Source organism: Duganella flavida (assembly GCF_009857445.1).
Taxonomy (GTDB): domain Bacteria; phylum Pseudomonadota; class Gammaproteobacteria; order Burkholderiales; family Burkholderiaceae_D; genus Rugamonas; species Rugamonas flavida.
This window is the reverse complement of the sequence record NZ_WWCN01000005.1, coordinates 339518-397188: the sequence shown is the minus strand read 5'-3', so window position 1 is coordinate 397188 and position 57671 is coordinate 339518. Positions and strand designations below refer to the sequence as shown.

Sequence of the window (57671 nt, the reverse complement as noted above, 5' to 3'; positions counted from 1 at the left end):
CCCCTTCCATGCCGGTGACTTCCTGCAGGCTGACCAGCTTGCGCGTGCCGTCGGTCAGGCGCGAGACCTGCATCACCACTGTGACGGCGGAGCAGATCTGCTGGCGCGTGGCGCGCGGCGTCAGGTTCACGCCAGCCATGCCGACCATGTTCTCCAGCCGCGACAAAGCGTCGCGCGGCGTGTTGGAGTGGATGGTAGCGAGCGATCCTTCGTGGCCGGTGTTCATCGCCTGCAGCATGTCCAGTGCTTCCGGCCCGCGCACCTCGCCGAGGATGATGCGGTCCGGCCGCATGCGCAGCGCGTTGCGCACCAGCGAGCGCTGGTTCACTTCGCCCTTGCCTTCGATATTCGGAGGCCGCGTTTCCAAACGCACCACATGCGGCTGGCGCAACGCCAATTCGGCCGCATCTTCGATGGTGACGATGCGCTCATGCGCCGGGATAAAGCCGGATAGCACGTTCAGCATGGTGGTCTTGCCGGAACCTGTGCCGCCGGAGATCAGGATGTTGATCTTGGCCTGTCCCAGCGCCTGCAGCACCTGCACCATCGGCGGTGTCAAGCTGCGGTAGTCGAGCAGGTTTTCCATGCTAAGCGGATTGACGGCAAAGCGCCGTATCGACAAGATCGGCCCATCAATCGCCAGCGGCGGAATGATGGCGTTGACGCGCGAGCCATCCGGCAGCCGCGCATCCACCATCGGACTGGATTCATCCACGCGCCGGCCCACGCGCGAGACGATCTTCTCGATGATCTTCATCAGGTGCGCGTTATCGTTGAAGGTAGTCTCGGTCAGCTCCAGCCGGCCGGCGCGTTCCACATACACTTTGGAGGCGGTGTTCACCAGAATATCCGACACGCCAGGATCGGCCAGCAATGGCTCCAGCGGTCCGAAGCCCAGCATCTCGTGCTGGATGTCGAGCACCAGGTTATGGCGCTCATGCTGGTTCAGCACAATGCGCTCTTCCTCGATGATGCGCTGGACCAGCAGCGCCAGCTCATGCTTGAACTGCTCGGGCGTGAGGCGCTTCAGGCGTTCAAGATCGATGCGGTCCAATATAATCTGGTGCATGCTCTTCTTGAGGTCCTGGTAGGCTGCGGCAGCAAGACCGGGCGGCCCGTTGGTACTGCGGCCATCATCTGCCAGCGACAGGCGTTCGCGTAAGCTCATATCATCCTCCCTCATTGCGGCCGAAGATGCGGTCGAATAGTCCTTTGCTTTCCGTGACGCGGCGCGCCGCCACCAGTTCCACCAGTTCGGCGAGGCTGCGCGCCACCGCACTGCTGCGCGACAGCTGCAGCACCGGTATGCCTTGGTTGACCGAGTCGGTCGCCGACAGGTAATCGTTGGGCACCGTGTGCACCACGTCCGCGCCCAGCGCCTGTTCAAGATCCATCAGGCGCAGCTTGCCGCCCTTCTCATAGCGGTTGACGATCAGGCGCGTGCGCTCATTCGGATAACCGAGTGAGCGAAAGATATCCAGCAGGCGGCGGCCGTCACGGATATCGGGCAGCGCCAGTTGCAGCACCGGGTAGATGGTGTCGGCCTGGTCGAGCGCACGCAGCGAGATGGCGTCGATCTGGCGGCCTACGTCCAGCACCACAAAGTCGTAATGCTGGCGCGCCACGCGCAGAATGGTGTCCATATGCTCCGCTTTCATGTCCACCTTGCGATTGGGATCATCGGCTGCTGCCAGCACGCCGAAGTTGGATGCCACGTGCACCAGGCAAGAATCGAGGAAAGCGCCATCCATGCGGCTGATCTGCGCGCAGATGTCGGATAGCGTCATGGCCGGCTTCTGGTCGGAGACATACAGCGTGGCGTCGCCGAACTGGCCGTGCAGATCGATCAGCAGCACTTTGCGGTCCGCCAGCGCGGCTAGCGCGTAGCCAAAGTTCGTCGACAAAAAAGTCGCACCGCTGCCGCCCTTGCAGGAGATGAAGGCCAACACCTTGCCCTCGCGAACAGGGCTGATCCCTGCCGCCACTTCGATGCGGTCCATCGCTTCATGGAAGGCGCGGTGCACCAGCGGTAGCGGCAGCACCTCGCGCATGCCGGCGCGCATGGCGCGGATCAGCAAATCCTGCTGCGGGTCGCGCGTCAGCAGCATGAAGGAGGCGGTGGGATACTGCTTGCCCAGGCGGTCCACCAATTCACCTTCTTCAACGGCGATGTCGCTGGCGTCCAGCACCACCAGCTCCGGTGTTTCTGGCAGCTGGCGTTCAACTGCATCACGCAGCCCGTTGCGCGACGCCACCAGCTGCACCGCCGGCATACGCGCCGATCCCTGTGCCGCGATCTCCGCGTGCAGCAGGCTGTCCTTGCTGATCATGAGCGCTTTCATTTGGCACCGTTATTCATCATGGTTTGCGGCTGCTCGCTACCAGCCTTCTGATAGCGCTCGTAGGCGGCGCGCGCGCTGCGGCCGTCCATCCCCATCACGGGATCGGTGTTGCGACCGGCGGCCGGTTGCAGCACCTGCTGCGCCAGCGCCATGCGCGTATCGATGCCGAAGCGGGCATCCCACTGCGGTGTGGTACTGGCGCAAGCGGACAGCACGCCCGCCAGCAGGATCGGTAGGTAACGCATGATTACTCCTTGGTTTCCGGTGCACCTTCCAGGCGGCCGCCGAGGAATAGCTTGGCGCGGCTTGGTGTGGTGACGCTGTCGGTCGGCAGTTTGTAGTTGGCGGGTAGCGGCTGCACCAGGTGCGGTGTGACGACGAACAGCAGCTCGGTGCGGTCCTGCTGGAAGTCGGTGCTGCGGAACAGTGCCCCCAGCACCGGCAGTTCGCCGAGGATGGGCAGGCCGTTGATGCTGGTGTTCTGGCTGTTTTTAATCAGCCCGCCGATGGCAAAGCTTTGGCCGTCGAACAACTCCACGGTGGTTGAGGCACGGCGCGTGGTAATCAGCGGCAGCACCGAGGCGCCACTGAAGCCTTGCGCCGAAATGCCGATACCTTCACGCGAAATCTCCGACACTTCCGGCGCCACGCGCAGGTTGATGCGGCCGCCTGCCAGCACGGTCGGTGTAAAGCGCAGGCCAACGCCGAATTCTTTCTCTTCCAGCGTGACCTTGTTGTTGTCCTGCCCGACCGGCACGAAGATGCGGCCACCCGCGAGGAAGCTGCCTTCCTGTCCGCTGATCGCCATCACGGTCGGTTCAGCGAGGATGCGCACCAGGCCATCTTGTTTGCTGGCGGCCAGCCTGCCGCGATTGCCGATACTGAGCAGGCTTTTCAACGTGCCGCTGACGAAGTTGGACGATAGCGTGCTGGCCCAGCTGCCACCACCAAAGTTGACGGTGACGCCGGCCTCCAACTGGTCCAACAGGGACTTGGAGACTTCGGCGATTTTCACTTCCAGCATGACCTGCTGCGGCGCGGCGATGTTGAGGAAGTTGACGATGCGCGCGCTAGCCTGTGCGGCCTGCGTGGCCGGCAACGCGCTGCCTGCGGCTGCGCCAATACTGGCGTTGGCGCCGGCCTTGCCGGAGGCCTCCAGCGGCTGCGCGGGACGGCGCACAAAGGCGGCGGCCAGCTCCAGCACGCGCGCTGCGGTGGGCGCATCATCGACGGTGCCGCTGATGACCAGCGTGTCGCCCGCCGCGCTGACCTGGATGTTTTTCTGCTCCGGCATCAGTGCGGCCAGCGATTGCTGCAGGCCTGCGGGATCGATGCCGACCACCACCTCCACCACGTTGCACAAGCCGCTGCGGCCTTGCACAATCATATTACTGCTGCCGATGTCGACGCCGACCACGTACAGCGTATCCGGCGCCACCAGCATGGCCTGCAACACGGCGGGATTCCCGACGCTGCGTGTCTGCACCGCTTCCGGCATGCGCATCAGCGTGGATTTCCCGAGCTGCAGTTGCAAGCTGCCCGGCTGCGCGGCCTGCCCGGTGCAGCGCAGGCCAGCGTTCTCGCCCGCCCGCGCTGGCGCGACGAGCGTCAACGCGGCGAGCAGCGCCCATGCGTGGTGGCGTAGGTCCATGATGCGCTCACAAACATTCTTGCGTGCGCTGCACGCCAGAGATGACACCGATGCACGCGCGCGGCGCCGCAGCGGCCACTTGCAGGCGCGGCTTGGGCTGTGTGACCGGCGCAGGCGCTTCCGCAACCGGCGCCGATGCGGCGGCAGGCTGCTCATGCGGTTCACGTGCGCCGAGCAGCGTGCCCTTGGTCGCGCCCTCGGTCGTGCCAGGACGAGGATCCACCTGGTTACGCAGCACCAGCGACAGCGAGCCTACGCTACGCGCCAGATCCAGGTTCTCAGCCTGCGCCGGCGTCACCTCCAGCGTGACGGCATTCACCACGCGTGGCTTGGTCTCGTCGCGGCCCACTTCCTGCGCCACCGCCAGCACCAGTATCCGCTCCAGCACAATCTTGGAAATCGCGCGCTCATTGGACTGGGTGTTGACGATGATGTCGACAAAATTCCCCGGCAGCGCAAAACCGGCCACGCCCACCACGTCGTTGACGCGCACCGTGATGGCGCGCTTGCCCTCCGCGATCAAGGCCGACAGGCCGCCCAGCGTGCCGGCCGGCGCCAGCTTGGCTTCACTCAAAGGTTCGTCGCGCAGCACGCTGGTTTTCAGCACGCGGCCTACTAGCTTGCTGCCATCGCGCAGCGCACCGCGCGGCAGCGTTTCGGCCGGCCAGTCGATCTGCTTCAGCATCTCCGGCGTCAGGCGCTGCCCGAGGTTGACGTCCAGCGCCGCCACCACAATCTTGTTCGACGCGCCGGGCGTTTGCCGCAGCAGCCAGCGCGAGGCCAGCGCCACCGCCGCCAGTCCGAACACGATAGCCAGCGCCATCATCAACAATGCGCGCCGGTTCTTCATGCTATCCGAGGCTCCACGCTATCACCCTCGGCATGCGATGCGCCGCTGGTGAACATGCTGATCCAGGCCTGGTCCAGCGCCGCAATCGACAAGCGCGCCGGCTCGCCCGTGAAGCCCGCGAAATCAGCGACGCGGCCAACAATCTCACGCGGATAGCACGCCAGCAGCGGCAGCCCGCTGCCCGCGTGCAGTTCATCCAGCAGATAGCGCTGGGCCGCATCGTCGTACACCACGCCCATGCTCAGGCACTGCTGGCGCAACAGCGTGCGATAGTCGGCGGCACTGAGCGCCCCCACCGGAATCTTGTAGCCCACACGGCGCAGCGAGGCCTCATCGAACAGCGACGACGGCGATGCGCTGGTGACAAACACCAGCCGCATACGGCACGGCACCTGGAAGTGATAGCCGCCCGCTAGCGCCAGCACGCTGCGCTCCATTTCCTGCGCCTGCGCGAAGCGGTTCAGCAATTCGGCGGCAGGCATGCGATGGCGTCCGAGATCATCGACAATCAGCAAGCCGTTGTTGGCCTTCAGCTGCGGCGGCGCGCGATAGCAGCCGCTGGCCCCATCCGCCTGCAGGTCCAGCATGTCGGCATCGAGCGAGGCGTCCAACGCCACTACGGGCCGCTGGCACAGCACCCAGCGCGGATCGCTGCTGCGCCGTTCGGGCGCTTGCTGCATCTGGCGCGCTGGCCGCGGCATGGGTGGGCGATGCAGCGCCGGGTCGAACACCTGGACGATATCCTGCCCCACCACAATCGCATGCGGCACCGCCACCAAACCTTGCAGCAGCGCGCCCAAACGGCGCGCCAGCACCGACTTGCCGCTGCCCGATGGACCATACAGCAGCATGCTGCGACCCGCATGCATGGCCGCCCCCAGCATGCGCTGCACCGGCGGCGCCAGGAAATCATCGGTGAATTCCGCCGCCAGTTCATCGGCACAAGGCTGCGCTGCTTGCGCAGCCTGACGTTCGACCATGGCGCGATAGGCGTCCAGCGTCACCGGCGCCGGGCCGGCATACGGGCAGCGCTCCAGCCACGCATTGGCGCGCTGCTTGCCGGCGCTGGTCAGCTGGTACTGCACGTCGATGTCGGAATCGCCGCGCCACGCCACTTCCGCCACGTGTTCGGCCACCATGAAGTCCAGCACCTCGCGCAGCACATTGATCGACAAGTGCAGCTTGGTGGTCAACACCGGAAGGTGGCTCTTGCCGCCGAGGTAAAGCACTTTGGCAATCAGCTCGACGAGCAGCTGGTGCGGCAGGCCGCTGTCGCGCACTGATTTCGGCTGCGGCGGCAGCAAGGCCTCCGGCTCGGCGTCGAGCAGCTGGGTGTAGGGGAATGGCGGTTCAAGGGCTAGCATCGTTATCTCCGCAGGGAAACTAGTTTCGGTATGGAATCAAGTTTATCCAGCCATGCTTTGCGGACATTGACGTGCAGCAAGCCTTGTTCAGTGATGCCGCCACACCACCACAGCAACCGTGCCGAGCGCGATCGCCACGCCGTAAGGAATGCCGCCCACGCTGGCCTTGGGCGGCAGCGGCACCGGCAGCAAAGGCATACCGAGCAGGCGCAGCAGCAATGGTGTGCAAATCAATTTGAGGTTGTGGGCAATGTCGCGCCAGCGGCCGTTGAACAGCAGCATCAGCAGCGCCATCCCGCCGCCCGCCAGCACCGACAGCGCGGCAATCTGCAGCACCTGCCACGGACCGGCAAACGCGCCCACCATCGCCATCAGTTTGACGTCGCCGGCGGCCATACCGCGCAGCAAGTACAGCGGCAGAAATAAAAAAAAGCCGGCGAAGCCGCCGGCCAGCCACTGCGACACCGGGGCGCCCGGTTGTCCGCTGAGCAAGTGCAGTATCAGCGCCAGCATCAGGCCGCTGAGGATGAGCACGTTGGGTATCTTGCGTATCGCCAGATCCGTCAGCGCCGCTTGCGCGACCAGGCAGATCAGGATCACTTCTATCGCGTTGAACATGGCAGTCTCTCCGGAAAAAGCTTTCCGGCCGGGGCCGGAAAGCTCGTGCCCATGCTTACGGCGTCGTGATCTTGCTGGCGATGTCGGTGAAGGCCGTGTTCAGGGCCGGCTTCAGCAAGCCGAAGGCGGCAGTCACAGCCGCCACCATGATTGCCGCGATCAGGCCGTATTCAATGGCCGTGATCCCGTCCTCGTCCCGCGCAAACTCTTTTGCTGCTGCTATAGCTGCTGCCATAATCGAGTGCATATCATTCTCCTGTGGTTAATCCATCAAAAAAGCCTCTGGCGCGCGCTTGTCGCGCCATTGGGTTCACTATACGGATCACAGTTTTAGGAGAGTTGACGTGACGCAAGTTTTCCGTGCGGAATCTTTTTTGGCCTATGATGAACAGGAATGTCGGAAAAAGGTCGCATTCTTTGACAATGGAAGTTTTTTTTCGCACACATGAATTGCTTCGATTGCAAAAAGCTATTATCCTGCCTAGCTGTTCTTTGGAAGGGCAAATGGACTCGCTACTGAAACACATGGTGGACATGACCGGTCACCGCGATCACACGATGCTCGACATCTCGGTGATTTCGGCGGTGCAGGAGCTTGCCCGCGCCGATCAGGTCCGTGTGTTGACCCTGGCCACCGTCCGAGGAAAGATTTTCGTTCGGCCACGCGCCGTGATCACCGCCGGCGAAGCTGCGCGCATGGTCGACACCTCTTACCAGAACCATCCGGGCGATCCGGTCGCGGCCTATCCCGCGCTGGCGCAATGCATTGCGCGCCACGAATCGAGCGCCGACATTGCCAATGAAGCCGGCGAGCACACCCTGTGGCTGCCGATCTGGCTGGGCGACAAGGCTGATACCTGCCTGGAAATCGTCAATCCAACGCCGTACACTAGCGAAACTATCCATATCATCGCCGCGATAGTCAGTGTCTACCGCAACTTCCAGAATTTGCTGGACTACAGCGAACGCGATTCGCTCACCGGCCTGCTCAACCGCAAGACCTTCGACGACCAACTGTCCAAGATGCTGGCCGCCAGCACCGAGCAGGATTCCGTCACTCTGCCGGGCGAACCGGAGCGCCGGGTCCATAGCGAAGAAGAAAAGCAGTGGCTGGCCGTGGTGGATGTCGACCATTTCAAGCACGTTAACGACCGTTTCGGCCATTTATACGGCGATGAAGTGCTGATCCTGATCGCCAACCTGCTCACCTCCTCGTTCCGCGCGCAAGACCGCGTATTCCGCTTCGGCGGCGAGGAATTCGTGGTGCTACTGCGTTCCGCCACGCTGGATAACGCCAAGAAAATCATCGAACGCTTCCGCATGAACGTGGCCGCGCATGATTTCCCGCAAGTGGGCAAGGTGACGGTGAGTGTCGGCTTTGTCAGCATCAGCGCGCTGGAGGCGCCGGTGATTATCCTGGGCCATGCCGACCAGGCCCTGTACTACGCCAAGAGCCACGGCCGCAACCTGGTCTGCCACTACGACGAGCTGGTCAGCGGCGGCAAGCTGCAGGCCATCGAATCCAACGATACCGCTGAATTCTTCTAACTCCTAGACCGCCACGGTCAGGAAGCGCATCGGGTCGACATTCCATTTGGATGGCGACTCGTGGCCGACGATCTTGTCGCCGCCGCCAAAGCCCACCCCGCGCGACAAATCCACAGTTTCCGGCTTGATGTAGACGTTCTTCTTGGTGTGGAAGAACACGTTGACCTTGGGCGCCAGCAGATTGGTTTCATGTGGCTCAATCACCACACCAAGGCGGCCCGATTCCAGCAGCACCATGGTGCCGACCGGGTAAATCCCCACGCAGCGCATAAATTCCTGCGCATAGGTCGGGTTGAAGTGGAATTTGCTCCACTCGTAAATCTTACGCAGCGCGGCAGCGGCCGACATACCCTTGTGATAGCAGCGGTCGGCGGTAATGGCATCGTACACGTCGACAATGGCCGCCATCTGCGCCAATTCACTGATTTCGTCATTGGCCTGCTTGCTCGGGTAGCCGCTGCCGTCGCGGCGCTCGTGGTGATGCAGGGTAATATCGAGCGGAATCGGACCGATCTCCGGCGATTGACGCAGGATGTTGTAGCCATCTTCCGGGTGCTTCTTAATGATGGCGAATTCTTCGTCGGTCAGCGGACCAGGTTTGTTGAGGATTTTATCCGGCACCAGCGCCTTGCCGGTGTCGTGCAGCAAGCCGCCGAGGCCGGCCTGGTGGGTGATGTCCGCAGGAATATTGCGCGAGCGGCAGAAGGCCACCAGCAGCGTGCACACGCTGACCGAGTGCAGGAAGGTGTAATCGTCCTTGGTCTTGATGCGCAGCAAACCCACCAGCGCACCCGGATTGCGCAAAATCGATTCGGTAATGTTTTGCACCACCGGCTGCACCTGATCCAGTTCAATCGCCTTGCCGAGACGGGCGTCCTGCATCACCGTGCGCACCAGCGTCGAGGCTTGATGGCGGATTTGCACCGCACGCTGCATCTCTTCGCCCAGCGAGACGCGGGTCTGCACCGGCGCTTTGGCAACGATTTCTACAATTTCACGCTCGGTCGCCGCTTGCGCTTCGGCCAGCGTTGGCGCATCCTCCACGTCCAGCCCTTTGTCGCTGTCGATCACCACATCGTGGATGCCGGCATTGAGGATTTTGCGGATTTCTTCGCCACTGGAAATCAGAAAGCGATTGCGCACGAAGGGATGGGTCATCCAATCGCAGCTAAGGTCATGGATGTACATGCCTACTTTAAGCTGGGAAGAGTCGACTTTCTTTAACATGCGGATACCCGTCAAAATAGAGTGCAGGAGCAGTAGACTGCGCTAGCTCAAGTATAACAAACTGTTTCCTGCCGGGACTAAATTTACAACTGCAACCCACCGTTCGACCATGGAATTACGCCAGTTACGCTATTTTGTTGCAATCGTTGATCACGGCTCGCTGTCGCGCGCGGCGCTGATCCTGCATGTGGCGCAGCCGGCGCTGACCCAGCAATTGCGCCAACTGGAAGAAGAACTGGGTGTGCAACTGCTGCACCGGAGTGCCCAAGGCGTGCTCAGCACGGATGCCGGCAAGGTGTTTTACGAGCATGCCCAAGCCATCCTCAAGCAGGTGGCGGATGCCCGCTCGGCCGTGGCGCAATCAGCCGAACGGCCCAGCGGCAGCGTCACGCTGGGGCTGCCGCACAGCATTTCCGGCGCGCTGGCGCTGCCGCTGTTGACCGCCACCCGCGCGCAATATCCCGAAATTACGCTGCAGCTGACCGAGGAACTGACCGGCAACCTGAGCGACCAGCTTAAGTCCGGCCGCGTCAACCTGGCCATCATGTTCGACGACGGCCAGCTCAGCCAGTTTGCCACCACGCCGTTGGCGGAAGAAGAACTACATTTTATTTGTCGATCCGATGCGGCTTACGCGCTAGGTGAGCAATCACTTACACTGGAACAGGCGCTCAACACCACCCTGATCCTGCCAGGACTGCAGCACGGCGTACGCCCGCGCATCGAGAGCGTGGCGCGGGATGCCGGACTCAGCCTGAACAATGTGATCGAGATCAACTCCATCGCCATCCTCAAGTCTGCCCTGTTGGCCGACATGGGCGCGACCATCCTGCCGTCCGCCCCCGTCCTGGACGAATTGCAGCGCGGCGCCCTGCGCGCCCAGCGCATCCACAGCCCGTCGATTTCGCGCACCGTGGTGCTGTGTGGTTCACGCAACATCCCGCTGACCAATGCGGCGGCAGCGATCAGCCGGCTGGTGCGCCAGGTCAGCGACCGCCTGTGCGCCGACGGCACGTGGCCGGGCGCCACACCCCTATAAGTTTTTCTTATACCCCTATCGGCAAGCGGTATTTCCGTATACGTCAAGTAGCGCCCATACTGGTCATAGAACCGCCAACCATGCGGTCATATGGCTTGAGCCTGGCCTGCCCACCCGGCATCCCCCAGTTCGAGCGCGATCTGATACAAAAACGGAGACACCACCATGCCAGACGGCACCAGCACGCTCACGTCCGTGAGCCTCGACGACAAGTACACTTCCACCAAAGGCACCATCTTCCTGTCCGGCATTCAAGCGCTCGTGCGCCTGCCGATGATGCAGCAAGTGCGCGACAAGATGGCGGGCCTGAACACGGCCGGTTTTATTTCCGGCTATCGCGGCTCGCCGCTGGGCGGCCTCGATGAAAACCTGTGGAAGGCCAAGCCGCATCTGGAAAAGCACCACGTGCAGTTCGTGCCGGGCGTGAACGAGGACCTGGCTGCGACCGCCGTATGGGGCTCGCAGCAGGTGGACCTGATCGGCGAGAGCAAGTACGACGGCGTGTTCGCCATGTGGTACGGTAAAGGCCCGGGTGTTGACCGTTGCGGCGACGTCTTCAAGCACATGAACCATGCCGGCACCTCCAAACACGGCGGCGTGCTGCTGGTGGCGGGTGATGACCATGGCGCGTACTCGTCCACCCTGCCGCACCAGTCGGATCATATCTTTGCGGCTTGCATGGTGCCGGTGCTCTACCCTTGCAATGTGCAGGAATACCTCGACCTCGGCATCCACGGCTGGGCCATGTCGCGCTTCTCGGGTTGCGCGGTGGCGTTCAAGGCGCTGGCTGACACGGTGGAGTCGTCGGCTTCCATCGATGCCGACCCGTTCCGCGTCGAGACCAAGATTCCAAAGAATTTCGTGATGCCGGAAGGCGGCTTGAATGCCCGCCTGTCCAGCATCCCGCTGGGCCAGCAGGCGCGCAATCAGGAAGCGCTGATGCAGGACTACAAAATCTACGCCGCACTGGCCTACGCGCGCGAGAACAAGCTGAATCACACCACCATCGATTCGAAAGACGCGAAGCTGGGCATCATCGCCTCCGGCAAATCGTATCTGGACGTGCTGGAAGCGCTGGAAGAACTGGGCATCGATGAAGAGATGGCGGCCAAGGTGGGCCTGCGCCTGTTCAAAGTGGCCATGCCTTGGCCGCTGGAGCCGGACAGCGTGCGCGAGTTCGCGCAGGGGCTGGACGAGATCCTGGTGGTGGAAGAAAAACGCCAGTTCGTCGAATACCAGCTGAAAGAACAGTTGTACAACTGGCGCGACGACGTGCGTCCGCGCGTGATCGGCAAGTTTGATGACAAGGGCGAATGGGTGGCGCCGCGCGGCGAATGGCTGCTGCCGCCAAAGGCTGACTTCTCGGTATCGCAAGTGGCACGCGTGATCGCCAGCCGCGTGGCACGCTACATCACCGACGCCCACATCCAGGACGAAATCAAGAACCGCCTGACCTTCCTCGATGAGAAGGATGCAGTGCTGAAGAAAGCCATCAACACGCCATTCCGTCCGGCCTTCTACTGCTCCGGATGCCCACACAATACCTCGACCAAAGTGCCGGAAGGTTCGTTCGCGCTGGCCGGCATCGGCTGCCACGTGATGGCGACCTCGATCTACCCTGAGTTCAACAAGCTGACCACGCACATGGGCGGCGAAGGCGCGCCGTGGATTGGCCAGGCTGCGTTCTCAAAAGTGCCGCACGTGTTCCAGAATCTGGGCGACGGCACTTACTTCCACTCGGGTTATCTGGCGATACGCGCAGCGGTTGCAGCGCGCGTCAACATGACCTACAAGATCCTGTACAACGATGCAGTCGCCATGACCGGCGGCCAGCCGGTGGACGGCCAGACCTCGGTGCCGATGATCGCGCAGCAGATGGCGGCAGAAGGCGTGAAGCGCATCGCGCTGGTGACGGAAGACCTGTCGCGCTGGACCGACCGTTCGGCGCTGCCGTCCATCGTTTCACTGCACGATCGCAAGGACATGGACGCCGTGCAGCGCGAACTGCGTGAAGTCTCCGGCGTATCGGTGCTGATCTTCGACCAGACCTGTGCTGCTGAAAAACGTCGCCGCCGCAAGAAAGGTGAATATCCCGATGTGGCCAAGCGCATGGTCATCAACGAAGCCGTCTGCGAGGGCTGCGGCGACTGCGGCATCCAATCGAACTGCGTGTCCATCCTGCCGAAGGAAACGGAGTTCGGCCGCAAGCGCACCATCGATCAATCGTCGTGCAACAAGGACTACTCGTGCACCAAGGGCTTCTGCCCGAGCTTCGTGACGGTGGAAGGCGGCGCGCTGAAAAAATCCAAGGCCGGCGCAACGCAAGGCGATGATGGCTGGGACGCCCTGCCTTCGCCAGCGCTGCCGGACTGCGAGCAGCCGTACAACATCCTGATCAACGGCATCGGCGGCACCGGTGTAATTACCGTCGGCGCGCTGATGGGCATGGCCGCGCACATCGAAGGCAAAGGCGCTTCGGTGCTGGACATGACCGGCATGTCGCAGAAAAACGGCTCGGTCACGTCGCACGTGAAAATCGCTCGCACACCGGAACACCTGCGCGCGCAGCGCATCGCCACCGGCGAGGCGGACGTCATTCTCGGCTGCGACATGCTGACCGCCGGCGCGGCCGATGCGGTATCCAAGATGCGTGTCGGCCGCACGCTGGCCTTGGTCAATCTGCACGAGCAGCCACCAGGCACCTTCGCGCAAAACGCCGACTGGGAATATCCAGCAGCCGACGTGCGCGCGCTGATCGAAGAATCGGTGGGCACCGGCGCAGCAGACTTCATCGACGCCACCAAGCTGGCCACCGCGCTGATGGGCGATTCGATTGCCGCCAACCTGTTCATGCTCGGTTACGCATGGCAGCGCGGCCGCATCCCGTTAACGGAAGCATCGCTGTTGCGCGCGATTGAGCTGAACGGTGTGGCCGTCGCCTCGAACAAAAAGAGCTTCCTGTGGGGCCGCCGCGCCGCCGTGGACCTGAAGCGCGTAGAACGCACTGCAACGCCAGCACAGCCTATCGTGCTGCAAATGCCGCAAAGCCTGGACACCGTAGTCGCCAAGCGCATGGAATTCCTGACCGGCTACCAGAATGCCGCCTACGCCAGCACCTACTCGGAACTGGTGGCGCAAGTGCGCGCGCGCGAAAACGCGCTGGGCCTGGGCAGCAAGCTGTCCACCGCCGTCGCCAAGTCTTACTTCAAGCTGATGGCTTACAAGGACGAATACGAAGTGGCGCGCCTGTACACGGACGGCCGCTTTGTCGAACAACTGCAACAGCAGTTCGAGGGCAACTTCAGCGTGAAGTTCAACCTCGCGCCGCCACTGTTCGCCAAGAAGGACGCCAAGGGCCACCTGGTGAAAGCGGAATTCGGTTCGTGGATGTGGAGCGCTTTCAAGCTGCTGGCCAAATTCAAGGGCCTGCGCGGCGGCGCCTTCGACGTCTTCGGCTACACCGAGGAACGCAAGATGGAACGCGCGCTGATCGTGGAATACCGCGAGATGGTGCAGTCGCTGGTCGCCAAGCTGACCGCCGACAACCACGCCACGGCGGTCGATCTGGCCGCGCTGCCGGAGAAAGTGCGCGGCTTCGGTCACGTGAAGGAAAAGGCTGTCGCCACCTTCCGCACCGAAAAAGCCCGCCTGCTAGCACAGTACTTATAATGATTAAAAAATATAAAGGGACACCAATGAACGATCTCTCGAATCCGAAGCTCGCGGCTGTGGAAGACCAGCCGCGCGCCAAAAACAAGGTCCGCTTCGTGACGGCGGCTTCGCTGTTCGACGGCCACGACGCCTCGATCAACATCATGCGCCGTATCCTGCAATCGAACGGCGTGGAAGTGGTCCACCTCGGCCATAACCGCTCGGTGGATGAAGTGGTCACCGCCGCACTGGCGGAAGACGTGCAAGGCATCGCCATCTCCAGCTATCAAGGCGGCCACGTTGAATACTTCAAGTACATGATCGACTTGCTGCGCCAGCGCGGTGGTGAACATATCAAGGTATTCGGCGGCGGCGGCGGCGTGATCGTGCCAAGTGAAATCGCAGAGCTGCATGCCTACGGCGTCACCAAGATTTTCAGCCCGGAAGACGGCCAGCGCATGGGCCTCGTCGGCATGATCCAGTGGATGGTGCAGCAGTGCGATATCGACCTGTCGCAGTACTCGCCAACCTCGCTGGCGCCGCTGCGCGAAAGTTCGGATATCGCCGCGCGCCATCGTCCGCTGGCGCAGCTCATCACCGCATTGGAAAACGACAAGGCCGCACCTGCGCTGCGCGCCGAATTGCTGGCCGCTGCAGAAGACCTGCCGGTACCGACGCTGGGCATCACCGGCACCGGCGGTGCGGGCAAATCCTCGCTGACCGATGAACTGATTCGCCGCATTCGCCTCGACCAAAGCGATACGCTCAACATCGCCATCATCTCGATTGATCCATCGCGCCGCAAATCCGGCGGTGCGTTGCTAGGCGACCGTATCCGCATGAACGCCATCAATCCGTGGGCCGGCCAGGCGCGCGTGTTCATGCGATCCCTGGCCACGCGCGAAGCAGGTTCAGAGATTTCGCAAGCACTGCCTGACGTTATCGCCGCCTGCAAAGTGGCTGGCTTCGATCTGGTCATCGTTGAAACCTCCGGCATCGGCCAGGGCGACGCTGCCATCGTGCCGCACGTGGACGTATCGATGTACGTGATGACGCCGGAATTCGGTGCTGCCTCGCAGCTGGAAAAAATCGACATGCTCGATTTCGCCGACTTCATCGCCATCAATAAGTTTGACCGCAAGGGTGCGCAAGACGCGCTGCGCGACGTCGCCAAGCAGTACCAGCGCAATCGCGAAATGTGGAGCAAGCGTCCAGAGGAAATGCCGGTCTACGGCACCCAGGCATCGCGCTTCAACGACGACGGCGTGACTGCGCTGTACCAAGGCCTGCTACCACGCCTGACACAACTGGGCCTGCGCGTACAAGCGGGCAAACTGGTTGCCATCGAAGACGTGCGCCATTCCAGCGGCAAGAACGTCATCGTGCCACCGGCACGCGCGCGCTACCTCGCGGAGATTTCCGACACCGTACGCGGTTACCACCGTTTCACGCGCAAGCAAGTGACGCTGGCGCGCGAACGCCAGCAACTGAGCGAATCCAAACGCATGCTGGCCATCGCCCACAAGGCCGCCGACTTCGACGACTTGATCGCCGAACGCGATGCTGAGATGGATGGCGGTGCGAAGAAACTGCTGGCCCAGTGGCCTGACATGCAAGCCGCCTACGCGGGCGACGACTACGTGGTGAAAATCCGCGACAAGGAAATTCGCACGCGCCTGGTGCAGCACACGCTGTCCGGCACGCGCATCCGCAAAGTGTCGCTGCCACGCTATGAAGACCACGGTGAAATCCTGCGCTTCCTGATGCTGGAAAACGTGCCAGGCTCCTTCCCCTTCACCGCAGGCGTGTTTGCGTTCAAGCGCGAAGGCGAAGACCCAACCCGCATGTTCGCCGGCGAAGGCGATGCCTTCCGCACCAACCGCCGCTTCAAGCTGGTCTCCACCGGCATGGACGCCAAGCGCCTGTCGACCGCGTTCGATTCGGTGACCTTGTACGGTGCCGATCCTGCGCTGCGTCCAGACATTTACGGCAAGGTGGGTAACTCGGGCGTGTCGATCGCCACGCTGGACGATATGAAAGTGCTGTACGACGGCTTCAACCTGTGCAGCCCAAGCACCTCGGTATCGATGACTATCAACGGCCCTGCGCCGACCATCCTGGCGATGTTCATGAACACCGCCATCGACCAGCAAGTCGACAAATTCGTTGAAGAGAACAAGCGCCAGCCTAGCGCCGACGAAGCAGCCAAGATCAAGGCATGGGTGCTGCAAAACGTGCGCGGCACCGTGCAGGCGGACATCCTCAAAGAAGACCAAGGCCAGAACACCTGCATCTTCTCCACCGAGTTCTCGCTGAAAGTGATGGGCGATATCCAGGAATACTTCGTCCACAACCAGGTGCGCAACTTCTACTCGGTGTCGATCTCCGGCTACCACATCGCGGAAGCCGGTGCGAATCCGATTTCGCAGCTGGCCTTCACGCTGTCGAACGGCTTCACGTTTGTGGAAGCCTACCTCGCGCGCGGTATGCACATTGACGACTTCGCGCCCAACCTGTCGTTCTTCTTCTCGAACGGCATGGACCCGGAATACACGGTGCTGGGCCGCGTAGCGCGCCGCATTTGGGCTGTCGCCATGCGTGACAAATACGGCGCGAATGACCGCTCGCAAAAACTCAAATACCACGTGCAAACCTCGGGCCGTTCGCTGCACGCGCAGGAGATCGACTTCAACGACATCCGCACCACGCTGCAAGCGCTGATCGCCATTTACGACAACTGCAACTCGCTGCACACCAACGCCTACGACGAAGCCATCACCACGCCGACCGACGAATCGGTACGCCGTGCGCTGGCGATCCAACTGATCATCAATCGCGAATGGGGCTTGGCCAAGAACGAGAATCCGAATCAGGGCTCGTTCATCATGGACGAGTTGACCGACATGGTAGAAGAAGCGGTCCTACAGGAATTCGAGCGCATCGCCGAACGTGGCGGCGTGCTAGGCGCGATGGAAACCGGCTACCAGCGCGGCAAGATCCAGGAAGAGTCGATGCTGTACGAGCACCAGAAACACGATGGCACCCTGCCCATCATCGGCGTCAACACCTTCCGCAATCCGAAGGGCGTGGAAGCACCGGCGCAGATCGAACTGGCGCGTTCCACCGACGATGAAAAGCAATCGCAGCTCAAGCGCCTGGAAGACTTCCACGCGCGGAATGCAGACAGCGCCCCGCACGCGCTGGCCGCATTACAACAAGCCGCCATCGACAACGCCAACGTGTTCGAAAAACTGATGGACGCAGTCCGCGTCTGCTCCCTCGGCCAAATCACCACCGCCCTGTTCGAAGTCGGCGGCCAGTACCGCCGCAATATGTAACGTCCTACCTGAAATGTGGTCCGGCGCCCTGCCCTGCCAACGCATCCTCTGCGTTGCGCAGCGGGCAGGCTTTGAGGGAGAGGCATCCGCAGCCGATGCAGCCGTCGAGTTGATCACGTAGCTGTGTCAGCGTCAGGATGCGTTGTTCCAGTTCCTTCTTCCACGCGGCCGACAAACGGCGCCAGTCGGCAACTGTGGGCGTGCGGCCGGAGGGCAGCGCATTCAAAGCCTCGGCGATTTCTGCCAGCGGCAATCCAACACGCTGGGCGACTTTGATGACAGCGATCCGGCGCAATACTGATCGCGCATAGCGGCGCTGATTGCCGCTGGTACGCACGGAATGGATCAATCCTTTGGCTTCGTAAAAATGCAGCGCCGATACTGCAATGCCGGCACGTTCGGCCAGTTCACCTACGCCCAATATTTTCGGGGGAGCTGACATTGATTTTCCTTGACCTCAAGTTAAGTTGAGATTTTATAGTGCCTTCACATTCACTGCTGAAGGACACCATGAAATTCATTAACCCTACCGGTCTTTACGACCCGCGTCCCAATGGCTACAGCCACGTCGTGATTGCCGAAGCGCCAGCACGCATCATCTACATCGCAGGACAAGGCGGAGAGAACGCCGCCGGCGAATTGTCGCAAGACTTCAACACACAGGTCGAGCAAGCGCTAAGCAACCTGCAAATAGCGCTGCACGCAGCGGGTGCGCAGCTGTGGAACATCGCCAAAGTCAGCGCGCTGATTGTCGATCACAGCAAAGAACGCCTGCACATCTTCAGCACCGCCTTGCGTACCACGTGGGGAGATCATCCCGCCCCTGCCTGCACACTGATTCCAGTACCTCGCTTGGCGCTCGACGGCATGCTGTTTGAAATTGAAGCGACCGTGGTGCTTCAAGCCGCAGATGAAATTTACTAGGCAGGACCAACGGTCGCGCCTTCGACCAGCACTGGCTGCCACAGTTCTTGCAGCTCACTAGCAGGTTTGCCGCCGACCAGCGCCAGCAGCATGGCGATCATGCGCGCACCGGCCTGGCGTGGGTTGGGCAGGTCGATGGAGGTGACGTTGGCGCTCGATAGCGTGTCGGCCATGCTGCCCCAGACGATCACGGAGATTTCTTCGCCTACCTTGACGCCCGCATCCAGCAGCGCGCGCACCGCGCCCACGCCGGACAGGTGGTTGTCGACGATGACCGCCGTCGGCCGCGGCGAGCAGGCCAGCAATTCCTGCATGGCCTGGTAGCCGCTGCGGCGGTCCAGCGTGTTGTTGATCAGGTAGCGCGGATCCACGCCCAGTCCCGCCGCCGCCATCGTGTCCTCAAAACTATCCCGGCGCTGGCAGGCGAAATTCAAGGCCAGCGGCGCGCTGATCAAGGCCACGCGCCGGTGGCCCACGCCCAGCAGGCGCTCCAGCGCCAGCCGCATGCCGGCCTCGTTGTCGTAGTCGAACCACGCGTACGGCGCGTTCAGCTCGGTGCGTCCATGCGCCACAAAGGGAAACTTGGCCTTGCTCAGGAAGGCGATGCGCTCGTCGCGCACCAGCGTGCGCCCTACCACCAGGCCATCGACCCGCCGGCCGCTGACGATTTGCTGGTACGACGGCTGCTCCGCCGCCGGCGACACCGGCGCGATGATCAGATTCTTGCCCAGCGCTTCCAGCGCAGACGACATGCCAGCCACCACTTCCAGGAACATGGGATCCGCCATATCGGTCGGCTGCAGCGGATGGATGATGCCAAAGATGTTGGTACGCCCCAGCGCCAGCGAGCGCGCCATCGGATTTGGCTGGTAGCCGACCTCCTTGGCCGCCTTCAGCACCCGCTCGCGGGTCCGCACATTGACCTCAGGGTAACCGTTTAATGCCCGGCTCACCGTGGTTTTGGACATGCCCAGGTGATTTGCGAGGTGCGCCAGGTTCATAGACAATTGCGTAAAGTTGACCGCTGATTATAGCGGGCGCCCTAAATCCACCGCCATGCCGCAGCGCCCGTTTTCGACGGAAATACAACAACTTGAACGGCGGCAACTATCCGGTTTTCACCTTGCATTTTCGATTTTTATGGCCTAATCTACAATAGATTGTAAGCACGATCCTGCCTCACCATGTCCGGAATTTTGCATCGAGGAAAGACAAGTGGCTTCGCTCCTCTCCATCAACGCGCTGCAAGCATCGGTTGCACAGGCTGAACGGCAAGTGCAAAAGGACCAGGTGCGCGTCAGCCAGGACGCCGACCGGCTGGAGACTAGCCGCGCCCAGCTGAGCAAGGACAAGCAGACGCTGTCGGACAACCAGCGCGAGAGCAATCAAGCCACGCAAGCAGCGCAAAAGCCCGCTCCCACCGTCAATCTGACCAGCGCGATCGAAAATCCACCGCGCTCAGCCCAGCAATTGCCGGCGGACCTGCTGCCACCCAAACCTCAGGTCAACACGCTGGGCCAGACCATCGGCCAGCTCATCAACGTGACGGCGTAGTCACCAGCGGTTCCCACCATTTGGTTTCAGCATGCGGTTGGACGATGTCTAGCGGGAGGCCAATTTCTGGCGTGGCGATAGCCAGGCGGCGCTCTTCCGCTAGCTGGGTGATGCGATCGAACGGGTCGTGCCAGGCATGCAGCGACAAATCGAAAGTACCGTTATGGATCGGCAGCAGCACCTTGCCGCGCAGGTCGATGTGGGCCTGCAGCGATTCTTCCGGCTGCATGTGCACGTCCGGCCATTGCGGGTCATAGGCGCCGGTTTCCACCATGGTCAGGTCGAACGGGCCATAACGGCGGCCGATTTCTTTAAATCCGTCGAAATAACCACTATCACCACTGAAAAACACCCGAACATCGCGGTCTTCGATCACAAACGAAGCCCACAAAGTCTTGTTGCGGTCGCTCAGGCTACGGCCCGAGAAGTGCTGGGCCGGCGTCGCCACCAGCTTGAGGCCAGCCACGAAAGTAGACTGCCACCAGCTCAGCTGCCGCACCTTGCCAGCCGGGATGCCCCACGCAATCAAGCGGTCACCTACGCCCAGCGGCGTGATGAAGTGATCGGTCTTGCCGGCCAGCTTGAGCACGGCGTCGCGGTCGAGGTGATCGTAATGGTCGTGTGACAGGATGATGCCCTTGATCGGCGGCAAATCATCAATGCTGATCGGTGGCGCGTGAAAGCGCTGCGGGCCGGCCCACTGCACCGGCGAGGCGCGCTCGGAAAACACCGGGTCGGTCAGCCAGAACTGGCCGTTGAGCTTGAGCAGGACCGTCGAGTGGCCAAGGCGGAACAGACTGCGATCCGGAGCATCCATTAACTGCTGCTGCGTGATCGCATGAACGGGGATCGGCAGGGAAGGCACCGTGTCTTTCGGCTTGTCGAAAGCAAAGCGCAGCATAATGCCCAGCGACTTGAAAAAGCCCATCTTGTGCATCTTCACCGGATTGCGGAAACGCCCGTCGCGCGAACGTGGCGCGCTCGGTACGGACAAGGTGTCCAGGCTATCAATGGCAGATGGGTAAGTCATGTTGGTACTCCTGCGATTTAAAATGTACACTACACAGTGTAGTTCTTGTTTTTGAAAAAGTAAACTACCCGGTGTAAAATAAAATCATGAACGCGCCCCTCAAACTGACCGACCGCAAACGGCAAGCCATTGTCGAAGCGGCTATTGCCGAATTCCGCGCCAGCGGTTTTGAAACCACCAGCATGGACAAGATTGCGGCCACGGCCGGGGTCTCCAAGCGCACGGTCTACAACCATTTCCCCAGTAAAGACGAACTGTTCGCGCAAATATTGCATGAGTTGTGGACCAGTACCGCCGCCATGCAACCGCCGCCCTACGATCCGGCCCAGCCGCTGAAGGCGCAATTGCTGGCCTTATTGAGTAATAAGATGGAGATGCTGCAAGATGGCTACTTCCTCGACCTGGCGCGGGTCGCCATTGCCGAGGCCATCCACTCACCGCAGCGGGCGCAGGAAATGGTGGCGCGTTTGAGTGTGAAGGAAGAAGCCGTCACCACCTGGCTGCGCGCAGCACAGGCCGACGGCAAGCTGGCCAAGGTTGATCCGGAACTGGCGTCGCAAATGCTGCAAGGCCAGTTGAAGACGTTTGCCTTCTGGCCGCAAGTCACGCTGAACCAGCCGCCGCTCAGCGCGGCCATGCAACAGCAGGTGGTCGAGGCGACCGTCGAGATGTTCCTGAGTTACGCGAACGCCACCGAATAAATCGGCGGCAAAGTGGTGGAAATGGTTTGCCACTGGCCGCCGCCATCTTCCGACAGCCAGGCCCCGCCAGTGGTCGAGCCCATCAACAGGATCCGGCCGCAATCGCTGACCGCCAGTCCATGGCGATACACCAGGTCGTAGCAGTGCTGGTGCGGCAAGCCGCCGCGCCACGCGGTGAAGTGCTGGCCGCCGTCAGTAGTGCGCGTCACCGCCAGCGAGGCTTGCGGCGGAATCCGCTTACTGTCCGCCTCGGCCGGCACAAACCACGCTGTCTCACCATCCTGCGGGTGCACGGCGGTGACGAAGCCGAAGTTGGACACCGGCGCCGCCGGCTTCACTTCAGTCCAGTTAGCGCCATTGTCCACGCTGCGCCAGATGCCGTTGTGATGCTGGCACCACAGCTTGTCCGGCTCGCCCGCACAGCGCACGATGCGGTGCGGGTCCTGCACCTGTTCCACCTCCACCAGTTCCGGCGGCATGTAGTTGGCCTTCATCCCTTTCGCCCGCAGCGACCAGCTGGCGCCGCCGTCCTCGGTCAGCCACGCGCCGCCGCAGGAAATCCCCACCAGCACCGACTTGCTATCACGCGGATCAACGCAGATGCTGTGAATGCCCGGCACATCGTAGCCACCGCCCATCCACTGCGCGCGCTCCGGCACATTCCACAGCGCGTCCACCAGTTGCCAACTGTCGCCGCGATCGGCCGAGCGGAACAAGCCGCCCGGCAGCGTACCGGCCCACAGCACCCCTGGCTCATCCGGCCCGCCCGCCGCCAGCGACCAGATTTGCTTGACGGTCCATTCCACCGGATCGGCGCTGTCGGCCGGCTTGGCCGGGAAAGCCGGCGCCGCCACCTCCAGCCAGTCGCCGCTGCCCGCATCGCGCCGGTGCAGCTTGGCGCCGAAGTGGCCAAGGTTGAGCGCCGCATACAGCGTGCCGTCGCGCCGATCCGGCAGCACCATCGACACCGGATCGCCCAGGAAATGCTGCTGGTCCAGCAGCCACGCCTCATGCGTGCGATAGACTTCAAACAAACCTTTGCGGGTCGCGATGTAGGCGCGATCGGACATATCAGCCTCCTGACAGTGCTTGCAAAATATAGACTTGGGATGAAGGGCTCAGCGCGTCGTCTAAAAGCCTGGGGTCGCGCGCACGCTGACCATCGATAAAGATCACCACGTTCTCGCGCAAGCAGCCCTGCTCGTCGAGCACGTAGCCGCGCAGCCGGGGATGATCGGCAAAGCAGGCATCGAGGGCGCTGCGCAGGTCGGCCGCAGTGGTCTCCACCTGCGGCACGGTCATGAAGCGTCCCAGTTGTTGTGTAAATATCAGATGCGCCATCTGGACGATTCTATGCCGATTGCGGCTAAAATGAAATCGCCGCAACCACCGGAGCGCTGCATGTCGATTACGCCGCAAGAACTGGAACTGCTGATGCAGGAAGTGGAGAAGGAAGATCCGATCGACTTCGCCGACCTGCCGTTTGACGAACACGAATTACGCGGCCTGATTTCCAACCATCTGTGCGAGATGGCCGATGCGATGGAGACCTTCAGCGACGAAGACAAGCACCTGACGCTGCTGGCCGTGGCGGCCAAGCTGGTGCTGGAAAATATGGTGCTCAACATCCAGCTGCTGCGGCGCCACGGGGTACCGCTCAGCGATACCACCGAGGCGCTGCTGCAGCGCCTGCGCAGGAAGGATTAATCAGCTGGTGGGAAGTCCAGCGTCGTCACATTCACGCGGTTGAACAGGTTGGTGAAGGTGATCGACGCCACCGCCAGCAGCGTGTCGACAATCTGCGCGTCGCTGTAGCCAGCCTGTTTCACTGCGATCACCACCTCGGCCGGCACATCGCCGCTGGTGCTGACCACGGTGTGGACAAACGTTGCCAGCGCATCGAGGCGGGCATCGCCGGAAGGCTGGCCGTGGCGCACGCCTTTGATGGCATCGGCGCTCAAGCCGGCTTTACCGCCCATCAACGTGTGCGCAGCCAGGCAGTAATCGCAGCTGGCTTCCTGGCTGACGGCCAGTTTGACCACTTCAACTTCCTTCGCGCTCAAACTGCTTTTTTTCAGCGCACCATCGAGATTCAGGGCGGCTTCCAGCGCTACCGGGCTATTCGTGCCTAGCGTGAGATAGGCATTCGGCACCTTGCCGATCGCGCCTTTGATGGCGGTGAACAGTTGAGCAGCGTGGCCGGTAGCTTCCGAGACTGGTTGGGTGAACAAGCGGGACATGATGTGTTTCCTTTCAGAGGTGAGTTGGTATGGAACACAGTTTAGGCCTGCCGCCTGCGATGATGAATGCTCAGGATGCTCTATAATTTGCTCAATCGTCTCATCTGCATGTTATGGATTCCCTCAGCCACCTCCTGTCTCTCTACCCCGTGCGCACCGCGCTCGACGTGCGTTGCCGCTTCGGCGCGCCTTGGGTGCTGGACCATGACGGCGCACCGCGCGGCGTCGCTCCCTACCACCTGATCGTGCGCGGCGAAGCGCTGTGCGGCGAACATGCGCTGCAAAGCGGCGACATCATCGTCTTCCCGCACGGCACCGCGCACCGGCTGCACATCGGCGATCCGGCGCTAGCCACGCCGCTGCACGCCGAACCGGGCCTGCTGCGCTTTGAACGCAACGACGGTGACGGTCCGCAAACCGACATCCTGTGCGGCGAATTCCACTTCGATACCGATGGCGGCGCAGGTTTGCTGGCCGCGCTGCCGGCCATGCTGGTGGTGCGCACCGCCGGCCGGCCGGACGCGCAAAGCCTGCGCCACCTGATGCGCATGCTGCAGGAAGAAGCTGAAACCCCACGCGGCGGCTCGCAAGCGATCATCCGCCAGCTGTCGGCGGCCTTGTTCGCGCTGTTGATGCGCACGTGGCTGGAGCAGGCAGCAGTGGCGCCGGGCCTGTTCGGCGTAATGGCTGAACGCCGCCTGCAAGCAGCCATCAACGGCATGCTGAACGCGCCGGAGAAGCCGTGGACACTGGAAGAACTGGCCGACGCCAGCCACATGTCGCGCGCCACCTTTGCGCGCCTGTTCAAGCAAGCGGCCAACGCCACGCCGGCAGATGTGCTGACGCAGTTGCGCATGGCACGCGCCGCCCGCCTGCTGGATGAGGGCCGCGCGGCAGGAGAAGTGGGTGAAGCGGTCGGCTACCAATCGGAGGCCGCCTTCAACCGCGCCTTCAAGCGCCAGTACGGCATCGGCCCTGGCGCGTATCGCAAGCGCGCTTAGAAAGTGCTGGCGGCCGGCGCCTCGATCACGAGATCGGAAGTGGCGATGGCCACGCAAGGCAGGATATAGCCCTCGCGCTTTTCATCAAGGCTCAGGCCTGGCCAATCAATCTTGTAGCCGACCGTACCACTGGTGGACAAGCAGATGCAGGTGCGGCAGGTGCCGTTACGGCAGGAGCTGGGCAGGCGTATGCCGGCCTGCTCGGCCGCTTCCAGCACCGTGTCCGGCGCTTCCGCATCAAACGTCCATCCCTGCCCTGCCAGCGTAATCTTCATATTCCATGCCGCTTGTCGAAAGCGACATGGTACATGGTCTTAGCTTTGTAGTTGCAAGCGCGGTTTAGACGGCGCCGGCGCTACCGGACGCTTGGGCGGCGCACCAGCGCCATGCTGCAGCTTGAACACCGCCATCGCCTGCGACACACAGCGCGTCTGCTGCGCGAGGTTGCCCGCCGCCGCTGCTGCCTGCTCCACCAGCGCCGCGTTTTGCTGCGTGATGTCGTCGATCTTGATCACCGCTTCATTCACCTGCCCGATGCCGTTGCTTTGCTCGCGCGTGGAGTTGGAAATCTCGCCCATCACCTTGGACACGCGACACACCGAATCAATCACCTCACCCATCGTCACGCCAGCGCTGTTGGTCAGCGCAGTCCCGGCCTGCACTTTCTGGATCGAGCTATCGATTAACTCCTTGATCTCCTTGGCCGCCGTGGCGGAGCGCTGCGCCAGTCCGCGCACCTCGCTGGCTACCACCGCAAAGCCACGTCCCTGCTCGCCGGCGCGTGCCGCTTCCACCGCGGCATTCAGCGCCAGGATATTGGTCTGGAACGCAATCCCGTCGATCAAGCCAATGATGTCGAGGATCTTGTTGGACGAGGCGCTGATATCGCCCATCGTGCTCACCACCTGCGACACGATGGTGCCGCCCTGCGTCGCCACCTCGCGCGCGCGCTCGGCCAGCTCGTTGGCGCTGGCGACGTTGGAAGCGCTTTGCTGCACCGTTGCCGTCAACTGCTCCATGCTGGATGCAGTCTGCTGCAAGCTGGAAGCCTGCGACTCCGTGCGGCCCGACAAATCCATATTGCCATCCGCGATTTCATCGGTGGCCACCGAGATCTCATCGAAGTTGGCGCGCACATCGCCGATGATGCTGTGCAGGTTGATATTGGTCTGCCGCAGCGCCGCCAGCAACTGCCCTACTTCATCGTCACGCTGGATTTCAATCGACGCAGTGAGATCGCCGCCCGCCATCATGCGCGCCGCCTTGGTAGCTTGCCGCAGCGGCAGCGCCACGTTCACGTACAGCGTGTGGCCAAACGCCAGCATGCCTGCCATTGCCACAATCGCCGCGCCGCCCAGCCAGTTGTGCGCATTGGCCGCAGTGTCGCGATCCATCGCCAGCAGCATCACCGCGAGGACGGCCAGCACGCCGACCAGCAGCGAGGTGGCGGCGGCAATCTGCGTCGGCAGCGACATGCGCGTCATCGCCAGCACACGTGCGGCGACACCAGTCGATTCGGCACGCCCTTTTACGATGCGCAGCTTGCGTGGATTACCGTTCTTGAATTCGCGGTACACCGAATCGGCCGCGCGCACCTGCTCGCGCGAAGGCTTGGTGCGCACCGACAGGAAGCCAACCTGCTTGCCGTTTTCAATCACCGGCGTAACGTTGGCCAGCACCCAGTAGAAGTCCCCATTCTTGCAGCGGTTCTTCACCAGCCCAGTCCAAGGCATGCCGCCTTTGATGGTGCTCCACAAATCCGCGAACGCTTCCACCGGCATGTCTGGATGGCGCACGATGTTTTGCGGTGCGCCCATCAACTCTTCTTCCGTGAATCCGCTGACTTCAATGAAGTAAGGATTAGCGTAGTTGATATTGCCCTGTAAGTCGGTGGTGGAGACAATCGTCTTGCCATCCTCCATGACGTACTCGTTTTGCGTGACCGGTGAATTCATGCGCATGACAGCTCCTTGAGTAGGGATCTGTCGGCAGAATAAAAGTATTTTGAATGCTATAAATTCACCAATTGTCGCAATTGCGTGGAATACAACAGGCCTTAATCTGGTTTGAAGTTCTGCCCCAGCGACATGGGCTTATTCAACAAGATAGTCTGTGGATTCCGGCAGATCAGCACTAGCACCACGATAGTGGCGATGTACGGCAGCATCGACAAAAACTCCGACGGTATCGCCAGTCCCATGCCCTGCCCGTGGAACTGCAGCACCGTCACGCCGCCGAACAGATAGGCGCCAACCAGCACACCGCGCGGCTTCCACGTTGCGAACACCACTTGCGCCAGTGCGATCCAGCCGCGGCCTGCAGTCATGCCCTCCACCCACATCGGCGTCAGCGCCAGCGACAGATAAGCGCCGCCCAGGCCCGCCATCGCGCCGCCGAACAGCACCGTGCCGTAACGCAGGCCGATCACCGGGAAGCCAATCGCGTGCGCGCTGTGCGGCGATTCACCGACCGCACGAATGACCAGGCCTAGCCGCGTGCGCGCCAGCATCCAGCCCACCAGCAGCACCAGTACAATCGAGAAGTACTCCATGCCGTCGAAGCCCCACAGGATAGGCATGCGCTCCACTGTCTGTCCCACGTAGCTGCGGCCTATGAAGGCCGAAACGCCAATGCCGAACAAGGTCAGTGCAAGACCGGTGGCGACTTGATTGGTTTGCAGCGTCAGCACCAGGAAGCCAAACACCAGCGACATCAACATGCCCGCCGCCATCGCCGCGATCAAGCCCAGTGTCATGCTGCCGCTGGTAAGCGTAACGCCGAAGCCGACCACCGCACCGACCAGCATCATGCCTTCCAGTCCAAGATTGAGCACACCGGAGCGCTCAGTCACCAGTTCGCCCATCGACGCCACCACCAGCGGCGTAGCCGCACCGGCGGTGCTGGCGAGGAAAGCGATCAACAATTCAGAACTCATCATGCGTATACCTCCAGCTTGTGCGGCTTGATGCGATAGTGGATGAACAGGTCAGCGGCCAGCAGATAAAACAGCAGCAGGCCCTGGAAGATGCCGGTGATGGCGGACGGCGCTTGCAGTTCGATTTGCGCCGTCTCGCCACCGATGTACAGCAACGACATCAGAATCGCCGACAGCACCACGCCCAGCGGATGCAAACGCCCCACGTACGCCACGATGATCGCTGCGAAGCCATAGCCCGGCGACACGGAGGGCTGCAGCTGCCCCAGCGGCCCCGCCACTTCGCCCACGCCGGCAAGGCCGGACAGCGCACCGCTCACCATGAACGCCAGCCACACATTGCGCGGTTCACTGAAGCCCGCGTACAACGCCGCAGCAGGCGCCATGCCGCTCACCTGCATACGGTAGCCGGCAAAGGTGTGCTTACAGAAGAACCAGGCCGCACCAGCCATCACCAGCGAAATAATGAAGGCCGCGTTGACGCGCAAGCCTTCCACCAGCAGTGGCAAGGTGGCCGAGTCGCTGAACATTTTCGATTGCGGGAAATTGAAACCGGCCGGATCGCGCATCGGCCCGTGCACCAGATAGCTGAGCAAGTGATACGCCACGTACACCAGCATCAGGCTAACGAGAATTTCGCTGGTGTTGAAGCGCGTGCGCAGCACCGCCGGTATCGCCGCCCACAGCATGCCGCCCAGCGCACCGGCCAGCAGCATCAAAGGCAGTACCCACCACGCCTGCACCTCGTCGAAATACAGCGCCACGGCGCCTGCCGCAATCGCACCAACGGTCAGCTGACCATCGGCGCCGATGTTGTTGACGTTGGCGCGAAAGCCGATTGCCAGCCCCACACCGCACAGTATCAGCGGCGTCGCCTTCAGTAACAGCTCGCCCACGCCATACGCCGTGGTCCAAGGCTTGATGAAGTAGATGTAAAACGCATTCAGCGGCTCCTGCCCGATGAAGAAGAACAGCATGGAGCCGGTGACCAGCATCGCCAGCGCCGCAATCAAGGGCGACGCCAGCATCATGCGGCGCGAAGGTTCGGGACGTCGTTCAAGCCTGGACATATTCTGGAGCTCCTTGATAGTCGAAATCGCCGCTCATCCACACGCCGATCTGGTTGATGCTGGTGGCTTCCGCCGGCACTGCGCGCGACAGGCGGCCATCCGCCAGCACGGCGATACGGTCGCTCATCATGAACAACTCGTCCAGCTCCTCGGACAGCACCAGCACCGCCACGCCCTGGTCGCGCATATCGATGATGGCCTGCCGTATCAGCATGGCCGCGCCGATGTCGACGCCCCACGTCGGCTGGGCGAACACCATCACTTTCGGCGCCAGCATGATCTCGCGGCCGACGATAAATTTTTGCAGATTGCCGCCCGAGAGCGAAGCCGCCGCCGATTGCTCGCCGCCGCATTTGACCTTGAAGCGCTCGATCACCTTCTGCGCAAAGGCATGTACAGCGCCGCGCTGGATCAGGCCTTTCTGCACCATGCCGGTTTTTGCAGCAGGCAGGTAGCCGGTCAGCAGTGCGTTATCGGCCAGCGACAAATCCGGCACCGCGCCGCGTCCCAATCGTTCCTCCGGCACGAAGCCAAGACCAAGCTGGCGGCGCTGCGCCGCATCGAGCGTGCCCACGTCCTTCCCGCACAAGCGCAGCGTGCCTTCGCGCAGGCCCAGCGTGCGTTCGCCGGAGATGGCTTTCAACAGCTCCTGCTGGCCGTTGCCCGAAATGCCGGCAATGCCGACAATCTCGCCGCTGCGCAGCGACAGGCAAATGTCTTTCAAATGCGTGCCGAATGGATCCTCGCTATTTACATTCAGCTTATCCAGCGCCAGCAGCACCTCGCCCGGCTCGCGCGGATTGTGTACACATATCGGCAGCTCGCGGCCGATCATCAGCTCCGCCAGCGACTTGGCGCTTTCCTGTTTCGGCAGCGCGGTGCCGGACACGCGCCCGCCGCGCAGCACCGTGGCCTTGTCGCACAGGGCTTGTATCTCATCGAGTTTGTGGCTGATATACAGGATGCTGACGCCTTCCGCCGCCAGCCGGCGCAGCGAATCGAACAACTTGAGCACCGCGTCCGGCGTCAGCACCGAGGTCGGCTCGTCCATGATCAGCAATTTGGGCGACTGCAGCAGGCAACGCACAATTTCGACGCGCTGGCGCTCACCAACGGACATGCTGTGCACCAAACGCGCCGGGTCCAGCGGCAGCCCGTATTGCTCCGACACGGCGCGGATGCGCGGCGCCAGCGCGGCCGGCGTCACCTTGTCGTCCAGCGCCAGCGCGATATTTTCAGCCACCGTCAGCGTCTCGAACAGGGCGAAATGCTGGAACACCATGCCGATGCCCAGCTTGCGCGCATCGTGCGGCGAATGGATGTGGACCTGGCGGCCCTCCCACATGATCTGCCCCTGGTCCGGCTTGACCACACCGTAGATGATCTTCATCAGGGTGCTCTTGCCGGCGCCGTTCTCACCCAGCACGGCGTGGATCTCGCCCGGCATCACAGTCAGGTTCACGTCGGCGTTGGCCACCACCGAGGGGTAGATCTTGGAGATGCCGAGCATCTGCAAGCGCGGTTCAGTCATCGGCGTGTTCCCTTCATCGTATACAAATTCGGATGCCCTACCAGACGCAATTAGCATGCCACATTCCTGCACCGCTAGATGCGCCGTTTTGGCGTGCGGCTCCCCAAAAACGTGCACAAAACTTGAAAACAAAGTTTTTTCGTACACAATTGAGGCACTGGTTTTGTACACGAGTTAGCACGCTTCCTGCTTAACAGGGACGTATCACTCACACGGAGAATCCAGCAATGCCCGACAAGCGCAAAGCCGATCAAGCAGTCAAACGCGGTACCACCGCCGTCGACATGCGCATCTACAAGGCGGTGGTCAACGCCGTCATGAGCCACCGCCTGCCGCCCGGCACCCACCTGGGCGAGGCCGATTTCTGCGAGCTGTATCAAGTCAGCCGCACCACCGTCCGCAAGGCACTGCAACGGCTGGCGCATGACCACATCATCGAACTGCGGCCCAATCGCGGCGCGGTGATTGCCTCGCCCACGCCGCAGGAAGCGCGCGATATCTTCGCTGCGCGGCGTGCCATCGAGCGCGAAATCATTCCACTCGTGATCCACAACGCCACGCCGGAATCGATCAAGCAAATCCGCGCAGCCCTTGCGGCAGAAGACGCGGCGCGCCGCGGCGGCGACCGCGCCGGTTGGATACGATTGGGCGGCGAGTTCCACCTGCTGCTGGCGGAACTGGCCGGCAACCACGTGCTGCAGCGCTTCATGGAGGAGCTGGTGTCGCGCTGCTCGCTGATCATCGCCCTGTACGAAACGCCCGGCAGCGCCATGTGCGAGAACGATGAACACCAGGACCTGGCCACGCTGATCGAAAAGGGCAAGGTCAAGGAAGCCACCCATTTGATCGAGCACCACCTGCAGGAAATCGAATCGCGCTTGCGCCTGGACGAGCAAGACAAAAAAGTTAATCTGGCTGAAGCGTTGTCGGGATTCTGAAAAAGGTGGCCCGCTAATTGCTTTAGGACTGGACGAGATTGAATCCAATTGCTAAAACGATTGGATACAAAAAAAGTGCTTTCAAACCCTGACTACAACAACTTGAATGGAGCCTGTAATGCCACATCTCGTACGCCGCACCGCCGCCCTCTCCGCCCTCGCCCTCGTCGCCACTTGCAGCGCACAAGCAGCCGACTGGAGCGACACTTCGCTGAGCTACCGCTACGGCACCAAGTTCGCCGAACCGTTCAACAATAACGACATCACCAAGAACATCGTCAACCTGAGCAGCGTATCGGGCTACAAGTACGGCAAGAACTTCTTCAGCGTCGACCTGCTGATGTCGTCCGAAAAAGATCCGTCGGCCGCTGGTTCCAGCGTCGGCGCGCACGAAGCTTACGCGGTGTACCGTCACACGCTGGACTTCGGCAAGATCACCGGCAACAGCTACGCCTTCGGTCCGGTACGCGGCTTGGGCTTCACCGGCGGCTTTGACTACAACAGCAAAACCGACGCCGGCTACAACTCCAAGAAGCGCATGCTGGTCGCTGGTCCAACCCTGTTCATCGACGTGCCGGGCTTCCTCGACGTCAGCCTGCTGGCCCTGTGGGAATCGAATGCGCCTTACAGCACCTTCACCAAAACCGCCACGCCGCGCTACGCCTACAAGACCCACGCCATGCTGACCGCTGCATGGGGCATCCCGTTCAACGTCGGCATCCCGCTGGAATTCAACGGCTTCGCCAACTTCATCACCGCCAAGGGTACCAATGAATTCGGCGGCGGCACCGCGCCGGAAACCAATATCGACGCGCAAGTCATGTACGACATCAGCAGCCTGGTTGGCACGCCAAAGAACACCTTCAAGGTCGGCGTCGAGTACCAGTACTGGAAAAACAAATTCGGTAACCCGGACCGCAACAACCCAGGCGCCACCGCCAAGACCCCGATGGTACGCGCTGAATACCACTTCTAATTTCTCATCTAACCCGCACCTCCACGCAAAGGAAACCGTATGATGAATCGTCGCAAAGTACTGGCTACCATCGCAGCTGCCGCTGCGTTGGCTGCTGCTCCGTCGTTTGCTGCAGATCCGCTGAAGATCGGCTTCGTCTACGTTGGCCCGGTCGGCGATGCCGGCTGGACCTACGCCCACGACCAGGCCCGCCTGGCATTGGAAAAAGAACTGGGCGCGAAAGTGAAAACCAGCTACGTCGAAAACGTGCCGGAAGGCGCGGACGCAGAACGCGTGATCCGCAAGCTGGTGGCGGAAGGGAACAAGCTGATTTTCACTACCTCGTTCGGCTACATGAACGCGACTGAAAAAGTAGCGAAGACCACGCCCGGCGTGACCTTCCTGCACGCCACCGGTTTCAAGAGCGGAAAAAACTTCGGCACCTACGAATCGCGTTTGTACGAAGGCGCTTACCTGAACGGCATCCTGGCCGGCAAGATGAGCAAGTCGAACACGCTGGGCTTCATCGCCTCGTTCCCGGTGCCTGAGGTGATCCGCAACATCAACGCCTTCACGCTCGGCGCGCAAAGCGTGAATCCGAAGATCAAGACCAAAGTGATCTGGGTGAACTCGTGGTACGACCCGGCGAAAGAACGTCAGGCGGCAGAAACCCTGGTGGCACAAGGTGCGGATGTGATGGCGCAGAACACCGACTCGCCGGCCACGCTGCAAGTGGCGCAGGAAAAAGGCGTGTATGCATTCGGCTGGGATTCGGACATGACCAAGTTCGCACCGAAAGCGCACCTGACTGCAGCGACCAATGACTGGTCGGGCTACTACATCAACACCGCCAAGGCAGTATTGGCTGGCACCTGGAAAACCGAAGGCTATCGCGGCGGTTTGAAAGAAGGCATGGTCAAGATGTCCAAGCTGAATGCCGCAGTGCCGGCCGACGTGGCGAAGATCTTCGAAGAGAAGAAGGCCGCGCTGACCGCTGGTACCTTCGATCCGTTCACGGGTCCGATCAAGGATCAATCGGGCGCCATCAAAGTGGCGGCCGGCGCCAAGATGCCTGAAAAGGAACTGCTGTCGATGAACTTCTACGTGCAAGGCGTGGACGGCACGATTCCTAAATAAGCATGGATCCAGTCCTGTACAACGACTGGCACCCGGTTGCGCTCTCCAACCAGATCGCGGCCGGCGCCATGCTGGCCACCGACCTGCTGGAGACGCGGTTGGTGCTGTGGCGCGACAGCGGCGGCGTGCTGCATGCATGGGAAGACCGTTGTCCGCATCGCGGCACGCGGCTTTCCATGGGGAGCTTGCAGAACGATGCGCTGACCTGCCCTTACCACGGCTGGCGCTTCGGCAAGGAGGGCCGCTGCATTCATATTCCCGCCTTGCCGCAAGCGCCGTTGAAGGCACAAGTGGCGACCTATCATGTACAGGAGCAGTACGGCATGGCGTGGGTATGTCTCGGCACGCCAGCGCATGCCGGTCCTCCGGCGTTTCCTGAATTTGCCGACGACCAGCTGCGCAAAGTCTGGTGCGGCCATTACGACGTGCAATCGAGCGCACCGCGCATCGTTGAGAACTTCCTCGACATGGCGCATTTCGCCTTTGTCCACGAAGGCATCCTTGGCGACAAAGAGCAGCCGGTGGTGCCCGACTACACGGTCGAAACCTTTGACGATCCCGAATACGGCAGCGGGGTTTGGGCCAAGCAGTGCTACGCGTGGCAGCCGCAAGCCAGCCGCTCCGCCACCGGCGGCAGCGATATCGAATACACCTACCGCGTAGTGCGTCCGCTGACCACCATCCTGACCAAGCATCCACCGGGGACTATCCGTGAAGCGATTGCGCTGTTCACGCAGCCGCTGACCGAAACCAGCACGCGCGTGTGGATCATCATGGCGCTCAACGATTTCACGTCGAGCTATGAATCGATGCGCGAATTCCAGGATACGATTTTTTTACAGGACAAACCGATTTTGGAAAGCCAGCATCCGGCGCGCTTGCCGCTGGCGCCCGGTGCTGAAGTGTCGGTGCTGTGCGACCGCATGTCGCTGGCCTACCGCAGCTATTTGAAACAGCAAGACCTGCAATATGGAGTCATCAGATGAGCGCAACATTGCAAGATCACGAATTCCTCACCCGCGTACTGGCACTGGCGCAGCGCTCGCGCGACGAAGGCCATCACCCGTTTGCCGCCATGGTGGTTGCAGCCGACGGCACGGTCATCTCGCAAGCCATGAACGCATCGAGCAGCGACCGCACCGCGCACGCGGAGATGAACGCGCTGCGCCTCGCATCGCAGCAATACAGCCCGCAGCAGCTGGCCACCGCCACGCTGTACGCCAACGCCGAACCATGCGCCATGTGCAGCGGCGGCACCTACTGGAGCGGCGTCGGTCGCGTGGTGTACGCCATGTCGGAAGCAAGCCTGCTGGAACTCACCGGCAGCGATCCCGAAAATCCGACCTTGTCACTGCCATGCCGCAGCGTGTTCGCCGCCGGCCAGCGCCCCACCGAAGTCATAGGCCCGTTGCGCGAAGATGAAGCCCGCGCTGCCCACAAGGACTTCTGGCACAAATAAAGCGTATGATTCACGATACATCTCTACGGGAGGTATCGTGGCGTTTTGCACAAAATTGCAATGGCGGCGACCGGCGCTGGTGGGTGCCATCCTGTTGGCCGGCTGTGGCGGTGGCGGCGGCGGAAGCAGCGGTACCACAACGCCCACCACACCACCGGTCACCACGCCAGCGGTACCCGGCTCCTTTGCCGATGTTACCGTCTACTCCAGCGCTGCCACCGGATCGCTGTCCGCACCGAACGAAAACGCCGCCGTCATTGCCAGCCATATCCAGCTCAATGGCAAGCAATTCGACTACACCGCCACCACCGGCCACCTGACCGCAGTCGACGCCAAGACCGGCCAGGCCAGCGTCTCCTTCTTCTACGTGGCTTACACCGTGACGGGAACGACGGCGGCCAAGCGCCCGGTCACCTTCTTCTACAACGGCGGCCCCGGTTCCGCATCGACCTATCTGCACCTCGGCTCCTTCGGGCCGCGCCGGCTGGTCAGCACCATCCCCAGCGCGAATATCCCGCCGGTGCAGCTGGTCGATAACCAGGAAACCCTGCTTGCCACCTCCGACCTGGTGTTTATCGATGCAGTCGGCACTGGCTACACGCAAGCCGTGGCGCCCAACACCAATGCCGACTTCTGGGGCGTGGACAAGGACGCGGCCTCCTTCCGCGATTTCGTGCAGCGCTACATCGCCGTCAACAAGCGCGAAGCCTCGCCCAAATTCCTGTACGGCGAATCCTATGGCGCGCCGCGCACCGGGGTGCTGGCCAACCTGCTGGAAACGGCCGGCGTACAAATCGACGGCCTGGTACTGCAATCGGCCATCATGGACTACAACAGCAACTGCGGTGTGCTCGATCCGAATGCCATCAGCTGCGAAGGCTACATCCCCACCTATGCCCTCACCAGCGCCTACCACGGGCGCGCCACACCGGTGCCGGTGGAGACCGTACGCAACTTCGCCACCGGCGGCTACCGCACCGCAATTGCCGCCTATTTGGCCAGCAAGGTGGCGCCGCCCTCGGCCGTGCTCAACCAGCTGTCCGATCTGACCGGCATGAGCACCCTGATCTGGCAGCAGAATTTCGATATGCAACCCGGTTACTACCAGCAGAATGCCGTGCCCGGCCAGCTGCTGGGCCGCTACGACGCCCGCGTGCTGGCGCCCACCGGCAGCGCGCTTACGCGTGACGGCGATCCCTCGCTGACGGTGGTCAACGCCAGCTTCTCCAGCAGCATCGTCACGTATATGGCGAACGAACTGCACTACAGCGCCGGGTCGGCGTATGCGCCGTTCATCGACATCGTCAACCGCTGGAACTTCAGCCACGACGGCAAGCAGCTGCCGGACACCATCCCGGACCTGACCGCCGCCCTGACGCTGAATCCGGCCATGAAGATTTTGGCCATCAATGGCTACCACGACCTGGCCACGCCCTTCCACCAGACCGAACTGGACTTGGCGCGGCTCGGTGAAAACCAGTCAATAGTGCTCAAATATTATGCAAGCGGCCATATGACGTATCTAGACGACACCGCACGCCGTGCGCAGCAAACAGATTTGATTAATTTCATGAACAGCGTCACAGTGTCACACTAAGCCAAGCATCTGCAGATGCGGGGGAGACAATCATGAAGCTTTTGCAAGTAGCCATGTTGGCCGCCACAGTGGCCATGTCGCATGCGGGCGCTCAAGCGCCGTCCACGGAACCGGCAGCGCCTGCTGCTGCCGTGCGTTCCACTCCGGCCTATCCCGATCCCTACGTCCCGCCGGCAATGCGCAAACCGATGCGCGACTACTCCTCCGGCCCGACTTTGCTGCGCTACCAGGCCATGCAGAAGCTGAAAAAACGCTTTGACGAAGCCGACCAGGACGGCAATGGCATGCTCACCCGCGACGAAGCCCGCAAGGCCGGGCTCGGGTTTGTAGAGAAAAACTTCGACCATATCGACACCGGCCAAAAAGGCAGCATCAGCTTCGACGACCTGAAGTCCTATCTGATCCAGCGCCGCGAAGAAGCCCGTTCGCGCTAGCGTTCACTACGCCGGCGGTGCTTCGGTGCGCGGCAGCGTCAGACTGAACACCGCCCCGGCGCCGGGGACGCTGCTCAGCGTCAGGCTGCCGCCATGGGCCTCGGCCAGTTGGCGCGAGATGTACAGACCCAGTCCCAGCCCGGCCGGCGCATCGCTGCCGACGCCGCGCTCATACGGTTCAAAAATCTTGCCCTGGTTTTCCAGTGCGACGCCAGGACCGCTATCGCGCACATCCACTCGCACACTGTCGGCCATCACGGCCAGCGTCACCACCACCGGCTGGCCGCCGCCGTAGCGCAGCGCATTGGTCAGCAGGTTGACCACGATTTGCTCAATGCGGAAATCATCCCACCAGCCGCACGCCGGGGTCGGCGCATCAAGCACGATGGTGGTGCCCACCGTGGCCGCTTGCGGCGTCAAGTCCTGCACCACGCGCCCCAGCAGGCCGGCCAGTTGCACCAAGCCCGGCCGCAAAGACAGCTTGCCGCTGCGGATGCGCGACACGTCCAGCATATCGTCGATCAGGCGCACGATGTTTTGAATCTGGCGGTCGTCGCGCGACAGCATGCGCCGTAACTGCTCAGCGCCGAAGGCGGCCATATTGCCGCGGTCCAGCTGCATCTTGCGCAGCTGGGTTTCCAGGTAAAGCGTGTTAAGCGGCGTGCGCATCTCATGCGACACCATCGACATGAATTCGTCGCGCATCAGCAGCGCATGCTGCAACTGCGCCTGCATTTCTTCCTGCTGGCGGCGCGCCGCTTCCAGCGCCAGCACCTGCTGGCGCATGGCTTCGCGCTGCTGGTGCAGCGCCACGAACACCTCTACCTTGCTCTTCACCGCGCCCGGATCGAGCGGCTTGTACAGCACGTCCACCGCGCCCGCTTCGTAACCTTTGAACGAGTAATTCAATTCCTTGCCGGCTGCCGTGACAAACACGATGGGAATGGGGCGGGTTTTCTCGGTGCCGCGCATCAGCTCGGCCAGCTCGAAGCCATCCATGCCCGGCATTTGCACGTCGAGGATGGCCAGCGCGAAGTCGTGCTGCAGCAGCAAGGCCAGGGCCTCTTCACCGGAACCGGCGTGGTGTACCTCGCGCCGCTCACCGCGTATTAAGGCGTCCAGCGCCTGCAGGTTTTCCGGCAGGTCGTCGACAATCAGCAGCTTGGTCGGGGATGCGTCTTGCATTACTTCGTCTCCAGCATCAACAGCAATGAATGGATATCATCCAAGGATAAAATCAGGTCCGGCGCGCGCAGGCGGATGGCTTCCAGCGGCATGGTGGGCTGCTCGGCTTCGGCTGGCGACTGCACCACCGTCAGACCGCCCGCCATGCCGATTGCCGCCAGGCCGGCCGCGCCATCGTTGTTGGCCCCGGTGAGCAGGATGCCCAGCAGGGCCGGCCCATAAGCGTCGGCCGCCGACTCCATCAAATAATCAATCGCAGGACGCGAAAAATTTACGCGTTCCTCGCAGCTCAGTGAAAAAATTCGATCACGCTCAACAGACAGATGGTAGCCGGAACCGGCAAAATACAGCGTCCCGGAGGAAAGTTCTTCTTTATCGCGGGCTTCGTGCACGGGCAACTTCATGCGATGCTGGAAGACCCCCGCCAGGTTGCTTTGCCGGCCTTCCGGGATATGCATCACCACCACCACGGCGCAGCCGTAATCGGCTGGCAGGTCCGGCAGCAAGCGCAGCAAGGCGCTGACACCACCGGCCGAGGCGCCAATCACCACCGCCTCCAGCGAACGGCCGGCCAGCGCCGCCATGATTGCGGGCGTGCTCATGGTCAGCGTTTGCGGAACAGGCGCTCGCGCTTGAGTACAGGCTCAAAGCGCGGCGCGTAGGCGGAGAAGTCGATGCTTTCCTTGCTGCCCAGCCCAAGGAAGCCACGGTGGCATAGCGAGTCATGGAACAGGCCAAAGGCGCGTTCCTGCAATTTCTTCTTGAAATAGATCATCACGTTGCGGCAGCTGATCAAGTGGGTTTCCGCAAACACGGCGTCGGTGGCAAGGCTGTGGTCGGCGAAGGTGACGTTTTCGCACAGCGTTGGGTCAAACAGCGCGGCGTTGTAGGCCGCCGTGTAGTAATCGGAAAAACTGCGCGTGCCGCCGGATTCCTGATAGTTGGCGGTGTACTCGCGCACCGCCTCCAGCGGAAACACGCCCTTGCGCGCCTTCTCCAGCGACTGCGGATTGATGTCGGTGGCGTAGATCATGCTGCGCTCCAGCAGTCCTTCCTCCTTGAGCAGGATGGCCATCGAATACACTTCCTCGCCGGTGCTGCAGCCGGCGATCCAGATTTTCAGCGAGGGATAGGTGCGCAGCACCGGGATCACGTGCTCGCGCAGGCCGGCATAGTAGCCGGGGTCGCGGAACATGGTGCTGACCGGGATGGTCAGGTATTGCAGCAGCTGGCTGAAGGCGGCCGGCTCATGGATGATGCGCGCTTGCAGCGCCGAGATGCTGTCGCACGCCATTTCGCGCAAGGCATGCAGCACACGGCGCTTTTGCGAGGCGCCGGTGTAGTCGCGGAAATCGTAGCTGTATTTCAGGTAGATGGACTCCATCAACATCTTCAGCTCGATCTCGGTGTCGCTGTGCTGCATGGCTAGCTCCGTTCCGCGTTCGGCATCCACACCCGTAACAAGGAGTATAGGCGAGAAAGATCAATCGGCTTGGCTAAATAGTCGCTGGCGCCGGCGGCCAGGCATTGTTCCTGGTCGTCCTTCATGGCCTTGGCGGTGATGGCGATGATGGGCAGGCGGGCAAAACGCGGGTTGGCGCGGATGCGGCGGGTGGCTTCCAGGCCGTCCATCACCGGCATCATCACGTCCATCAGCACCAGGTCGATGTCGGCGACGGTGTCGAGTTTTTCCAGCGCTTCATGGCCGTTGCGGCCGACTTCCACCAGCGCACCCTTCTGTTCCAGCGCGCTGGTGAGGGCGAAGATGTTGCGCACATCGTCGTCCACCAGCAGGATGCGGCGGCCTTCGAACACGCGGTCGCGCGAGCGCACGGTTTTCAGCATGCGCTGGCGTTCGCTCGACAGCTGGGCTTCCACTTTGTGCAGGAACAGGGTGACTTCGTCCAGCAGGCGCTCCGGCGAGCGCGCGCCCTTGATGATGATGGAGCGCGAATATTTGTGCAGGTCGGCTTCTTCTTCACGCGAGAGGTTGCGGCCGGTGTAGACGATCACCGGCGGGAAAGCGGCCAGCGACTCGGCGGCCATGCGCTGCAGCAGTTCGTTGCCCGGCATGTCAGGCAGTTTGAGGTCGATGATCATGCAATCGTAGATAGTGGTGCGCAGCAGGGCCAGCGCTTCTTCGCCATTGCCGACGGCAGTGATGTTGACATCGTCGTCGGTGATCAGCTGGACCACGCTGTCGCGCTGACGGTCGTCGTCTTCCACCAGCAGCACGTGCTTGATTTTTTGCGTGAGCTTGGTTTCGATGCGGCGGAACACCTCCATCAGCTGCTCGCGCGTGGCCGGCTTGATGGCGTAGCCGATGGCGCCCAGGTGCAGCGCCGCTTCGCCGTTATCGGCGGCCGAGACCACGTGCACCGGGATGTGGCGGGTTTGCGCGTCATCCTTCAGCAGCTGCAGCACGGACAGGCCGGAACGGTCAGGCAGGCGAATGTCGAGCAGCACCGCGTCCGGCGTGTACTGGCGCGCCAGCGCCAGGCCTTCGTCGGCGTTGAAGGCGACCAGGCAGTGGTACTGCTGCTCGTGCGCCAAGTCGTACAGGATGTGGGCAAACGTCGCATCGTCTTCCACCACCAGCACCAGGCGGCCGCGTGCTGCGCCGGCGGCATCGATCAAGGTGCGGTCATCATCAAACGCACGCGGGACCGGCGCGGCTGGCGGCGCAGCAGGCGGCGCTACAGGCACCGGCGCGGCGGCCGCCGGCACCTGCTGCCGTGGCTCGGGCGCATTCCATGCCATCGGCAAGGCCAGCGTAAAGCAACTGCCCTTGCCCGCTTCGCTGGTCAGCGTAATCGCACCGCCCAGCAGCTGCGCCAGGTCGCGCGAAATCGACAGCCCAAGGCCGGTGCCTCCGTACTTGCGGCTGGTCGTGCCATCGGCCTGCTGGAAAGCGTTGAAGATGCTCTGCTGGTCCTCAGCACGGATGCCGATGCCAGTATCCTGCACCGCGAATGCCACGGCATTTCCCTGCGCTTGCACCGACAAGGTAATCTGTCCGGTGCTGGTGAACTTGAGCGCGTTGGACAGCAGGTTCTTGAGTATCTGCTCCAGGCGCTGGCGGTCGGTCACCATCTGCAGTGCCGCATGGTCGGCCACCACCAGCTGGAACGCCAGCTTCTTCTGCTGCGCCAGCGGTTCAAACACCAGCGCCATGTGCTCCGCCACATGGCGCGCCGAGAGCGGCTCCGGCAGCAGGTCCAGCTTGCCAGCCTCCACCTTGGAGATGTCGAGAATATCGTTAATCAAATTGAGCAGGTCGTTGCCGGCCGAGTAAATCGTGTTGGCAAAGCGTACTTGCTCGTCATTCAGGTTGCCTTGGGAATTTTCAGCCAGCAGCTTGGCCAGGATCAGCGAACTGTTGAGGGGCGTACGTAACTCATGCGACATGTTGGCAAGGAACTGCGACTTGTACTGGCTGGCGCGCTCCAGATCGCGCGCGCGCTCTTCCAAGTCCTGCTGCGCCTTCTGCAACTCGGCATTCTTCTGGTCGAGCGCCTGGCCTTGTTCCGCCAATTGTTCATTGGTTTGCTCTAGCTCGGCCTTCTGGTTTTCCAGACTGGCTTGCGATGCTTCCAGCACGCGCGACTGTTCTTCCAGTTCCTCGTTGGCCGTGCGCAGCTCTTCCTGCTGCACTTGCAATTCCTCGTTCAGCTGTTGCGTTTCTGCGAGCACATCCTGCAGGCGCTGGCGTGACCAGCTGGCTTCAATCGCATTGCCGATATTGCCTTTCACCAGCGTCAGCAAATCGATATCACGTGTACTGATGGGACGCAGCAGGCCCAGCTCCAACACGCCATTGATATCGCCATCGCTATCGACCGGCGCCAGCAGCACACTGGCCGGTGCCGCGCTGCCCAGGCCGGAGCTAACCTGGATGTAACCGGTAGGCAGCGGCTCAAGACGAATAACGCGGCGCTCCAGCGCCGCTTGCGCGACCAGGCTTTCGGCCGGCTTGAATTGCTGATCGCGCTGCTCCCACTCATCGCTGAAGCCATATGACGCCGCGCGGCGGAAACTGCCATCCGGCGCACGCAAGTACAGCGCTCCCACCACCACATCCATGTAGCGGGCCAGGAACTGCAGCAAGGCCGACGACAGCTGCGGCAAAGCCAGCTGGCCGATGCCCTGTTGCGCCAGCTCGCTCTGGCCGGTGCGCAGCCAGGCTTGCTGCTGCAACAGCTCGGCATGCTCGGCGTGCTCATTCAATGCGGTGGTGTAGACGCGCGACAGGCCGGTCAGCTCGCGGCGGCCGAACCAGGCCAGGATGCCGCCCACGCCCAGCGTCAGCAGCAAATAAATCACCGCCACCCATATGGTGACGACGCGCGCCTGGTCACTGCGCTCCTGGCGCATGCGCAACTCGGTGCTGATAAAGTTATCCAGCTGGCGGCGGATCTCGTCGAACTGCGACTTGCCGCGCCCGGTCTTGACGGTGCCGGTCACCTCGCCATTGGCGGCGCGCAGCCGTATCATCTCTTGCGCGTACTGATCCCAATGCTGATGCTGGAACTGGATGACGCGCAGGCGATCGACCTGTACCGGGTTATCCTCCACCATCTTCATCAAACCGGTGAGATTGGCGGCGACACGTGGTTTGGACAGATTGTAGGGCTGCAGGAAGACTTCATCGCCGGCCAGCAGATAGCCGCGCATGCCGGTTTCCATGTCCACCATTTCCTTGCTCAGCTGGTTGGCGTTGCCGATCACCCGTTCGCTGTGCTCGACCCAGTTCATGGTGGTGATCAAATACACCAGCAACACCACAAACACACCAGCACTGACCACGCCGGCAGCAAGCGGCAAAGTCACATTGCGAACAAGAATCCGACGAAAACTGCGTTCGTCCAACGTCGTGGCATTAGGCATAGTGAAGGCCAAAGTAGCATGAGAAGCAACGAGTTTATCTCAAATACAAGTCTAACCCCACGATCATTTCAACCGTGCGCAAGTATGCGTCCAGAATAAAAATGGCCGCGCGGAGGGCGAAACCCTCAGCGCGGCCGGGAGCGTTGTTGCTTAGTGTTTTACTTCAGCCTCGGCGTCCACTTGCTTGCGGATTTTGGCCACTTGGCCGGTATCAGCGGCCGACGCCTGGTTGCCCCAGCTTTGGCGCACGAAGGTCACTAGCTGCGCCGCTTCCTCGTCCGACAGTCGCCATGCAAAGCCCGGCATGCCGAGATTCGACGGCGCGCCCTTGGTTGACGGCAGCGAACTACCGGCCAGCACCAGACGGATCAGCGACGTCGGATCATCCGACAGCACCGACGGATTACCCGCCAGCGCCGGGAACACCTTGGCGTTGGAAGTCGCATCCGAACGGTGGCAGGCCGCGCAATTGTCGAGATACAGCTGGGCACCGCGATTCTCTTCGCGGCCAGCCTTGAGGGCCTTGGCGGTAGCATCGCTGGCTGCATAGCGCGCCTTTTCTTCCGGTCCCGGCGTCAGCGACTTCAGGTACACGGCAATAGCCTTCAAGTCTTCCGGCGCCATCTCCTGCGTGCTGTGCAACACCACGTCCGCCATTGGCGTGCCGATCACAGCCGAATGCGCATTGCGTGCCTTGCTAAGCGTATCGACGACGTCCTGCTCGGTCCAACGGCCCAAACCACCGGCCGGATTGCTGCGCAGGTTGACCGCCAGCCAGCCATCGATCACCGGACCGCCGGCCAGATAAGCCGGATTCGACTCATCCTGCGCCAGCTCCTGCATGGTCGACGCACGCGGCGTATGGCAAGCACCGCAGTGACCCAGCGATTGCACCAGATACGCACCACGCGCCAGCGCCTCACCCTGGTACTTGCTCAGCACCAGCGGCTCCACGGCGGGTGCGTAGGTCTTGCGCCAGATCGCCAGCGGCCAGTTCATCGACAGCGGCCAGTGGATGTCGTGCTCGCGGTTGGCCGCCGATACCGGCTGCACGCCGTGCATGAAGTAGGCATACAGCGCGCGCATATCGTCGTCCGTCACCTTGGCGTAGGATGGATATGGCATGGCCGGATACAGCGTCTTGCCCGACTGCGCAATGCCATGACGCACGGCGCGGTCGAAGTCATTCAGGCTGTAATTGCCGATGCCGGTGGCTTTATCCGGCGTGATGTTGGAGCTGTAGATCGCCCCAACCGGCGTCGCCATCGACAAGCCGCCTGCAAACGGCTGTCCCTTCGGCGCCGTATGGCAGGCCACGCAGTCCGCCGCGACGGCCAGATAGCGGCCTTTCTCGATCAGCTGCGCGCTCGGCGCGGCGAGATCAAGCGAGCCCGGTCCGATGTCCTTGGTAGCCGTTGTCTGCGAGCCGTAGACAAACGCGCCCACCACACCCACAAGCACCACACCGGCGACGACCAAAATACCTTTTTTAAGATTGCTCATGTCGTCGTCTCCTTAAGCCTGAACCAGCGGACCGGGGTTCTTCAGGTACAGCTCGCGAACCGCCTTGGCGCACCAATACGTCAGCGCGCCCACCATGCCGGTCGGGTTGTAGCCGTTGTTTTGCGGGAAGGCGTTGGCGCCCGGTGCAAACACGTTGGATACGTCCCACGACTGCAGGTAGCGGTTCAGCGCCGAAGTCTTCGGATCGCTGCCCATGATGGCGCCGCCGCAGGTGTGCGTCGACTGGTACTGGGTCACGTTGTAGTGGTCGCCGTCCTTCTTGGCGTCGCCCTTGATGGCTTTCGGGCCGAGCACCTTGCACATATCGGAAGCTTTCTCGACCAGATACTGCGACGCCTTGATCTCGTTGTCATGCCAGTCAAAGGTCATGCGCAGCAGTGGACGGCCGAAACCATCTTTGTAGGTCGGATCCAGGCTCAGGTACGCGTCTTGATAGGCCATGCACGAACCCTGCACCTCGTAGTAGAACGAATGGCGGAACGCTTCCTTGACACCCTTCTTCCACGCGCTGCCCCAGTTCGGCACACCCGGCGCCGTAGCGATGCCGCGCACCGGACCGCCGCCCGGCTGGCGCGCCCAGACAATGCCGCCACCGATGAAGCCGGACTTGGTGCTGTCGTTGCGGTTGCCGTTCAAATCGTCGATGGTGGTACCGCCGCCGCCAATGCCCATGAACTGGTTGGCGTGCACGGTGTCATCGAAGAACAGCGAAACGCGGTTCAGGTTCTGGTACGAGTAGTTGCGGCCGATGGTGCCGGTATTGCTGACCGGGTCGTACGGTACGCCGATGCCCGACAACAGCATCAAGTGCACATTGAACAGCGAGAACGCACACAGGAGCACGATATCGGCCGGCTGCTCGGTCTCGCGGCCCTGGGCGTCGAGGTAGGTGACGCCGGTGGCTTTCTTCTTGTCGTCGGTCAGATTCACCTTCAACACTTGCGCCAGCGTGCGCAGTTCGAAGCCCTTGCGGCCGCGCAGCACCGGCATGATGCAGGCGTTCGGGCTGGCCTTGGAGTAGTTCAGGCAGCCATAGTCCGAGCAGAAGCCGCAGAAATTACACGGTCCCATCTGGCAGCCGTATGGATTCACATACGGACCCGAAGCGTTCGAGGCTGGAATCGGATACGGGTTGTAACCCATCTCGCGCGCAGCTTTGTAGAACAGTTCGCCGCCGAGGTAGTTGGGATTTGGCGGCAGCGCAAACTCACGCGAGCGCGAACCTTCAAACGGATTACCGCCCTCGATGATTTTACCGTTCAACACACCAGCTTTGCCCGAGGTGCCGCACACATATTCGAAGTGGTCGAAATGCGGCTCCAGGTCTTCGTACGAAACCGGGAAGTCCTGGATGGTCATGTCTTTCGGGATGAACTTCTTGCCGTAACGCTGTTCGACATTGCTGCGCACCTTGAAGTCTTCCGGCAGCGCGCGAAAATGGCAGCCGGACCAGTGGCTACCCGCCCCCCCCACGCCGGTGCCCGGCTTGAACGAACCCATCTGGCGATACGGCACGGCGGTGTCGTTCACGCCGTGGCGGATGGTCACGGTTTCCTTGTTCAGCGATTGCAAATATTTGCGGTGCACCGAACCTTCCAGCTCGTCCACCACGCGCGGGTAGGCGAAGTCCGGTTGCGTGTCGCGGTCAGGGCCGCGTTCCAGACACACCACGTTGAGACCAGCGTCGGTCAGCTCTTTGGCCATGATGGCGCCGGTCCAGCCCATGCCGACAATCACGGCGTCTACTTTGTTTTTTACGATAGTCATAATGTTTAACCTCGGCGTCCGGCCAGATCGACAGGGCCGATCGGATATGGTTTGTCGCGGACTTCCACCCAGTCCAGATAGTCGGCGCGCATGCCGGGATAACCGATCATCTTCCACGCGCCCATGCCCTTGTTGCCGCCATGCTTGGGATCGGCAAAGTAGCCGTTGCGCACTTCGTTCAGCAGGTTGGTGAAGAACAGCTTGGCCGAAATGTCTTCCAGCTTGAGCTTGCCGCCTTCGCAGCCTTTGAGGATTTCTTCCTGCTGCTTGCGGTCGAGATCAGCGAAGGCCTTGCCGCCGAATTGCGAGGCGCAATAGCCATCCACGTTCTTGATGCCGACGCGGAGGATGTCGCGCAGCGCCAGCTTGCCCTGATAGCCGAATTCCGGTTTAGCTTGTACGAACGGGCCTTGCATATACCAGATGTCGCCGGCGGCGAACGGGGTTTGCATGTGGCGGTCGAGGAATTCCAGCACGCCCAGCTCGACAGCGCCGGGGCCATGCTCATCGTGCGGGATCAAACGATCCACGGCGGCGCTGAGGAATTTCCATTCCACTTGATTGAAAAAGCTCGGCGTGTAGGCGTTCGGTTTGCCTTCTGCTACATTGGCATCGGCAGCCGTGGCCGATGTCAGCGCACGCACCGCACCGGTCGCGGCAACCGCGCCGATCGGAACGAACACCATGCTCTTGATAAGGTTGCGCCGCGACGGCGACTGTGTGTCGTCAGACATTTTTTTCTCCTCTGTGTGAGACGTCAGGGTTGCTGCGCGCTGCGCACTTCCCATCGATAACCGACCCCGTAGACGGCCGAAATCGCTTCGGCCAGTCCAGCTTCTTCCAGTTTCCGGCGCAGGTTTTTCACATGCGTGTCGATCGTGCGGTCATGCACGATGCGCCGGTCCTCGTACACCCCGGTGCGCAAGTCATCGCGTGACAAGGCGTTTCCGGGGGCGGCACGCAACATCTTCAGCAAACGGAATTCCACTGGCGTCAGTGCCAGCTCCTTGCCGTGGACAAATGCGCGCATGCCCTGGTCGTCAATCTGCAAGCCCGGCTGCGGTGTCCCGGAAGGGCGGCGACGCAGTACCGCCCTCACCCTCGCCACCACTTCGCGTGGGCTGAAGGGCTTGCAGATGTAATCGTCGGCGCCGCTGTCGAGGCCGTCGAGACGGTCTTCCTCTTGCGCGCGCGCCGTCATCATGATGATGGGGATGTCGCTGCTGGCGCGCAGGGCGCGGCACAGGGACAGGCCATCCATGCCGGGCAGCATCCAGTCCAGCAGGATCAGGTCGATATCGCCGCCAGCAGCCGTGGCTTGCACCGACAGGCCATCGTGCTGAGCGCTGGCGCGATAACCGGCCGCTTGCAGATAGCTGACCAGCAGACGCGCGAGACGCTGTTCATCTTCGACCACCAGCACGTGCGGCGCGTTCACGCGAGTTCTCCCGGCAGCGGCAGCGTGATGCGGATGGCGAGGCCGCGCGGCGGCGTCGCCTGCACGTGCGTGGCACTGATGCTGCCACCGTGCGCTTCGACGATGCTGCGGCAGATCGACAGGCCCAGGCCGCTGCCGCCGGTGGTGCGGCTGCGCGCGCGGTCGCCGCGCCAGAAACGTTCGAACAGCAGCGGCAAGCCGGAATCTGTGACGCCTGCGCCGTTGTCGGCCAAGGTCAGGACCGCCTGGTCGCGCAGCACGTGCAGGCTGACGCGCACTTGCGTGGCGCCCTCGGCATGGCGCAACGTGTTATTGAACAGGTTGCGCAGCAGCTGGCGCAGACGCACGGTGTCGCCTTCGATGGTCAGCGCAGCCTGTGTATCGGTGATGATTTGCATGCCGGCCAGCGCCATCGGTTCGTGCCATTTGTGGACTTCGCTGGCCAGCAGCGCCGCCAGGTCCAGCGCCTCGCGCCGGTAATCGAAAGCGCCGACTTCCGATAGCGTGATCTGGCGCATGTCTTCCACCAGCCGGCTCAGCGTGGCCACTTCATCCAGCAGGGCCTTGAGGCTGTTGGCGTCGATCGGTTCGATGCCATCTTCCATCGCTTCCAGCTGCGCCTGCAGCACCGACAACGGCGTGCGCAGCTCGTGCGAAATATCGGCCATGAAGTGGCGGCGCAGCGCCTCGTTGCTCTCCAGCGTGGCCACCATGATGTTGAAATTGCGCGCCAACGTGCCCAGCTCGTCGCGCTGCGCATGCGGCACGCGCACGCCGTAATCGCCGGCCGCCACCTTGGAAGCGGCGGCGATCAGGCGCCGGGTCGGCGCCACAAAGCTGCGCGCCAGCAGGATCGCTGCCAGCGCGGCTAACACCAACGTCAGCAAGCCGATAAACAAGCTGTCGCGTTGTTGCTGTGTCTGGAAAGTCAGTTCGGCCTCTTCCTGCAAGCCGCGCAAGGGCGCGCCGGCCAGCGTGCCAACCGCTACGCCGTTGACCAGCACCGGCTGGTAACGCAAGTCGGCGCCAGTCTGCAAATTGCCGGCGAGGTGATTGCCCTGCTGGTCGTACAGGCCGAGACGGCGCGGCGCCTTGTCTGGCACCGCGTAGTAAATGGAATCGCCGCCGGGGCGCGGAGAAGTGGCGCGTTCACGGCCGATGGCGCCAGTGTAGCGCTCCCAAGCCTCGCGGTTATTGCGGATGAAATCCCAGTTGCCGTGCTCCTGGTAGGCACGCGAAAACTCGAAGGCCATCGCCTCCATGCGGCGCGCCTCGACCTCGTTCAGATAACCCTGGAAGCCCTGCTTGAAACTCCAGCGCGTGCCCAGCCCAACACCCACCGCTGTCAGCATGCTGACGATTAGCAATGAAAGAAACAAGCGGGCGGTGATACCGATCTTGACCATCAGGCCATTAAGCCACGATGCCCAAGGCGGTTCAAGCGCGTTACTTAAAACTGCCGGGATTCTTCACAGAAACTCCACATTTGCATGCGTAATCTTGTTAGTCCGGCACAGGATATTGCGGCGGTTTCATAGCGGCCGGCGCAATACAGGCGCCGGCCTTCTTCACACTTACAGCTTGTAGTTCAGACCCAACATGAACTGACGGCCGTAGGTGGTATAGCGTTCAGGCGCGTAGGAGCCACCCGAGAAGGCGTCGCCCTGGCGCGTCTGGTATGGCGAGTTGTTCAGGTTGTTCACCTGGAACAGGAAGGACAAGCCTTTGTAGGTACCTTCTTCGATCGCATAGCCTAGTTGCAGGTCGATCTGGCGCTCCGCCAGGATCTCGCTGAAGGAACGCTGCGCGAACAGGCCGGTTACCTCGCCGCGATACGCCGAGCGGTAGCGGCGACTGGCGCGCGCCGAGTAGCCATCCTTCTCGTAGTACACGGTGAAGTTGGACACCACGCCCGACAGGCCCGGCAGCTTCTCCTTGGTGCCCGGACCATTCGGATGGATCGAGCTCTCGGTGCCGGACATGCTGCCGGTCACCCCAAAGCCATCCAGCGGATTCCACAGCAAGCCCGCATCCAGCGCGCCCGACAGCTCCACACCTTTCACCATGCCGCCGGTGCCGTTGGCTGGACGGTTCAGCGTGCCGATGTCCTGGATCGGAATCACCGCCGATGGGTTAGGGAAGCCGGCAAAGCTGAACGCGGTCTGCTGGTTGTAGATGTAGCTTTGCAGCTTTTTGTACCAGAGTGCGCCGGCGATATAGCTGCGCTTGCCGATGTACTTCTCCATCGACAGGTCATACGAATTGGCACGCCACGGTTCCAGGTTCGGATTGCCGCCGCTGCCGTTCCACATGCGGGTGGTGGAATCAACACCGCCCGAGATACCGGCACGCATATCCGACATCTGCGGACGCGCCACGGTCTTGGCCGCGCCGAAGCGCAGGTTGGTGGTGCTCAGGTATTTGTCGAGATCGAAGTTCAGGTTCACGCTCGGCAGGATGTCGGTATAGTCGGCGCCACCAGTGATGGCGCCCAGCTTGCCGGCATTGACCGTCGCGCCGCGCGATTTCTGGTCGACGTTCACTGCTTGCAGGCCCAGCGCGCCACGCACCGGGATCGGGCCGAGGTCGGCGTCGATGCCCAGCTTGGTGTAGGCGGTGGTGATCTTCTCGGTCACACCCCAGTTTTGCAGCGCCTGGTCATCCGGACGGGCCGGCTGCTTGTCGTAGTACTTGTTCAGCACGCCCAACACGTCATAGCTCATCACCGCAGGAATGCCGGCAAACGCCAGCGAGGTCGATGGCTGCAGCAAGTCCGACGATACGTTGGCTGGCGCGCGGCCGTTTTTCAGGAACCAGTAGTTGTTGGTGTCGGCGTGGGTCTTCTCGCGCTTGCTGAAGTTGATGCCGCCTTCCAGGCTGCGGAAGATGCCATCGAGTTCCTTCTTGGCCGAGAACTTGCCCGAGCTGAGCTTGTCTTCCACGATAGGGTGGTGCATGTCCGCATCCTTGCCCCAGCCGCCGACGTCGGTCAGCTTGACGATCTTCGGATCGGTGTAATTGAAGCTCGGCGTAAAGGTCGGCAGGCCGCTGGCGGTTGGGATGTGGAACTCGAAGTTGTTGTCGGTGATGTGCGAACCGGCCGGGCCCAGACCGGCGTAGGTTTCCAGCACTTCCTCGCGGCGCTTGGCGGTCGAGTACGACAGGTCGCCGACCAAGGTCCAGCCATCCTTCTTGAAGGTGTTGTTCCAGCCCAGCGCGCCCAGCTTGTCCTTGCGCTGGTTGTAGTCGTTACGTACGATCGGTTCCAGGTTGACCAGCTTGCCGCCTACCAGCAGGCGCGTGCCGCCGATGTTTTGCACTACTGGATCTTTGTAGGTGACGTCGCTCCACTGGTGCGAGTTCCACATCATGCCGCGCATGGTGGTGTTCTGCTTGAACTCGGAGTAGTACATGTCCACCGTGCTGCGGAATTCTTTCGATGGGCGGTATTCGATCACGCCCATCAGGCCGTCACGCTTTTGCTCGCGCGACGAGGCGGTCACTTCCGCGCCTTTCAGCGCCACCACGTCTTCCATACCGGCTGGCAGCTTGTTGTCCTTGCCCCACCACCACGATTTGTATTCCTGCTGCTGGCCCGGCGAATCAAGGTGGGCGTAGCCGACTGCAATGCCCAGCGTGTTGTTGAGGAACTGGTCCACGTACGAGGCGCTCAAACGATTGCCGTTGGCCGAGGTGTTGGAGTTCAGCTTGCCGTTGGAGTTGTGCTCGCCGCGCGCGTTCAGCACCACGGTGCGCTGGCGGATGTCCAGCGGGCGTACGGTTTGCAGGTCGACCGTGCCGGACAGGCCACCGGACACCAGCGAAGCATCCGGCGTTTTGTAGACGGTGACGCCGTTGATCAGCTCCGATGGATACTGGTCGTATTCCGCACCACGGTTGTTACTGGTGGAGACTTGCTCGCGGCCATTCAGCAGCGTGGTGGAAAAGTCTGGCGCCAAGCCGCGGATCGAAATCACTTGGGCCCGGCCTTCGACACGCTGCGCAGTCAGGCCGGCCAGGCGAGCGATCGATTCAGCGATCGACACGTCGGGCAGCTTGCCGATGTCTTCCGCCGTCACGGCTTCGACGATGGAGTCGGCGTCGCGCTTGATCGCCATCGAGGTTTCGATACTGCGGCGGATACCGGTTACGACCACTTCTTGCACCTGGCCGTCATCGGCTTTGGGTGCGGCTGCCTGCTGCGCGTGCACCGGGCTGCTGGCGGCAAAAGCCAGCGCGGCACAAGCGGCAGCGATGGGCGTCATTCTGATTGCATAGTTTTGATGGTTCATTTCTCTCTCACTCTTATCGTTTTAACGGAAAGGCTGTGGTGCGGTGCTGCTGGTCATCCAGTCCTGCAACGGCTGGTGAACTTCGTACTGCTGGCTGCCGAAGGACTTGAAAAGGGTCTCGATATCGCTCATCGAGGCGGTGGTGAAATCGATCTTGGGCACAGGCGCGCTGGCGGCGTTGGTGACCATGCCCCAAGTGCCGTTACCCTGGCCGCCGGTGTTGTTCACGACCTTCCAGCTCCACGCGGTGGCGGCCCAGCCGTACTTGGCGTAGGTATCGAAGGAAGCGCGGGCAATCTGGGCACCGAGGTCCAGGCCCTGCCCGGTCCACGGCTGCATCTCGCCGATGAAGAAAGCGGTGTCGAGGTTGCGGATGCGGTTGTCCCACTCGCACACGCCGCTGTTGCTGCCGGTGGAACAGGTCAGCCAGTCCTTGTGCACTTGCAGGCCGATCTGGCCCCAGCCGAACAGGCCCGGATAGAAGTGCATCTCAAACGCGACATTGCTCATGCCTTGTTCGGACGGCTTGCCGTAGGCGTTGATGCCGCTGTTATGGCCAGGCAGGATCACCACGTGGTTCGGATCAACGGCGCGGATGGCGGTGTACAAGGTCTTCACCACGGCGGCGAGGTTGGCCGCGTCCGTACCCCACGGCTCGTTGAGCACGCTGTAGCCGGCCACGCTGATACGGTCCTTGTAGCGCGCGGCCACCTGCTGCCACAGCCAGATGGTGCGCTGCTGGTATTCCGGCGTGCTCCAGTACAGATTCTTGCCGGCGCAGCCGCTGTGCTGCTCCCAGCCTTGGCTGCCAACGGCGCCATGCAGGTCGAGGATGACGTAGATGCCACGCTTCTCCGCTTGCGCAATGGCGTCGTCCAGATAGCGCCATGCATCGGCGCGCAAAGTACGCGGATTTTTTTCGTCCTCGATCACGCTGTAGATGAATGGCAGGCGCACCACGTTGAGGCCGAACTTCTGCATCTGGTCCCAGTCGCGGGTGGTGATCCAGTTATCGCGGAACAGCTGGAACAGGCGCTGGCGTTCGGCGTAGCCGAATCGTTCGTCGAGTTTGGCTTCCAGCTTGCACTGGTCGTCGATGCCGGCGCTGCCCTGCCCCATCATCCAGAATTCGTTGATCAGCCAGTTGCCGAGGTTGACGCCTTTTAGCGTGACGGCGCTGCCATCGGCCTTCAGCCATTTGGTGCTCTGGGTGTGCAGCATGGACATCGGCAGCACTGGCACCGGTGTCACCGGCGTTGGCTTGATCACTTCAGCTACTGGCGCCGTGACCACTGGCGGCGGCGCGGATGCGGTGCTGCCGCCGCCGCATCCGGCCAGTACCAACAAGCTCACACTACAAATTTTACGAAAAACCATCCCCAACCTCCCTCTCGTGGAAGCGCTTCCAGATCAATGCGAAGAAAAGCTGCCTGTAGCAGCACCGGTTTTATTGCCAGCTCATTGCCAACTAAAGGTGGCGACGCTCGCCGCCGGCAAGGTGTAGTCAAAACTGCGTTGGCCGACGCGCACCGCGAAACTACGCGGCTCCTTGGCCGAGTTCACCACCATCAGCGCCACCGAGCCATCGTCGGCATTGCGGAAGGCGACTGTGTCCAGCTGGTCGTACCCGCTGGTGGACGCGATGCGGCGCGCGCCCTGTCGTACGAAACGGCTGGCGTGGGCCAGCGCGTAGTACTCTTCGTTGCGGGTGATCTTGCCATCGCGCGAATCGATGGTGACTACGCCGCGGCAATCGTTGCAGCCGCCGAGATGCGGGCCGTCGTTTTCATCGAGCGCCAGGTTCCACAGCAGCACGCCCTTGGCCCAGCCGCGCGTGGTGCCGACCACCAGTACCTTGGCGAAGTGCTGCAGATTATCCGACCACTTCGGTGCCCACTTGCCGCCCGAGCATTCAGTGAAGAAGGTTTCCTTGTCCGGCCAGCGGTCGTGCAGCGCGGACTGCACGCGCACATCGCCGCCGTAGCAGTGCCAGGCCACGCCGGCCACGTATTTGTTGGCGATGGGGTCTTTCAGCACATCGGCCGGCGAGCCCGGCTCGTCCCAGTTGTGGTCCCAGTCGAGGATCTTGGTTTGCGGATGGTCTTTCGCCAGCACCGGGCCGAGATGAGCGCCGATGAAGGCGGCGCGCTTGACTGGATCGACGCGCATGCCGGGATAATCTTTCGGCTCGAAGTGCGGCTCGTTCTGCAAGGTCAGCGCATAGATCGGCACGCCTTCCTTTTCGTAGGCGCTGATGTAGCGCGACAGGTAGTTGGCGAACGGCGCGAAGGCTTCGGGTTTCAGCGTGCCCTGGATCAGGCTGTCGGTCGATTTCATCCAGCCCGGTGCGCTCCACGGCGAAGCCATCACGCGCAGCTTGGGATTGATGGCCAGCGCGGCCTTGGTGACGGGCAGGACATCGGCGCGGTTGGCATCGATCGAGAAGTGCTTGAGTTCCGGATCAGTCTGGCCCGGCGGCATATCGTCGAAGCTGTAGTGGTGGCGCGAGAAGTCGGAAGCGCCGATAGTCAGGCGCGTGAAGCTGAAGCCCGCGCCGGGTGCTTTACCGAACAAATCGTTGAGCAGAGCACTGCGCTGCTGGTCGTTCAGTTTGGTTTGTATCAGCCATGCGGAAGCATCGGTGATGGCAGCGCCGAAGCCGACCATTTCCTGGAAGCGCTGCTTGGGGTCGACCTCGATAATCGTGGCGGCCTTGGCGCCGGTTTTGAAGTGCGCATCGGGATTCCGCGCCAGCAGCTGGGCCTGGTCGCCGGTGGTGATCCACGCCTGCACCGTCTGCGCGTGGGCCGTGCCGGCACAGGCAAATAGCAGGGCTGCAAGCAGCTGGGGAAGGGATTTAAAAGACGACGGGCGCAACGCTCCATCGCCCGGCAATGCAGGGCTGGCTGTCAACATGCTGTCTCCTCGTGCAGACGGATCGTAGTCCGCCGTGTATTGTTTGCTTCACTTATGAATTAAGTGGAAGCGTTTCCATTTGTTGAAAGAACTATAGCACTGGCAAATATTTCATGTCAACGAGCGCGCCACGGGTGTGGGTTTTTTGTCGGCAACCTGTCGCCAGAAATGACAAAGCCGCCTTGCGGCGGCCTGTCGCTCCAAGAGCATCATGACGAACAACGCATGAAGAATCAGGGAGTGAGTGGTGAATCCATGCTAGGTCGCGATGGCACTAACGTCAAGCGAACATTCAATCATGCACAGCTCAGCTCCACTGCGGCGGTCGATGAATTGAAGTGCATGGAATTTTTTCAGGTAATTGCGCGTTCATAAGATGCACAGGACTAAGCAATTTGAACCAGTGCGCTTGCTCAACAAGTTCACGTCCCGCCCGACGATGGTCAGCACCGGGAATCGGCACTATCAAGCCGAGCCGCACATCCGGACAATACTGCCGCACCGCAGCCATCGCCGGGGCAAGATCACGATCATTGGTACATACAATGGCCTGCTCATACTGGCCAAGAAATGCCCCACAGATCAAATCACTAGCGAGGCTTACATCTGATTTTCGCTCTGTCAGTTTATAAACCAAGGCGATACGCTCATCGTCTGACGGAGGATGCACCAAGCGCAGGTACGACTTCGACAACTCCAAAGATCCTTCAATGACGCTCACCTTTTGTGGCGGCATCTTCCTCAATGCTTGCAGATATTTTCGTTGCCGACTTGGGGAGTCTCCATCATCACAAACGCGGACGAGCACAGGTGCGGTGTAGTAGCGCACATCAACCACTTCGGCGTCGGAACTCAGTACATGATTCTGAAAGAGCGCAAACAAATCCAGCCATTTGTATGGGGATTTTCTTAGCAAACCGTAGTAGAGATTGAAGCCGTCTACATACACGATTGTTTTCATACCACTCTCCAGAAATGACAAAGCCGCCTTACGGCGGCCTGTCGCTCGAAGAGCATCACGGCTAAACCGGACGGTCAGGGAGTGAGTGGTAAAACTATGGTAGGACCAACCAACACCGAAGTCAAGCCGACCCATCAAACGAACACAATATCAAAATGACGGGACAGACTCACGTCCCTACTCTTCATCAGAAGCCAACTTGCGTACAACAACCTGAATGGTCGATAAATAAAAGTAGAACATCCAACTCAACCAAATAGCGGCGTCGTAAGAAGTTTTCTGCTTATCGTTATGGTGGCGAATACCGAAGTTGTTGGCGATGTTGAACAAATCTTTTTCGTCAGCCGAAGTCAACTGCTGCTTAATTTAAGGCTTAAGATACTCAAGAACATCCGCTAAATCTCTGACTGCCTGTCGTCTGTCATCCAACGTAGAACCATGACGCTGATACCTCAGCTTGGCTGCCGCTACGCGGTCCTTTACTTGGACGTCGCCGCTTGGCAAATCTGCCTCCATCAACTTCTCAAAGCCAGCCTCCGGCTTGTGCAAGATTTCACCGCTCCTAACCAGCTCAAACGGTCGCTCATAGTGCTCAAGAATAGAGTTGATTTTCAAGCGGAAGTGCTCTTAACCTTGGTGTTTGTTGAAGGTAGACGCGCTGCGCGTCGCTGCCACAACCCATAGGATCCAGCTGTTTATTTAATGATCCCCGTATAGTCAAAATTGTTGCAAATAATTCCCAAACGCTTTCAGGTTGCATTGCAGCATCTTAAGTTTGCGTTTCCTTCTAGGCATTCTTGTGTCTATAATCAGCCGTTTGGTGAATGTTTTACAAGGTAGCTGCTGATCCACTCTTTGCGCCACCCGGCTTGAAATTAGTTAAGGAAATCATGAGCGACGCACATAACGAACACGAATCCGCCATTAAGACGCCTAAACAGCTGGTTGCAGCGGTTATCGGCTTCTTCGCAGTAACCATCATCGGCATCATCCTGCTGGTTCAGTTTGTCACCTCGACCAAGCTGACCGGAGCTGGCTCCAACAGCCAGGCGCCGGAAGAAGTCGCCAGCCGTATCGCCCCGGTAGCCGACACTGGCTACACCCTCAAAGACGCCAACGCACCGAAAGTGCTGCAGACCGGCGAAGCCATTTACACCTCGACTTGCGCGGCCTGCCACGGCGCCGGCGTCGCGGGTGCTCCGAAGTTCGGCGATGCCGGTGCCTGGGGCGCACGTATCGCCCAGGGTTATGACACCGTTGTCCAGCACGCGCTGGGCGGCCTGCGTGCCATGCCAGCCAAGGGCGGCAATCCAGATCTGGACGATGTGGAAGTCGCGCGCGCTGTGGTCTATATGGCCAACAGCTCGGGCGGTAAATTCAAGGAGCCTGCAGTACCAGCAGCTCCGACCGCTCCAGCAGCTGAGCCGCAAAAATAAACTGCGGCTTCAATGAGAAAACCGGCCTGTGGGCCGGTTTTTTTATTTGCAGAGACCAAATGCTTTGCGGTCTTCAAAGTAGCGGTAAGTGAACGTGCGCATCGGATACTTGGTCAGCGCAATTTCAAATG

Annotated in this window: 51 protein-coding genes (2 of these 51 running past the window's edge); 17 read left to right on the top strand and 34 right to left on the bottom strand. The window is 61.5% G+C overall.

Features of this window, described 5'->3' with window-relative positions:
- From GTP46_RS10540 to GTP46_RS10505, 8 genes are all read right to left on the bottom strand, one after another.
- Positions 1-1168: the 5' portion of a TadA family conjugal transfer-associated ATPase gene (locus GTP46_RS10540; protein ID WP_161006571.1), read on the bottom strand. It extends 176 nt beyond the left edge of the window; 1168 of the gene's 1344 nt are visible here — the first part of the coding sequence; its start codon is at positions 1166-1168; the stop codon falls past the left edge of the window.
- A 1-nt stretch (position 1169) separates the two neighbouring features.
- Complete coding sequence (locus GTP46_RS10535; protein WP_161006570.1) at positions 1170-2342, bottom strand: CpaE/TadZ family protein; 1173 nt, start codon at positions 2340-2342, stop codon at positions 1170-1172.
- Complete coding sequence (locus GTP46_RS10530) at positions 2339-2587, bottom strand: hypothetical protein (RefSeq protein ID WP_161006569.1); 249 nt, start codon at positions 2585-2587, stop codon at positions 2339-2341. Before GTP46_RS10530 ends, GTP46_RS10535 begins: the two co-directional genes overlap by 4 nt.
- 2 nt (positions 2588-2589) lie before the next feature.
- Positions 2590-3993: a type II and III secretion system protein family protein gene (locus GTP46_RS10525; RefSeq protein ID WP_161006568.1), complete on the bottom strand. Its 1404-nt coding sequence runs from the start codon at positions 3991-3993 to the stop codon at positions 2590-2592.
- Between the two features lie 7 nt (positions 3994-4000).
- Positions 4001-4843, bottom strand: coding sequence for a Flp pilus assembly protein CpaB (gene cpaB, locus GTP46_RS10520; protein ID WP_161006567.1), 843 nt, complete (start codon positions 4841-4843; stop codon positions 4001-4003).
- Positions 4840-6207, bottom strand: coding sequence for a DUF8689 domain-containing protein (locus GTP46_RS10515; RefSeq protein ID WP_161006566.1), 1368 nt, complete (start codon positions 6205-6207; stop codon positions 4840-4842). Before GTP46_RS10515 ends, cpaB begins: the two co-directional genes overlap by 4 nt.
- Positions 6208-6294: 87 nt before the next feature.
- Positions 6295-6825, bottom strand: a complete 531-nt coding sequence (locus tag GTP46_RS10510) for an A24 family peptidase (RefSeq protein WP_161006565.1) — start codon at positions 6823-6825, stop codon at positions 6295-6297.
- Between the two features lie 55 nt (positions 6826-6880).
- The gene (locus GTP46_RS10505; RefSeq protein WP_161006564.1) at positions 6881-7072 is read right to left on the bottom strand and encodes a Flp family type IVb pilin; all 192 of its coding nucleotides are present in this window, start codon (positions 7070-7072) and stop codon (positions 6881-6883) included.
- A 257-nt stretch (positions 7073-7329) separates the two neighbouring features.
- Between GTP46_RS10505 and GTP46_RS10500 the strand changes: the two genes are divergently transcribed.
- Positions 7330-8373, top strand: a complete 1044-nt coding sequence (locus GTP46_RS10500) for a GGDEF domain-containing protein (protein ID WP_161006563.1) — start codon at positions 7330-7332, stop codon at positions 8371-8373.
- Positions 8374-8376: 3 nt separating this feature from the next.
- On the opposite strand, the gene GTP46_RS10495 is transcribed toward GTP46_RS10500, so the two are convergent.
- Positions 8377-9600, bottom strand: a complete 1224-nt coding sequence (locus GTP46_RS10495; protein WP_161006562.1) for an HD-GYP domain-containing protein — start codon at positions 9598-9600, stop codon at positions 8377-8379.
- Positions 9601-9709: 109 nt separating this feature from the next.
- Here GTP46_RS10495 and GTP46_RS10490 point away from each other — a divergent pair, with 109 nt between their 5' ends.
- The 3 genes from GTP46_RS10490 to icmF all read left to right on the top strand — a co-directional run bounded on the left by GTP46_RS10490 (position 9710) and on the right by icmF (position 17628).
- The gene (locus tag GTP46_RS10490) at positions 9710-10639 is read left to right on the top strand and encodes a LysR substrate-binding domain-containing protein (RefSeq protein WP_161006561.1); all 930 of its coding nucleotides are present in this window, start codon (positions 9710-9712) and stop codon (positions 10637-10639) included.
- Between the two features lie 165 nt (positions 10640-10804).
- Entirely contained in the window at positions 10805-14308 is a 3504-nt protein-coding gene (locus GTP46_RS10485; RefSeq protein WP_161006560.1) for an indolepyruvate ferredoxin oxidoreductase family protein, read from the top strand.
- A 26-nt stretch (positions 14309-14334) separates the two neighbouring features.
- On the top strand, positions 14335-17628 hold the full coding sequence (icmF, locus tag GTP46_RS10480; RefSeq protein ID WP_161006559.1) for a fused isobutyryl-CoA mutase/GTPase IcmF: 3294 nt from the start codon (positions 14335-14337) through the stop codon (positions 17626-17628).
- 4 nt (positions 17629-17632) lie between these two features.
- Here icmF and soxR read toward each other — a convergent pair whose 3' ends face one another.
- Positions 17633-18070 carry a redox-sensitive transcriptional activator SoxR gene (soxR, locus tag GTP46_RS10475; RefSeq protein ID WP_161006558.1) on the bottom strand — a complete coding sequence of 146 codons (438 nt, stop codon included), beginning with the start codon at positions 18068-18070 and terminating at the stop codon, positions 17633-17635.
- Positions 18071-18138: 68 nt separating this feature from the next.
- Here soxR and GTP46_RS10470 point away from each other — a divergent pair, with 68 nt between their 5' ends.
- Positions 18139-18552, top strand: coding sequence for a RidA family protein (locus GTP46_RS10470; RefSeq protein ID WP_161006557.1), 414 nt, complete (start codon positions 18139-18141; stop codon positions 18550-18552).
- Here the strand turns inward: GTP46_RS10470 and GTP46_RS10465 are convergent.
- Complete coding sequence (locus tag GTP46_RS10465) at positions 18549-19553, bottom strand: substrate-binding domain-containing protein (protein WP_161006556.1); 1005 nt, start codon at positions 19551-19553, stop codon at positions 18549-18551. The genes GTP46_RS10470 and GTP46_RS10465 overlap by 4 nt on opposite strands.
- Positions 19554-19767: 214 nt before the next feature.
- Here GTP46_RS10465 and GTP46_RS10460 point away from each other — a divergent pair, with 214 nt between their 5' ends.
- Complete coding sequence (locus GTP46_RS10460) at positions 19768-20106, top strand: hypothetical protein (RefSeq protein ID WP_161006555.1); 339 nt, start codon at positions 19768-19770, stop codon at positions 20104-20106.
- On the opposite strand, the gene GTP46_RS10455 is transcribed toward GTP46_RS10460, so the two are convergent.
- Positions 20090-21136 (bottom strand): MBL fold metallo-hydrolase, encoded by a 1047-nt coding sequence (locus GTP46_RS10455; protein WP_161006554.1) that lies wholly within the window; start codon positions 21134-21136, stop codon positions 20090-20092. The two genes, GTP46_RS10460 and GTP46_RS10455, sit on opposite strands and share 17 nt — an antisense overlap.
- 86 nt (positions 21137-21222) lie before the next feature.
- On the opposite strand from GTP46_RS10455, the gene GTP46_RS10450 reads away from it, so the two are divergent.
- The gene (locus GTP46_RS10450; RefSeq protein WP_161006553.1) at positions 21223-21837 is read left to right on the top strand and encodes a TetR/AcrR family transcriptional regulator; all 615 of its coding nucleotides are present in this window, start codon (positions 21223-21225) and stop codon (positions 21835-21837) included.
- On the opposite strand, the gene GTP46_RS10445 is transcribed toward GTP46_RS10450, so the two are convergent.
- Positions 21816-22907, bottom strand: a complete 1092-nt coding sequence (locus GTP46_RS10445) for a WD40/YVTN/BNR-like repeat-containing protein (RefSeq protein WP_161006552.1) — start codon at positions 22905-22907, stop codon at positions 21816-21818. The genes GTP46_RS10450 and GTP46_RS10445 overlap by 22 nt on opposite strands.
- A gap of 1 nt (position 22908) precedes the next feature.
- Positions 22909-23178 (bottom strand): MoaD/ThiS family protein, encoded by a 270-nt coding sequence (locus GTP46_RS10440; RefSeq protein WP_161006551.1) that lies wholly within the window; start codon positions 23176-23178, stop codon positions 22909-22911.
- A 60-nt stretch (positions 23179-23238) separates the two neighbouring features.
- Between GTP46_RS10440 and GTP46_RS10435 the strand changes: the two genes are divergently transcribed.
- Complete coding sequence (locus GTP46_RS10435; protein WP_161006604.1) at positions 23239-23544, top strand: hypothetical protein; 306 nt, start codon at positions 23239-23241, stop codon at positions 23542-23544.
- On the opposite strand, the gene GTP46_RS10430 is transcribed toward GTP46_RS10435, so the two are convergent.
- On the bottom strand, positions 23541-24077 hold the full coding sequence (locus GTP46_RS10430) for a carboxymuconolactone decarboxylase family protein (RefSeq protein ID WP_161006550.1): 537 nt from the start codon (positions 24075-24077) through the stop codon (positions 23541-23543). The genes GTP46_RS10435 and GTP46_RS10430 overlap by 4 nt on opposite strands.
- Positions 24078-24190: 113 nt before the next feature.
- Here GTP46_RS10430 and GTP46_RS10425 point away from each other — a divergent pair, with 113 nt between their 5' ends.
- The gene (locus tag GTP46_RS10425) at positions 24191-25078 is read left to right on the top strand and encodes an AraC family transcriptional regulator (protein WP_161006549.1); all 888 of its coding nucleotides are present in this window, start codon (positions 24191-24193) and stop codon (positions 25076-25078) included.
- On the opposite strand, the gene GTP46_RS10420 is transcribed toward GTP46_RS10425, so the two are convergent.
- The 5 genes from GTP46_RS10420 to GTP46_RS10400 all read right to left on the bottom strand — a co-directional run bounded on the left by GTP46_RS10420 (position 25075) and on the right by GTP46_RS10400 (position 30614).
- Positions 25075-25353, bottom strand: coding sequence for a 2Fe-2S iron-sulfur cluster-binding protein (locus GTP46_RS10420; protein ID WP_161006548.1), 279 nt, complete (start codon positions 25351-25353; stop codon positions 25075-25077). The genes GTP46_RS10425 and GTP46_RS10420 overlap by 4 nt on opposite strands.
- 39 nt (positions 25354-25392) lie before the next feature.
- A complete protein-coding gene (locus GTP46_RS10415; protein ID WP_161006547.1) occupies positions 25393-27039 on the bottom strand; it encodes a methyl-accepting chemotaxis protein in 1647 nt (548 codons plus the stop codon).
- Between the two features lie 95 nt (positions 27040-27134).
- Positions 27135-28016, bottom strand: a complete 882-nt coding sequence (locus tag GTP46_RS10410; protein ID WP_161006546.1) for an ABC transporter permease — start codon at positions 28014-28016, stop codon at positions 27135-27137.
- Complete coding sequence (locus GTP46_RS10405; RefSeq protein ID WP_229258885.1) at positions 28013-29083, bottom strand: ABC transporter permease; 1071 nt, start codon at positions 29081-29083, stop codon at positions 28013-28015. Before GTP46_RS10405 ends, GTP46_RS10410 begins: the two co-directional genes overlap by 4 nt.
- The gene (locus GTP46_RS10400) at positions 29070-30614 is read right to left on the bottom strand and encodes an ABC transporter ATP-binding protein (protein ID WP_161006545.1); all 1545 of its coding nucleotides are present in this window, start codon (positions 30612-30614) and stop codon (positions 29070-29072) included. Before GTP46_RS10400 ends, GTP46_RS10405 begins: the two co-directional genes overlap by 14 nt.
- Before the next feature lie 227 nt (positions 30615-30841).
- Here GTP46_RS10400 and GTP46_RS10395 point away from each other — a divergent pair, with 227 nt between their 5' ends.
- From GTP46_RS10395 to GTP46_RS10365, 7 genes are all read left to right on the top strand, one after another.
- Positions 30842-31552 (top strand): GntR family transcriptional regulator, encoded by a 711-nt coding sequence (locus tag GTP46_RS10395; RefSeq protein ID WP_161006544.1) that lies wholly within the window; start codon positions 30842-30844, stop codon positions 31550-31552.
- 118 nt (positions 31553-31670) lie between these two features.
- Positions 31671-32528: an outer envelope protein gene (locus GTP46_RS10390; protein ID WP_229258884.1), complete on the top strand. Its 858-nt coding sequence runs from the start codon at positions 31671-31673 to the stop codon at positions 32526-32528.
- Positions 32529-32567: 39 nt separating this feature from the next.
- Complete coding sequence (locus tag GTP46_RS10385; RefSeq protein WP_161006542.1) at positions 32568-33644, top strand: BMP family ABC transporter substrate-binding protein; 1077 nt, start codon at positions 32568-32570, stop codon at positions 33642-33644.
- A 2-nt stretch (positions 33645-33646) separates the two neighbouring features.
- A complete protein-coding gene (locus GTP46_RS10380) occupies positions 33647-34630 on the top strand; it encodes an aromatic ring-hydroxylating dioxygenase subunit alpha (protein WP_161006541.1) in 984 nt (327 codons plus the stop codon).
- The gene (locus tag GTP46_RS10375) at positions 34627-35103 is read left to right on the top strand and encodes a nucleoside deaminase (protein WP_161006540.1); all 477 of its coding nucleotides are present in this window, start codon (positions 34627-34629) and stop codon (positions 35101-35103) included. Before GTP46_RS10380 ends, GTP46_RS10375 begins: the two co-directional genes overlap by 4 nt.
- 37 nt (positions 35104-35140) lie before the next feature.
- The gene (locus GTP46_RS10370) at positions 35141-36700 is read left to right on the top strand and encodes a S10 family serine carboxypeptidase-like protein (protein ID WP_371869620.1); all 1560 of its coding nucleotides are present in this window, start codon (positions 35141-35143) and stop codon (positions 36698-36700) included.
- A gap of 32 nt (positions 36701-36732) precedes the next feature.
- The gene (locus GTP46_RS10365; protein ID WP_229258883.1) at positions 36733-37134 is read left to right on the top strand and encodes an EF-hand domain-containing protein; all 402 of its coding nucleotides are present in this window, start codon (positions 36733-36735) and stop codon (positions 37132-37134) included.
- A 6-nt stretch (positions 37135-37140) separates the two neighbouring features.
- Here the strand turns inward: GTP46_RS10365 and GTP46_RS10360 are convergent, their stop codons facing one another.
- The 13 genes from GTP46_RS10360 to GTP46_RS10295 all read right to left on the bottom strand — a co-directional run bounded on the left by GTP46_RS10360 (position 37141) and on the right by GTP46_RS10295 (position 56104).
- Complete coding sequence (locus GTP46_RS10360; protein WP_161006538.1) at positions 37141-38319, bottom strand: hybrid sensor histidine kinase/response regulator; 1179 nt, start codon at positions 38317-38319, stop codon at positions 37141-37143.
- The gene (locus tag GTP46_RS10355; protein ID WP_161006537.1) at positions 38319-38921 is read right to left on the bottom strand and encodes a chemotaxis protein CheB; all 603 of its coding nucleotides are present in this window, start codon (positions 38919-38921) and stop codon (positions 38319-38321) included. The genes GTP46_RS10360 and GTP46_RS10355 overlap by 1 nt, the downstream gene beginning before the upstream one ends.
- A 2-nt stretch (positions 38922-38923) precedes the next feature.
- Positions 38924-39742, bottom strand: a complete 819-nt coding sequence (locus tag GTP46_RS10350; protein ID WP_161006536.1) for a CheR family methyltransferase — start codon at positions 39740-39742, stop codon at positions 38924-38926.
- Positions 39743-39744: 2 nt separating this feature from the next.
- Positions 39745-43206, bottom strand: coding sequence for a response regulator (locus tag GTP46_RS10345; protein ID WP_161006535.1), 3462 nt, complete (start codon positions 43204-43206; stop codon positions 39745-39747).
- 150 nt (positions 43207-43356) lie between these two features.
- On the bottom strand, positions 43357-44709 hold the full coding sequence (locus GTP46_RS10340) for a cytochrome c (protein ID WP_161006534.1): 1353 nt from the start codon (positions 44707-44709) through the stop codon (positions 43357-43359).
- A 12-nt stretch (positions 44710-44721) separates the two neighbouring features.
- The gene (locus GTP46_RS10335; protein ID WP_161006533.1) at positions 44722-46497 is read right to left on the bottom strand and encodes a GMC family oxidoreductase; all 1776 of its coding nucleotides are present in this window, start codon (positions 46495-46497) and stop codon (positions 44722-44724) included.
- Positions 46498-46502: 5 nt separating this feature from the next.
- Positions 46503-47231, bottom strand: coding sequence for a gluconate 2-dehydrogenase subunit 3 family protein (locus GTP46_RS10330; protein ID WP_161006532.1), 729 nt, complete (start codon positions 47229-47231; stop codon positions 46503-46505).
- A 23-nt stretch (positions 47232-47254) separates the two neighbouring features.
- Positions 47255-47935 (bottom strand): response regulator, encoded by a 681-nt coding sequence (locus tag GTP46_RS10325; RefSeq protein WP_161006531.1) that lies wholly within the window; start codon positions 47933-47935, stop codon positions 47255-47257.
- Positions 47932-49341 carry an ATP-binding protein gene (locus GTP46_RS30475; protein ID WP_202414214.1) on the bottom strand — a complete coding sequence of 470 codons (1410 nt, stop codon included), beginning with the start codon at positions 49339-49341 and terminating at the stop codon, positions 47932-47934. Before GTP46_RS30475 ends, GTP46_RS10325 begins: the two co-directional genes overlap by 4 nt.
- A gap of 168 nt (positions 49342-49509) precedes the next feature.
- Complete coding sequence (locus GTP46_RS10310; protein WP_161006528.1) at positions 49510-52227, bottom strand: TonB-dependent receptor; 2718 nt, start codon at positions 52225-52227, stop codon at positions 49510-49512.
- A gap of 21 nt (positions 52228-52248) precedes the next feature.
- Complete coding sequence (locus GTP46_RS10305; RefSeq protein ID WP_371869618.1) at positions 52249-53580, bottom strand: glycoside hydrolase family 5 protein; 1332 nt, start codon at positions 53578-53580, stop codon at positions 52249-52251.
- A 105-nt stretch (positions 53581-53685) separates the two neighbouring features.
- Positions 53686-55143 carry a glycoside hydrolase family 30 protein gene (locus GTP46_RS10300; protein ID WP_161006526.1) on the bottom strand — a complete coding sequence of 486 codons (1458 nt, stop codon included), beginning with the start codon at positions 55141-55143 and terminating at the stop codon, positions 53686-53688.
- 307 nt (positions 55144-55450) lie between these two features.
- Positions 55451-56104, bottom strand: coding sequence for an NYN domain-containing protein (locus GTP46_RS10295; protein ID WP_161006525.1), 654 nt, complete (start codon positions 56102-56104; stop codon positions 55451-55453).
- Positions 56105-56994: 890 nt separating this feature from the next.
- On the opposite strand from GTP46_RS10295, the gene GTP46_RS10290 reads away from it, so the two are divergent.
- Positions 56995-57540: a c-type cytochrome gene (locus GTP46_RS10290; protein ID WP_161006524.1), complete on the top strand. Its 546-nt coding sequence runs from the start codon at positions 56995-56997 to the stop codon at positions 57538-57540.
- A 42-nt stretch (positions 57541-57582) separates the two neighbouring features.
- Here GTP46_RS10290 and GTP46_RS10285 read toward each other — a convergent pair whose 3' ends face one another.
- A protein-coding gene (locus GTP46_RS10285; RefSeq protein ID WP_161006523.1) for a hypothetical protein crosses the window boundary here: on the bottom strand, positions 57583-57671 show its end. The gene runs 472 nt beyond the window's last position; only the last 89 of its 561 coding nucleotides appear in the window; the start codon falls outside the window, past its right edge; its stop codon occupies positions 57583-57585.

Excerpts from the sequence above, each read along its gene's own strand:
- GTP46_RS10440 (WP_161006551.1), bottom strand. The coding sequence starts at position 23,178 with ATGGCGCATCTGATATTTACACAACAACTGGGACGCTTCATGACCGTG.
- GTP46_RS10335 (WP_161006533.1), bottom strand. The coding sequence starts at position 46,497 with ATGACTATCGTAAAAAACAAAGTAGACGCCGTGATTGTCGGCATGGGC.
- GTP46_RS10455 (WP_161006554.1), bottom strand. The coding sequence starts at position 21,136 with ATGACTTACCCATCTGCCATTGATAGCCTGGACACCTTGTCCGTACCG.
- GTP46_RS10355 (WP_161006537.1), bottom strand. The coding sequence starts at position 38,921 with ATGAGCACGCCCGCAATCATGGCGGCGCTGGCCGGCCGTTCGCTGGAG.
- GTP46_RS10420 (WP_161006548.1), bottom strand. The coding sequence starts at position 25,353 with ATGAAGATTACGCTGGCAGGGCAGGGATGGACGTTTGATGCGGAAGCG.
- GTP46_RS10535 (WP_161006570.1), bottom strand. The coding sequence starts at position 2,342 with ATGAAAGCGCTCATGATCAGCAAGGACAGCCTGCTGCACGCGGAGATC.
- cpaB (WP_161006567.1), bottom strand. The coding sequence starts at position 4,843 with ATGAAGAACCGGCGCGCATTGTTGATGATGGCGCTGGCTATCGTGTTC.
- GTP46_RS10405 (WP_229258885.1), bottom strand. The coding sequence starts at position 29,083 with ATGTCCAGGCTTGAACGACGTCCCGAACCTTCGCGCCGCATGATGCTG.
- GTP46_RS10465 (WP_161006556.1), bottom strand. The coding sequence starts at position 19,553 with ATGAACCTGGCGCACCTCGCAAATCACCTGGGCATGTCCAAAACCACG.
- GTP46_RS10330 (WP_161006532.1), bottom strand. The coding sequence starts at position 47,231 with ATGTCTGACGACACACAGTCGCCGTCGCGGCGCAACCTTATCAAGAGC.
- icmF (WP_161006559.1), top strand. The coding sequence starts at position 14,335 with ATGAACGATCTCTCGAATCCGAAGCTCGCGGCTGTGGAAGACCAGCCG.
- GTP46_RS10300 (WP_161006526.1), bottom strand. The coding sequence starts at position 55,143 with ATGTTGACAGCCAGCCCTGCATTGCCGGGCGATGGAGCGTTGCGCCCG.
- GTP46_RS10290 (WP_161006524.1), top strand. The coding sequence starts at position 56,995 with ATGAGCGACGCACATAACGAACACGAATCCGCCATTAAGACGCCTAAA.
- GTP46_RS10450 (WP_161006553.1), top strand. The coding sequence starts at position 21,223 with ATGAACGCGCCCCTCAAACTGACCGACCGCAAACGGCAAGCCATTGTC.
- GTP46_RS10500 (WP_161006563.1), top strand. The coding sequence starts at position 7,330 with ATGGACTCGCTACTGAAACACATGGTGGACATGACCGGTCACCGCGAT.
- GTP46_RS10380 (WP_161006541.1), top strand. The coding sequence starts at position 33,647 with ATGGATCCAGTCCTGTACAACGACTGGCACCCGGTTGCGCTCTCCAAC.
- GTP46_RS10350 (WP_161006536.1), bottom strand. The coding sequence starts at position 39,742 with ATGCAGCACAGCGACACCGAGATCGAGCTGAAGATGTTGATGGAGTCC.
- GTP46_RS10375 (WP_161006540.1), top strand. The coding sequence starts at position 34,627 with ATGAGCGCAACATTGCAAGATCACGAATTCCTCACCCGCGTACTGGCA.
- GTP46_RS10400 (WP_161006545.1), bottom strand. The coding sequence starts at position 30,614 with ATGACTGAACCGCGCTTGCAGATGCTCGGCATCTCCAAGATCTACCCC.
- GTP46_RS10525 (WP_161006568.1), bottom strand. The coding sequence starts at position 3,993 with ATGGACCTACGCCACCACGCATGGGCGCTGCTCGCCGCGTTGACGCTC.
- GTP46_RS10395 (WP_161006544.1), top strand. The coding sequence starts at position 30,842 with ATGCCCGACAAGCGCAAAGCCGATCAAGCAGTCAAACGCGGTACCACC.
- GTP46_RS10345 (WP_161006535.1), bottom strand. The coding sequence starts at position 43,206 with ATGCCTAATGCCACGACGTTGGACGAACGCAGTTTTCGTCGGATTCTT.
- GTP46_RS10495 (WP_161006562.1), bottom strand. The coding sequence starts at position 9,600 with ATGTTAAAGAAAGTCGACTCTTCCCAGCTTAAAGTAGGCATGTACATC.
- GTP46_RS10430 (WP_161006550.1), bottom strand. The coding sequence starts at position 24,077 with ATGTCCCGCTTGTTCACCCAACCAGTCTCGGAAGCTACCGGCCACGCT.
- GTP46_RS30475 (WP_202414214.1), bottom strand. The coding sequence starts at position 49,341 with ATGGTCAAGATCGGTATCACCGCCCGCTTGTTTCTTTCATTGCTAATC.
- GTP46_RS10510 (WP_161006565.1), bottom strand. The coding sequence starts at position 6,825 with ATGTTCAACGCGATAGAAGTGATCCTGATCTGCCTGGTCGCGCAAGCG.
- GTP46_RS10360 (WP_161006538.1), bottom strand. The coding sequence starts at position 38,319 with ATGCAAGACGCATCCCCGACCAAGCTGCTGATTGTCGACGACCTGCCG.
- GTP46_RS10415 (WP_161006547.1), bottom strand. The coding sequence starts at position 27,039 with ATGCGCATGAATTCACCGGTCACGCAAAACGAGTACGTCATGGAGGAT.
- GTP46_RS10485 (WP_161006560.1), top strand. The coding sequence starts at position 10,805 with ATGCCAGACGGCACCAGCACGCTCACGTCCGTGAGCCTCGACGACAAG.
- GTP46_RS10470 (WP_161006557.1), top strand. The coding sequence starts at position 18,139 with ATGAAATTCATTAACCCTACCGGTCTTTACGACCCGCGTCCCAATGGC.
- GTP46_RS10505 (WP_161006564.1), bottom strand. The coding sequence starts at position 7,072 with ATGCACTCGATTATGGCAGCAGCTATAGCAGCAGCAAAAGAGTTTGCG.
- GTP46_RS10385 (WP_161006542.1), top strand. The coding sequence starts at position 32,568 with ATGATGAATCGTCGCAAAGTACTGGCTACCATCGCAGCTGCCGCTGCG.
- GTP46_RS10490 (WP_161006561.1), top strand. The coding sequence starts at position 9,710 with ATGGAATTACGCCAGTTACGCTATTTTGTTGCAATCGTTGATCACGGC.
- GTP46_RS10310 (WP_161006528.1), bottom strand. The coding sequence starts at position 52,227 with ATGAACCATCAAAACTATGCAATCAGAATGACGCCCATCGCTGCCGCT.
- GTP46_RS10515 (WP_161006566.1), bottom strand. The coding sequence starts at position 6,207 with ATGCTAGCCCTTGAACCGCCATTCCCCTACACCCAGCTGCTCGACGCC.
- soxR (WP_161006558.1), bottom strand. The coding sequence starts at position 18,070 with ATGTCAGCTCCCCCGAAAATATTGGGCGTAGGTGAACTGGCCGAACGT.
- GTP46_RS10435 (WP_161006604.1), top strand. The coding sequence starts at position 23,239 with ATGTCGATTACGCCGCAAGAACTGGAACTGCTGATGCAGGAAGTGGAG.
- GTP46_RS10295 (WP_161006525.1), bottom strand. The coding sequence starts at position 56,104 with ATGAAAACAATCGTGTATGTAGACGGCTTCAATCTCTACTACGGTTTG.
- GTP46_RS10365 (WP_229258883.1), top strand. The coding sequence starts at position 36,733 with ATGAAGCTTTTGCAAGTAGCCATGTTGGCCGCCACAGTGGCCATGTCG.
- GTP46_RS10390 (WP_229258884.1), top strand. The coding sequence starts at position 31,671 with ATGCCACATCTCGTACGCCGCACCGCCGCCCTCTCCGCCCTCGCCCTC.
- GTP46_RS10340 (WP_161006534.1), bottom strand. The coding sequence starts at position 44,709 with ATGAGCAATCTTAAAAAAGGTATTTTGGTCGTCGCCGGTGTGGTGCTT.
- GTP46_RS10445 (WP_161006552.1), bottom strand. The coding sequence starts at position 22,907 with ATGTCCGATCGCGCCTACATCGCGACCCGCAAAGGTTTGTTTGAAGTC.
- GTP46_RS10530 (WP_161006569.1), bottom strand. The coding sequence starts at position 2,587 with ATGCGTTACCTACCGATCCTGCTGGCGGGCGTGCTGTCCGCTTGCGCC.
- GTP46_RS10425 (WP_161006549.1), top strand. The coding sequence starts at position 24,191 with ATGGATTCCCTCAGCCACCTCCTGTCTCTCTACCCCGTGCGCACCGCG.
- GTP46_RS10410 (WP_161006546.1), bottom strand. The coding sequence starts at position 28,016 with ATGATGAGTTCTGAATTGTTGATCGCTTTCCTCGCCAGCACCGCCGGT.